This is a genomic window from Pseudomonas sp. NFACC32-1, assembly GCF_900101215.1.
GTDB lineage: Bacteria > Pseudomonadota > Gammaproteobacteria > Pseudomonadales > Pseudomonadaceae > Aquipseudomonas.
This window is the reverse complement of sequence record NZ_FMUL01000012.1, coordinates 55,266-111,094: the sequence shown is the minus strand read 5'-3', so window position 1 is coordinate 111,094 and position 55,829 is coordinate 55,266. Positions and strand designations below refer to the sequence as shown.

The following is a 55,829-nucleotide window of genomic DNA, read 5'->3' as shown; positions in this document are numbered from 1 at the left end:
GCAGGTGCTTATGCAGCTTGGCTGGTTCAACGCCCCAGATCTCCTGCAGTTCATCAAGCTTTCGTTTGAGGCCTGGTTTGTTTTCGGCCTTATGTTGAGCTTTGCGCAGGATGCGCATGATACGTTGGCTGAGTTGATCAAGCACGTCATGGGCATGGCTGCTGTCTTCCTGGCTGCCGGGGGCGTCGTGGCTCGCACTGCTGGTGAGTTCACCGACCAATTGTTCCAGCGAGATGTTAGGGTTTTTCACCAGCGGCTTCATGGTGTCGACCGCTTCCAGGCTGGCGTAAAGGTCGACCGGGTCGTAGATGCGGAACACGGTCTTTCCGATTTCGTCGCATCGACGGGTAGCACGGCCTTTCATTTGTTCATAGAGAATGCGCGAGCGTACGCGGCGCATGAACACCAAATTACAGATTTTCGGCACATCGATGCCAGTGGTTAACAGGTCGACGGTAATGGCTATGCTGGGGTGTGGTTCGTTCTTATAGCGGCGAATCAGTTGATCGACCTTGTCGCTCTGGCCAGTAATGATGCGCACGGTCGCTTCGTTGTACTGCTCTCCGTAGGCTGTCTTAAAGGACTCATCAAGCAGGTTCTTTACTCGTTCCGCATGGGCTTGGTTGACGCAGAAAATCATGGTTTTTTCTTCGCCGAACGGGTCCAGTTCGTTGGCCAGTGCGTCGCAGATGACCTTGTCGAAGGCTGGTGTTATGACCGTACGGTTGAACGACTCGATATTAAAGGTGAGTTCGTCGTCCAGTTCCGCTGCGTCGACCTCACCGGTCAAGGTGTTAATCACGCTGACCGATTCGCCCTTTTCAAAACGGATGCCATGTTTACTGAGTTGGGTTTCATAGCGGATCGGCGGCTCATGATCAATGAGCCAATCGTCAGCAACAGCTTCCCTATAGCTGTAGGTGTAAACCGGCTTTCCGAAGATTTCACTGGTGTGTTTGGCTGGCGTGGCCGTGAGGCCGATGCGGCAGGCATCGAAGTGATCAAGCACACGACGGTATTGGGAGAGGTATTGGCTGTGATCGCGCACGGTCAGTTCACCCTCGGTCATCTCCTGATCGAGCGTGTAACCCCGGTGGGCTTCGTCGACGATGATGCAATCGAACTCACCTACGGATGGTGGGGTATCCGAGCGGAAAATCCGACTGACCATGGCTTGGACAGTGGCTACCTGGATGCGGGTTTCCGCTTCTGCGGCCATGTCGCCGAGCTCTTTAATGTCGTAAATCTGCCCCAGAGTATGATTCTGCTCAAGTGTGGTGTCGTTGAACGAGTCAATGGCCTGTTGGCCAAGGGCGCTGCGGTCAACCAGAAACAGGATGCGCTTGAAGCGTTCGGTTTTGAGGAAACGATACATCAGGCCAATGATGGTTCGGGTTTTACCCGTGCCGGTGGCCATGGCCAGCAGGCAATCTCGCTGATTGTTAGCCAGTGCCTGTTCCACGGCCTGGATGGCTTTCTCTTGGTAATCCCGCAATTTAAGGTAAGCGAAGCCTTCGACTTTGAGCTTGGCCTCGGCTTCCGCCTGGCTGCGTTTGAGCAGATCTAGTAAGTCGTTTGGCTTGTGAAAGTCTTGCAGCGGCCGGCGCGTATTGGCAGGGCTGCGCAGATCACGGAACCAAGTGCCGGACTGCTCTGCAAGCTGCTTAATAAAGGGACGACCGTTACAGGCGAAAGCAAAGGGCACGCGGAAATGGCTACCGTCACCATCGCTCCAGGGGTGTGCTTGGCCAGCTTGCAACCAAGGCTGTACATGCTCACTGGATAGGTTGAACTCGCGGGCATAACGCTCAGCCTGGGGAATTCGGTCGGCAATATTGATGCGTTTACGCTTGGCTTCGACGATGGCGATAGGCATTAGGCCAGCGAACAGCACATAGTCGGCGCAGGCTTTGGGGCTGCTGGTTGGCCATTCGGCGATGGCTTTGTTTTTACCTTTCTCGGGACGTGCACCTTTGCTGTAAGTGAGGTCAAGAGAGTCTGCATCCCATCCGGCATCGATTAATTGCTGATCGATCAAAATGCGGGTGAGGTCTTCCGAAAGATCAAAGCTACTGCTGGCCTGTTGGGTTTTCTTGGCAACCTGTTTGCTGGCCTGAGGCTGTGCGGCCAGTTGCTGCTGCAGTGCTTTAAGGCTTTGCTCATGCTCTGAGCGCATCTTTTGTAGGGCAGCTTCGTGCTCTTTGATCAGTTGCTTGTTGCTACGCGACTCAGCATCCATTTGCTCGGCAAGCACAGCGTATTCTTCGGCTTCGCGCTTGAGCAGTTCGGCAAGTTGTTGGTTATTTTCCAGCTGTTGGCTGGAATCGTTGAGCTGCGCTCTGAGCTGTTCGATTTGATTTTGCAGGTCGCGTAGTGGGGCGCTGGGGTCGCTGGGGGTAACGAAAGGGCCGGGTTTGAAGGACTCGGCGTTCTTGCCGAAGGACCGGTGATACCAGATGGCTAAGGCCCGACCGACCTTTAGTCCATCCATGGCTTCACGATGCTGAGTATGGAACCCGTGAGTGGCTCTGTTCCCTTCAACACGCAGGGTATGAAACAGGCTGCGGATGTTTTGATCCAGCTGGATTTCGCGGCTGAGCTTGTACAGCAGGTCGGACTGAGAGGTGTGGGTATCAAACTCGATACCGGCGCGACTGGCCAAATCCTGGGCCAAGGCTTCGCCAAGTTGGCGTAGTTTGATTAACGTTGTATTGGGATCGCTGGCGAATACCTGCTCGGCTGTGCTCGCAAGCTTTAGGAAAACGGGATCGTGTTCCATGAGAAAGGCGAAATTACTGCTGGCTGCCATGTTCGATCCTTCGGTTGCGTAGCCACTCTGCGCGAAACCTGCGCTTTGATGCGTAAGTCGCGGTAGCTTACCCAAGGTAAGGCGAGTTTGGCCATGGCATTGCGCCATTCAGAAGCAACGAGAGTTGTCTTGGCCGCGTGAGATGGATAATGGTCAATAAATGACGCATTAAAAAGCCGGCTTATGGCCGGCTTCTCGTTGACTGACTCAGTTCGTTTTTGACAAACCTCACCAGCCTTCAAAACGTACATCCGGCTCGTGCGGCCGGCTGTGGGACTTGGTCAGAAAGTGATCTGCCTTGTCGGTGCGAGGCGTGTGCTCGCAAATGTGGGGCGCAGGATACGCGGGTTTTTGGCAGAATCCCAGTGGTAAGTGGTGTGGAATCATTGGGTTATCGCTGATCCAAGGGGAAAAGCGGGGGCTGCTTTGCAGCCCAGCGGGGATGAATCCCCTCGCCACAGATGTGCTCACCACAGATGCGCTCGCCACTGAAGCGCCTGACTACCAGGGGCTTCGGTGGTTATCTTGCGGTGGGGTGGTCAATCGAACACTGGCGGTCTTTGTTTGTTGAGGGTGGACCACCAGAACACCCAGCCAATCACCCGTATGTTCTGCGCTTCGATCTGTTCGGCGCTGAAGACTTCGTCCGGGTAGGCCACGCTGTTGTGGCTGCGCAGGCGCAGTCGGTTGCCGGGGATGCGGTGCAGGTACTTGATGCGCAGCATGCCGTCGTGTTCGAGGGCGTAGATCTGGCCGTCGACGATTTGGGTCAGGCCGCGGTCGATGGCGAGGGTGGAGCCGTCTTCGATGCGTTCGGCCATGCTGTCGCCGACCATGGTGGTGCAGATGGCGTCGCTGGGGTTGATTTCCAGGGATTCGAGGTGGCTGCGGGGCAGGCGGGTGGTCTGGCCGGGGATCTCGATGACGTGGGTCTTGATCGCGCCGGGGGCGATGGGGGCTTCCTTGTAGTAGGGCAGTTCGATGTCCGTGGCTTCCGGCACGCTGTAGACGCCCTGGTTTTCGGCGGCATCGTAGGTGGTGCCGGGCCCCAGCCCCAGCGGGGTTTGCGGGCCTTCGCCGTTGGCGAGCCATTGGGGGCTGACGGTCAGCAGGCCGGCGATGCCATGGATGCGCCCGGGTGGGATGCCTCGGTTGAACCAGTTGTTCACGTGCTGCGATTTCACGCCGTATAACTTCGCGAAGTCGGCGGAGCGGATATTGGCTTCTTTAAGAAGGGCTCTGAAGCGGTCGCCACTGGAGATCTTTTTCATAAACGGAAAGTTTAGGGGCGACTGTGTTTTGAGCAATAAACATGTCGTGCAAATTTATAAGACGATCTTTCCGTTTGCGGGAATTGAATTGAGTGAGCTAAACGCAGATAAACGTTGTTCGGCACTATTAATACATTGACGTATTAAGCGATGCTCCAGGCATAAAAAACCCCGGTGGAAACCGGGGTTCTTCTGCAAGTTCAGGCTCAGCCCTTGTAGGCGGCAACCGACTTGGTGATCGCTTCGCGGGCGGCGTCAGCACCGGCCCAGCCTTCGATCTTGACCCACTTGCCCTTTTCGAGATCCTTGTAGTTCTCGAAGAAGTGCTCGATCTGCTGGATCAGCAGTTTTGGCAGGTCGGTGTATTCCTTCACATCAACATACAGCTGCGACAGCTTGTCGTGTGGCACTGCGATGACTTTGGCATCGCCGCCGCCGTCGTCGGTCATGTTCAGGATGCCGACCGGACGGGCGCGGATGACCGAACCTGGGGCAACCGGGTAAGGGGTCACCACCAGTACGTCGAGGGGGTCGCCGTCGTCGGCCAGGGTGTTGGGGATGTAACCGTAGTTGGCCGGGTAGAACATCGGGGTGGCCATGAAACGGTCAACAAACAGGCAATCGCTGTCCTTGTCGATTTCGTATTTGATCGGGGCGTGGTTGGCCGGGATTTCGATCGCAACGTAGATGTCGTTCGGCAGGTCTTTGCCAGCCGGAATCTTGCTGTAGCTCATTGGGCGGTGCCCCCGTTAGTTGACCAAAAGGCTGGTCGGATTGACCAAAAGTGGCGGCGATTATAGGCATATTCAGCCGCTGATGCCACGTATCAAGGGTCTTAGAGACCTTGGTATGACGCCTGGTAGACCGGATCTTCGGCCTGAAGTTGCCGCAGCCGGGCCAACGGATCCTGGCGGTAGAAAAGCCGCAGCTGTTCATACACCCTGGGGTATGCCTGGTGCAGCAGGTCCGGGGCGCTGAAGAAGTATTCGCTGGTGACGGCGAAGAATTCCGCAGGGTTTTCCGCCGCGTAGGGATCAATGAGGGTTTGTGCATCCGGATCCCGGTCCAACTGGCGATCGAGGTCGTCGAAGGCCTGTTGCATGGCCTCGGCCCAGTCCTGGATCCGCATGTCGGCATGCAGCGGCGGCAGGCCGTTGGCGTCGCCGTTGAGCATGTCGAGCTTGTGGGCCAGTTCGTGGATCACCAGGTTGTAGCCGTCCCAGCCGCCGCTGGCGATGACGCCGTCCCAGGCCAGGATGATCGGCCCCTGGGGCCAGGCTTCGCCGCTGTGTTCACCATCCCATTCGTGCTCGATGCCGCTGGCGTCGCGGTAGCGCTGGGGGCTGAGGAAGTCGTCGGGGTAGAGGACGATTTCGTGGAAGCCCTGGTACCAGTTCAGATCCCCCAGGTGCATCAGCGGGAGCTGGGCCTGGGCCGCGAGCAACAGGCGCTGCTCCTGGTGCAGTTCGACGCCGGGCAGGGCGGTCAGGTGCTTGTCATGCAGGAACAGCACGCAGGCTTCGCGCAGCCACTGGTCCTCGGCGGGGCTGATGCCGTCGAGGAAGCTCAGTTGATGACGCACTCGCTGCCAGGTTTCATCGGCAACGGGGTGCCTGGCGAGGGTGCGTCGGCGACGCCAAGTGCTCAGGGACCACATGATGGGTCAGCGCGATGCGGCGTTGGAACCGCGGGCCAGTCGGCTGCGGACCAGGCTGATGATCATCGGCAACAGCGACAAAAGGATGATGCCCACCACCAGCAGCGACAGGTTCTGCTTGATGAATGGGACGTTGCCGAAGAAGAAGCCGAGGGTGACCAGGCCGCCGACCCACAGCACGGTGCCGAGTACGCTGAAGCCGAAGAAGCGCATGTATGGCATTTTCGCCACGCCGGCGACGAAGGGGGCGAAGGTGCGGATGATCGGCAGGAAGCGCGCCAGGGTCACGGTCTTGCCGCCGTGCTTGTCGTAGAAGTCGTGGGTTTGTTGCAGGTAGTCGCGGCGGAAGATCTTCGAGTTCGGGTTGCTGAACAGGCGCTCCCCCGCCGTGCGGCCGATGAGGTAATTGGTGCTGTCGCCGAGGATCGCCGCCAGCATCAGCAGGCCACCCAGCAACCAGGGGTCCATGCCGCCGCCCGCCGCCACGGCGCCGGCGATGAACAGCAGCGAATCCCCCGGCAGGAAGGGCGTTACCACCAGGCCTGTTTCACAGAAGATCACCAGGAACAGGATGGCGTAGATCCACGGCCCATAGTTGGTCACCAGCATGTCGAGGTACACATCGAGGTGCAGGATGAGGTCGAGGGGGTTGAAATCCATGCAAAACACCTGTGGTGGTGGCCTGGCTCGGCAGGCTTTGGGTCGGGCTTTGAGTATGACTACAGCGTGTGTAGCTTTTTCTTACAAGCCGGGAAGAGCGGCATTATACGGTCTGGAGGGGGAGGTGCGGGGTGAGTTTGTAGCTAGGGATTTCGGTGGTGTTGTGGCGGGGGGAAGGCTGGGTGAAGGCTCTTGTGGCGAGGGGATTTATCCCCGCTGGGCTGCGAAGCGGCCCTGAAAACAGGTGACTCGGTCAGTCTGATGCACCGCGTGCTCAGGTTTTGGGACTGCTTCGCAGTCCAGCGGGGATAAATCCCCTCGCCACAAAGGGGGTGGTGTTGTGGCAGGGGACTCAGCCACAGGGTCAGATCCCTTCGCTGATCGGCAGCACGTAGTTCTTGAACTCGGTGTCTTCCTTGAAGCCGATGGACTCGTAGGTTTTCTGCGCCGCTTCGTTGTTGCTGCTGGTGGAAACGCGCATGCGCACGGCGTTGGTTTCCTTGGCCATTTTCTTCGCGGTGCGGATCAGGTGGTCGGCCACCAGCTGGCGGCGGGCGTCTTCGGCGACGTAGATGTCGTTGAGGATCCACACGCGCTTGAGGGACAGCGACGAGAAGCTTGGATAGAGCTGGCAGAAGCCCAGCAGCTTGTTGTCGTCGTCATCGGGCAAGGCCAGGTAGATCACCGACTCCTTGCGGCGCAGGCGCTTCTCGAGGAAGGCCCGGGAAGAGTCCGGGTACGGCAGTGAGCCGTAGAATTCACGGTATTTGACGAACAAGGGCGTCAGCAGGTCCAGGTGTTCCAGGGTCGCTTGGATAATCCGCATGGTAGGTCTCGCTAACAAAAGGTCGACAGAAGTTCTGACAACGATGGTGCCTTGTCGTGCTTCGATGCTGCCTGAAAGCGGATCAGAAACGCAATCGGGCGCCGGATCAGTCTTGGGGCGGCATCAGTAGGAAGTTACCTTTCATATCGGCGTTTTTTTCCGACTCTAGAGTGTGAACCTGGGCTTCGTCTTTCAGGTTGACCCCCGAGAGCTGTCGGCGGCAGGCCTCGCGCATCAGGTAGATCAGGCGATGGGCCGCCATGCCGTAGCTCAGGCCTTCGAGACGGACATTGGAAATGCAATTGCGATAGGCGTCGGTCAGGCCGACCTTGGGGTTGTAGGTGAAATACAGCCCCAGGCTGTCGGGGGAGCTGAGGCCGGGGCGTTCGCCGATGAGGATCACCGACATTCTTGCGCCGAGCCGCTGCGCCACTTCGTCGGCCACGGCAACGCGGCCCTGTTCCACCAGGACCACCGGCGAAACCGACCAGCCTTCGGCGGCGATCTGCTCTTCCAGACGCGCCAGGAAGGGCAGGGTATGGCGATGCACGGCAAGAGCGGAGAGGCCGTCGGCTACCACGATGGTCAGGTCAACGCCGCCGGGGTGGGCGGCGGCGTAGTCCTGCAGGGTCCGGGCGGACGCTTCGTCGAGCCGTCGGCCCAGGTCCGGGCGCTGCAGGTAGCTGTGGCGGTCGCTGGCGGCACTGTGGAGCAACAGGCTCTCGCGACCGCGCTCGCTCAGTTGCGTGCGCAGGCCCTGGTGATCGAACGCCAAATGCACGGCATCCCGGGCCTGGGCGTGGGCATACTGGAAATCCAGCTGTGCCTGGGTGGGCAGGCTGGTGCCGGTGCGGCCCAGGGCGATGCGCGCCGGTGTCAGGCGGCGCAGTTCCAACCAGGGGTTTTGCGTGTCGACAGGTTTTTTATCCATCGGCCAATACTCATCCAAATGCGGCTTATCCCAAATGTGCCAAGGCGTGGCGGAACGCCGGTGGCAGGTTGTCGCCGAACCGCACCCGGCCATCGGCCTGGGTAAAGATGCCCATGTTGGCGAGCCATTGTTCGAACTCCGGCGCCGGTTTCAGGCCCAGGGTCTGGCGGGCGTAGAGGGCGTCGTGGAACGAGGTGGTCTGGTAGTTGAGCATGATGTCGTCGGAGCCGGGGATGCCCATGATGAAGTTGATCCCGGCCACGCCCAGCAGGGTCAGCAGGGTGTCCATGTCGTCCTGGTCGGCTTCGGCGTGGTTGGTGTAGCAGATGTCACAGCCCATCGGCACGCCCAGCAGCTTGCCGCAGAAGTGGTCTTCGAGGCCGGCGCGGATGATCTGTTTGCCGTTGTACAGGTATTCCGGGCCGATGAAGCCTACAACCGTGTTCACCAGGAACGGGTTGAAATGCCGTGCCACGGCGTAGGCCCGGGTCTCGCAGGTCTGTTGATCGACGCCGTGGTGGGCGTTGGCCGACAGCGCGCTGCCCTGGCCGGTTTCGAAATACATCAGGTTGTTGCCGAGGGTGCCGCGCTTGAGGCTCAACCCGGCCTCGTAGCCTTCTTTCAACACGTTCAGGTTAATGCCGAAACTGGCGTTGGCCGCTTCGGTGCCGGCGATGGACTGGAATACCAGGTCCAGGGGCACGCCACGGTTCGCCGCTTCGATGGAGGTGGTGACGTGGGTCAGCACGCAGCCCTGGGTGGGGATGTCGTAGCGTTGGATGATGGCGTCGAGCATTTCCAGCATGGCGCAGATCGAGGCCGTGCTGTCTGTGGCCGGGTTGATGCCGATCATGGCGTCGCCGTTGCCCAAGAGCAGGCCGTCGAGGATGCTGGCGGCGATTCCGGCGGGCTCGTCGGTGGGGTGGTTGGGCTGCAGGCGTGTGGACAGCCGGCCACGCAGGCCGAGGGTGCCGCGAAATTTCGTCACCACGCGGATTTTCTGCGCCACCAGCACCAGGTCCTGGACGCGCATGATCTTCGACACCGCCGCCACCATTTCCGGCGTCAGGCCCGGGGCCAGCGCCCGCAGGCTGTGCTCGTCGGCGGCATCGCTGAGCAGCCAGTCCCGAAACCCACCGACGGTGAGGTGGCTGACCGCTGCGAAGGCCTGTTTGTCGTGGGTGTCGACGATCAGCCGGGTGACTTCGTCGGCCTCATAGGGAATCAGTGCTTCTTGCAGGAAATGGCTGAGAGGAAGGTCGGCCAAGGCCATTTGCGCGGCGACTCGCTCGCCATCGTTGAGTGCGGCGACCTCGGCCAGGAAATCCCCGGAACGCGCCGGGCTGGCCTTGGCCATCAAGTCCTTGAGGCTGTCGAAGCGATAGGTCTGGGCGCCGACGGAATGGGCGAATGCGGCCATGGGCGGTGTCCTCCTGATTCTCTGAATAACTTGAATACACCCCGTGATCCTGTGGGAGCGAGCAAGCTCGCTCCCACAGGGGGTTGGCATGCACTTCTATATGGCAGGCACCGGGCCCTCGGCCCGGTGCCGGTGCAACTTCAGATACCTGTGAGCATAGCGTCCGCCGGGGCGTTGGAGCGTTGCTTGGCGGTCAGTTGGAAATACAGGTAGCCGGCAATCATGAAACCGAGGAAGACCAGGCAGATCACCGGGTTGAACCAGGCCATCGCCACCAGGCACACCACCGCCAGGAACAGCGCGATGCCCGGTACGATCGGGTAGCCCGGGGCGCGGAAGGTGCGTTCCAGGTTCGGTTCGGTCTTACGTAATTTGAACAGGCTGAGCATGCTGATGATGTACATCACGATGGCGCCGAATACCGACATGGTGATCATCGCCGCCGTCAGCGTCATGCCTTGCAGGTTCACCAGGCCATCGCTGTAGATCGCCGCGATGCCGATCACGCCGCCGGCCAGGATCGCCCGGTGCGGAGTCTGGAAGCGGGACAGCTTGGCCAGGCCCCGTGGCAGGTAGCCGGCCCGGGCAAGGGCGAAGAACTGGCGCGAGTAGCCGAGGATGATCCCGTGGAAACTCGCCACCAGGCCGAACAGGCCGATCCACACCAGCATGTGCATCCAGGTCGAGTCGTTGCCGACCACGGCTTTCATGGCCTGGGGCAGCGGGTCATTGATGTTCGACAGTTGCCGCCAGTCGCCTACGCCGCCGGCCATGATCATGACGCCGATGGCCAGGAAGACGAGGGTCAGGATGCCGCTGACATAGGCCCGGGGAATGGTGCGTTTCGGGTCCTTGGCTTCTTCGGCGGCCATGGCCGCGCCTTCGATGGCCAGGAAGAACCAGATGGCGAAGGGGATCGCCGCGAAAATGCCCGGGATCGAGGCGAGGCTGAACTCGTTGGAGCCGGCCCAGCCGTTGAGCACGAAGTTGCTGAAGCTGAAGCCCGGCGCGACCACGCCCATGAACACCAGCAGTTCGGCGACCGCCAGCACCGTGACCACCAGTTCGAAGGCGGCGGCGATGCTGACGCCGAGGATGTTCAGGGTCATGAAGATCACGTACGCGCCGACGGCCGCGAGCTTGGGATCCAGTTCCGGAAATTGCACGTTGAGGTAGGCGCCGATGGCCATGGCGATGGCCGGCGGCGCAAAGACGAATTCGATCAGGGTGGCGATGCCGGCGATCAACCCGCCTTTCTCGCCAAAGGCCCGTCGGCTGTAGGCAAAAGGCCCACCGGCGTGGGGAATCGCGGTGGTCAGTTCGGTGAAGCTGAAGATGAAACAGGTGTACATCAGCGCCACCATGAGGGCGGTGACGAGAAAGCCCAGGGTCCCTGCGGTTCCCCAGCCGTAGCTCCAGCCGAAGTACTCGCCGGAAATCACCAGGCCGACGGCAATGCCCCATAAATGCAGGGTGCCGAGTGTGGGTTTGAGTTGAGTCGTGGTTGTCATAAGTCCTCTCTTCTTTTTTATTGTTCGATCTGTTGGACTTTCGGGTTTGTGGTGGAGCGGGCACGCAAGGCTCATGCCAGAGCGGTGGGCGGTAAATTGATGTTGTCAGTGAGGGCGCTCTCGCGAGCAGGCTCGCTCCCACAGGGATCTGTGGATAACTCTTTTTCCAGGGTTGGCAACAGATCCACTGTGGGAGCGAGCCTGCTCGCGATAGCTATCTAAGGGGCAAGGCAGGAGAACCTGCCTTGCCCCAATGGCTTAGAAGAACCCCAGCGGATTGATGTCGTAGCTCACCAGCAGGTTCTTGGTCTGCTGGTAGTGGTCGAGCATCATCTTGTGGGTTTCACGGCCGACACCGGACTTCTTGTAGCCACCGAACGCGGCGTGGGCCGGGTACAGGTGGTAGCAGTTGGTCCAGACGCGCCCGGCCTTGATGGCCCGGCCCATGCGGTAGGCCCGGTTGATGTCGCGGGTCCACAGGCCGGCACCGAGGCCGAACTCGGTGTCGTTGGCGATGGCCAGGGCTTCGGCTTCGTCCTTGAAGGTGGTGATGCTCACCACCGGGCCGAAGATTTCTTCCTGGAACACGCGCATCTTGTTGGTGCCCTTGAGCAGGGTCGGCTGGATGTAGTAACCGCTGGCCAGGTTGCCCTCGAGTTTTTCCACCGCGCCGCCGGTGAGCAATTGCGCGCCTTCGCCCTTGGCGATCTCCAGGTACGAGAGGATCTTGTCGAACTGCTGCTCCGAAGCCTGGGCGCCGACCATGGTGTCGGTGTCCAGCGGGTCGCCGCGCTTGATCTGTTCGATTTTCTTCATCACCACTTGCATGAATTCGTCGTAGATCGACTCCTGCACCAGGGCACGGGAAGGGCAGGTGCAGACTTCGCCCTGGTTGAAGAACGCCAGCACCAGGCCTTCGGCGGCTTTTTCGATGAAGCTTGGCTCAGCCTGCATGATGTCTTCAAAGAAGATGTTCGGCGACTTGCCGCCCAGTTCCACGGTGGACGGGATGATGTTCTCGGCGGCGCATTTCATGATGTGCGAGCCCACCGGGGTGGAACCGGTGAAGGCGATCTTGGCGATGCGCTTGCTGGTGGCCAGGGCTTCACCCGCTTCCTTGCCGAAGCCTTGCACCACGTTGAGCACGCCGGGCGGCAGCAGGTCGCCGATCAGTTCCATGAGCACGCAGATGCCCAGAGGGGTTTGCTCGGCCGGCTTGAGCACCACGCAGTTACCGGCGGCCAGGGCCGGGGCCAGTTTCCAGGCGGCCATCAGCAGTGGGAAGTTCCACGGGATGATCTGCCCGACCACGCCCAGTGGCTCATGGATGTGATAGGCCACGGTGTTGCCATCGATCTCGGCGGCCGCCCCTTCCTGCGCCCGCAGGCAGCCGGCGAAGTAGCGGAAATGATCCGCTGCCAGGGGGATGTCGGCGTTGAGGGTCTCGCGTACGGCCTTGCCGTTGTCCCAGGATTCGGTGATCGCCAGGGTCTCGAGGTTCTGTTCGATGCGGTCGGCGATCTTCAGCAGGATCAGCGAGCGCGCCTGGGCCGACGTGGCGCCCCAGGCATCAGCGGCAGCATGGGCGGCGTCCAGGGCCTTTTCGATGTCTTCGGCCGTGGAGCGCGGGAATTCGGCAATGGGCTGGCCATTGACTGGGGAAGTATTGGTGAAGTACTGACCTTTGACAGGCGCGACGAACTCGCCGCCGATGTAGTTACCGTATTTGCTCTTGAACGAAACGATAGCGCCTTCAGTACCGGGGTGAGCGTAACGCATGATGAGTTCTCCTTGGCTTTTGTGCTTATACGGGAGGCCGCGCAAATCGAGCGCCGGTATTTAAGCCTAGAGCAAAGGTTGGGCCATTGCCTTGCAAGGCCCGTAAACCAAGACTTCAGGAGGAGTTCGTCGGACAAACGGATGGCCGGTGTGACGATCGCGATACGGCGGGTGTGACACTTTGTGCCATGGGTGAGACAGTCTGTGACTGCCGGGTCTCGCCAGCATTGCATTGCCGGTTGGGCTGGAGGATGCTGGGGCATGCGCCAGATGGCCTGCCGAACACCGTTATGGCGAAGGGGTATCTTTTGGTGAGTGGATGTACCTGTGGCGAGGGATCTATCCCCTCGCCACAGGTTAAGTGCCAGCCCCGGGGTCAAGTGCCCAACCAGGTTCAAGCGTCACGTACAGGTTAAGTGTCAGATAAAGCATCAGGTGTCCGGACCGTTACTCCAACAAGGCCGCAACCTTCGGGGAGAATAATAAGAAATGCACAGCAACCATTTGACCCGCCATGCCCAGCAAGTCTTCACGGTCACCCAGGGTAAGGCCCATTTGCAGGGCCCTGGCAGCGATCCATCGATCGCCCGTTCCTGGCTGCGCTGCCTGGAGGATTATCACCTCGACCCGGCCCAGAACCTGGCGCCGACGGTGCTCGAGCATGGCCGGGTGCTGGAGAGCCGCGAGCGCCTGCAGCAGGTGCTGCATATCGCCGGCACGGAAATGACCAGCCTGCACCAGCAACTCTCCGGCGCCGGTCATGCGGTGCTGCTCACCGACGCCCGGGGGGTGATCCTCAATTGCGTCACCGCTCCCAGCGAACGCAAGATCTTCGAACGGGCCGGCCTCTGGCTCGGCGCCGACTGGAGCGAAGCCTGCGAAGGCACCAACGGCATCGGCACCTGCCTGGTGGAGCGCCAGGCCCTGACCATCCACCAGGAAGAACATTTTCGCGGTCGCCATACCGGCCTGACCTGCTCGGCGAGCCCGGTCTTCGACCCGCACGGCGAACTGATGGCGGTGCTCGACGTGTCCTCGGCCCGGCCCGACGTGTCGCGCCAGAGCCAGTTCCACACCATGGCGCTGGTCAACCTGTCGGCGAAGATGATCGAGAGCTGCTACTTCCTGCGTTGCTTCGACGATCAATGGCTGTTGCGCTTCCATTTGCAAGCCGAATCCGTGGGCCTGTTCAGCGAAGGGCTGCTGGCTTTCAATGGCGAAGGGCGGATCCGCGCGGTCAACCAGAGCGCCCTGAACCTGCTTGGGCACATGCGCGGTGGCTTGATCGGTCAGCGGGTCGAGGACTTTTTCGACTGTTCCCTGGACGAATTGCTGGGCCGGGCCAGTCCCCAGGCCAGCGCCAGTTGGCCACTGCGCACCCGAGATGGGCGGCATCTGTTCGCTGTCTTGCGTGGCCAGGCGCGCAGCGTGCCGGTGCCGATCGCGCCGGCGCTCAAGGCCATCGAACCCGCGCGGGCGTCGGGTATCTGCCTGGGGGATACGACGCTTCAGGAGCATTTTCGCAAGGCGCTGCGGGTGTTCGAACGCGACGTGCCGCTGCTGATCCATGGCGAAACCGGCTCCGGCAAGGAGGCGTTCGCCAAGGCCGTGCACCACGCCAGCCAGCGCGCCGGCAAGCATTTTGTCGCCCTCAACTGCGCGGCCATCCCGGAAAGCCTGATCGAGAGCGAACTGTTCGGTTATCGCGGCGGCAGTTTCACCGGGGCCCGCAAGGAAGGCATGCGCGGCAAGCTGCAGCAGGCCGACGGCGGAACGTTGTTCCTGGACGAGATCGGCGACATGCCCCTGGCCTTGCAGACCCGGCTGTTGCGAGTGCTTGAAGACCGCCAGGTGGTGCCCATTGGCGGCGAGCCCGAGGCGGTGAACGTGCGCATCATCAGCGCCACCCACCGGCAGTTGCTCGACCGGGTGCGGGATGGCAGTTTCCGCGAGGATTTGTACTACCGACTCAATGGCTTGGAAATTCCCCTCCCGCCTTTGCGCGAGCGCAGTGACAAGTCGCAGTTGCTGGATTTTCTGTTGGCTGAGGAGAGCGGGGGCGAGACGGTGCTCATCGAGGAACCGGCGCGCCAGGCTTTGCTGGGATTCGACTGGCCGGGCAATGTGCGGCAGTTGCGCAATGTCCTGCGCACCCTGGCCGCGTTGTGCGAAGGCGGGCGGATCGGCCTGGAAGACTTGCCGGCGATGATCCGCCAGCGCCCGGTTGCCGTGGTCGAAACGGTGGCGGAACGGCCCCTGGAAGATGCCGAGCGTCTGGCGTTGCTCGATGCCCTGGAGCGTCAGCGCTGGCATATGACCCACACGGCGGAACAACTGGGGATCAGCCGCAATACCCTTTACCGAAAATTGCGTAAACACGCCATCGCCCGCTGAGCCGCAGCGCATCTACCCTGAAGGAATGCAGTCAACTGTGGGAGCGAGCCTGCTCGCGATGGCGGCGGCACCTCCAGCATCAACGCAAGTTGACCCACCGCTATCGCGAGCAGGGGGTATGGGCTGTTTGCAAGTCTGGCAGGCACCTGTAAGGCGGCGTGAGATCGAAACACAAGGTGCGATTTCCCCCTCCCTAGGCTAACCTGCGGCCATGTTTTACGAGGTCGACTATGCACATCCATATTCTCGGTATTTGCGGCACTTTCATGGGTTCGATGGCGGTCCTGGCCAAGGAGCTGGGCCATCACGTGACTGGCTCCGACGCCAACGTCTACCCACCGATGAGCACCCAGCTGGAAGCCCAGGGCATCGAACTGACCCAGGGCTATGACCCGGCGCAACTGGACCCCGCGCCGGACCTGGTGGTCATCGGCAACGCCATGTCCCGTGGCAACCCGGCGGTGGAATACGTGCTCAACAAGGGCCTGCCCTATGTGTCGGGGCCGCAGTGGCTGGCCGACCATGTGCTGCAGGGCCGTTGGGTCCTGGCAGTGGCCGGCACCCACGGCAAGACCACCACCAGCAGCATGCTGGCCTGGGTCCTGGAGCACGCCGGCATGAGCCCGGGCTTCTTGATCGGCGGCGTGCCGCAGAATTTCTCGGTATCGGCGCGCCTGGGCGGCACGCCGTTTTTCGTGATCGAGGCGGACGAATACGACAGCGCGTTCTTCGACAAACGCTCGAAGTTCGTCCATTACCGTCCCCGCACGGCGATTCTCAACAACCTTGAATACGATCATGCGGACATCTTCCCTGATCTGGCCGCCATCGAACGGCAGTTCCATCACTTGGTACGTACCATCCCGAGCGAAGGCCTGGTCATCCACCCCACCACCGAACCGGCCTTGCAGCGCGTCATCGAGATGGGCTGCTGGACCCCGGTGCAGACCACCGGCGCGGGCGGGCAGTGGCAAGTGAAATTGCTCAGCGAAGATGGCTCGCAGTTCGAGGTCATGTTTGAAGGCCAATCCCAGGGTGTGGTGGAGTGGGCGTTGACCGGCCAGCACAACGTCGCCAACGCCCTGGCGACACTGGCGGCGGCCCGGCATGTCGGTGTGGTGCCTTCCATGGGCATCGCCGCATTGAGCGCATTCAAGAGCGTCAAGCGGCGTATGGAGATAGTCGCCCAAGTGCGCGGCATCACCCTCTATGACGACTTCGCCCACCACCCGACCGCCATCGCCACCACCCTCGACGGTTTGCGCAAGCGCATCGGCGATGCGCCGTTGATTGCCATTATCGAGCCGCGCTCCAACTCCATGAAGCTTGGTGCGCACCGTGATGGCCTGCCCGAAAGCGTGGTGGATGCCGACCAGGTGATCTGGTACTCACCGGCCAACCTCGGTTGGGACCTGGGAGCCACTGCGGCGTTGTGCACGGTGCCGTCGATTGTCAGCGATTCCCTGGAAGGCATCATCGAGCGCGTGAAGAGCCAGGCACAGCCCGGCACGCACGTGGTCATCATGAGCAACGGTGGCTTTGGCGGCCTGCATGGCAAACTGGCCGAGGCGCTCAAATGAATACTCGCCTGGGGGACAATGGCCCCGAACGCATCACACTGGCAATGACTGGAGCTTCCGGCGCCCAGTACGGCTTGCGCCTGCTCGATTGCCTGGTGCGGGAAGATCGCGAGGTGCACTTCCTCATCTCCAAGGCGGCGCAACTGGTGATCGCCACCGAGACCGACGTGAGCCTCCCGGCCAAGACCCAGATGATGCAGGCGTTCCTCACCGAATACACGGGAGCTGCGGCGGGGCAGATCCGTGTGTACGGCAAGGAGGACTGGATGTCGCCGGTGGCTTCCGGCTCCGGCGCGCCGGCGGCGATGGTGGTGGTGCCGTGTTCCACCGGAACCCTGTCGGCGATCGCCACCGGTGCCTGCAACAACCTGATCGAGCGGGCCGCGGACGTGACGCTCAAGGAGCGCCGGCAGTTGATCCTGGTGCCTCGGGAGGCGCCGTACTCGAGTATTCATCTGGAGCATATGCTCAAGCTGTCGAACATGGGCGTAACCATCCTGCCGGCTTCCCCGGGGTTTTATCACCAGCCGCAGACCATCGACGACCTGATCGATTTCGTGGTCGCGCGAATCCTCAATCTGCTGAACATTCCCCAGGACATGTTGCCGCGTTGGGGTGAGCATCATTTGAGCAGCGATGAATAAGCTGCTGGTCCTGGCGCTGGCGCTGCAACTGGCCGGCTGTGCCACCGCTCGTACCCTCGACGCCGCCAAGCCTGGTGCGCCGGTGGTATATGCCGGGACGCGGCTGGATCTCTATGCCCTCTATGGCGGTTGTTGCGCCAAGGACCGCTTCGGCGCCGAGGCCCCGCGCTATCCAGGCGTCGACCTGCCGGCCAGTGCGTTGCTCGACACCCTGTTGCTGCCGCTGTCGTTGTTCACGGCAATGGGCGTGGGGTTCCAGGCGACCGGCGGGATGTAGGGCTCAGAAGAGGTAGCTGCACGAAAGCACTCCCGTGGCGAGAGGATTTATCCGCGCTGGACTGCGCAGCAGTCCCAAAACCGCAGAAGGCGGTGTATCAGGCCGATCGAGCTGGCTGCCTTGGGGCCGCGTCGCGGCCCAGCGGGGATGAGTCCCCTCGCCACAATTGCCTCGCACCACAAGCGCTTGGCTTGGATACGGGGCCGCTTGCCCAGCCTACTTGCCCAGCTTGCGCAACTCATCCGACTCCACCACCCGCACCCCATCCTGCTCTTCCAGGGCCAGGCGCCACATGGCGCGGGCCAGTTGGCAGGCTTCGATGCCGTGGTACTTGCCCGGGATCAGCTTCGACAAGGGGCCGGCCAGTTGCTCGGCCAGGCGAGGCTCGGGCCGTTCCCCCAGCAGCAGGGAAGGCCGGCAGATGGTCAGTTGCGGCCAGTCCTGGGCCTTGAGCGCCGCTTCCATCTCGCCTTTGACCCGGTTGTAGAAGATCGACGATTTTGGATCGGCCCCCAAGGCGCTGATGACGATCAGGTGCCGGGCCCCCAGTTCCCGGGCACGCTTGGCAAACGCGACGACCAGGTCCAGGTCCACCGCGCGGAAGGCCTGTTCGGAGCCGGCTTTCTTGAGGGTCGTGCCGAGGCAGCAAAAGGCGATATCGACCTGGCCGTCGAGTCGCGGCAGTACGTCGGCCGGCTCCCCGACCGGGTTTTCCAGGCGCGGGTGCTCCGCCAATGGCCGGCGTGAAGGTGCCAGGACCCGGCTGATGGTCGGTTCGTTGAGCAACCGGTCCAGTAGGTGTTCCCCGGTCAGCCCGGTAGCGCCGGCGAGCAAGACATGCTGAGGCGTCAAGTACATGGTGTTTCCCCCTTGATACGGTTCAGCTTAGTTGCTCTTTTGGCCCTCGTCGTTCAGTGCGGTACTTTGCAATGCTTTGCGCGCCTGCTGTTTACGCAGCAGTTGCCAGTGGGAAAGCACCGTCCTGGGCGCCCAGATCTGCGGTTCGGAGGCTTCGAAATTGTCCGCCTGTTCCCGTTCGGCAACGGTGGCCTTGGCCAGCTTGAAAGCCTGTTCCAGGTCGTCGGTCTGGTTCAGTGCCTGGGCGAACAGCGCATCGCCGAAATAAGTGAAGTTGGCCTCCTCGGAACAGCCGAAGGACACCCGGTCCGCCCGGGAAGCGGTCATGATCAGGGTGCGTTCGTCCTTGAGGGCCGGAATGAAACCCCCTGAGTAGCAGGCCGAGATCACCACGATTTTGTCGCGGTTTTTCAGGGGCGCCAGCACCGCCGCCAGTTCATCGGCGGGCAGGTCGGCCAGTTCCATGCGCGGTTGGTCCAGGACCAGTTCATGTTCGCTGGTGCCATGGCTGGTGAGGTAGATGAACACCAGGTCTTCCGGGCCGCTGCGCTCGGCCAGTGTGCGGGCGGCGCGCCGCAGGCTTTCGCGGGTGGCCATGGGACGGTCGCCCAGGTGGTCGCGATGGTTGACCAGGCGGATCTGGCCGAACGCACCGAAGCGGCTGGTGAGCATGTTGGCGACATAGTCGGATTCGCGCAGGAACACGCTCTGCTTGCCGTCGCCGCCCAGGGTCAGGCTGTAGAGCTCCACCGCTGCCGTCGAGGCGGGGATGTCGGCCAGTGCGTCGTCCAGCAGCCGGCCCTGGGCCAGCAGGCCGAGTTCGAGCACATCCGGCAGCGGTTTGCCGTCGGCGTCGCGCACCCGCTGGCCATTGGCCCAGATACCGCTCTGTACCGTGCCGTCGGTGAGCGCCAGGGTGCCGCGACCGTTATAGCTGTCGTTTTCGAACTGGCCGATGTAGAAGCTGCCATCGGGCAGGTTCAGGCGGCCCTGGCCGGTGAAACGCCATTCATTGAATTGACCGCGGTAATGGCTGCCATCGGCACCGATCAGTTCGCCCTTGCCGGTGAGGGCGCCTTCCTTGAACTGGCCGATCCAGACATCGCCATCGGCGTTTTCGTAGCGACCGCGGCCGCTGAGCTGGTTGTCCTTGAACCCGCCGACGTAGACATCGCCATCGGCGCTGTTGAAGGTGCCCCGGCCTTGCAGCTGGCCGTCGACGAAGTTTCCGGTGAACTGATTGCCGGCGGCATCCAAGCGTTGGCCTTCTCCGTTGGGCTTGCCGTTGGTGAAGGGCCCCTGGTACTGGCTGCCATCGGCGAGCTCAAGGCGTCCGAGGCCTGAATACCGGTCGGCCTTGAATTCGCCGCGGTAGGTCATGCCGTTTTCCTTGAGCGTGCCTTCCCCGTCCCGCCGGCCGTGCTTGAACCCGCCGCTGTAGCTGCTGTTGGGCGTGCTCAGGCTGCCCTGGCCATGGAACAGCCCATGCTGGAACTGGCCGCGATAGACCTCGCCGTTGCTGCCGTGCCATTCTCCGTTGCCATGCCATTGGCCTTGGTCGAACTGCCCGGCGTACCAGCTGCCGTTGGGGTAGTCGACGCGCCCCTGGCCTTGCAGCAGGCCGTTCACCAGCTCACCGCGGTAGCGGCCGCCATCGGGCAGGCGAGCGTCGGGCGGCAGCAGCGATTCGCCGTCGCCGCAGGCAGTCAGCAAGAGGGTCAGGGCCAAGGGAGCAAGTGAGCGCATAACGGGGATCCAGGTAATCAGGCGACGAGTATGCCGCAGCTGCGCCTTCTGGATATAGAGAAGCGGTGCGAAACTGCCTGGGCGGCTTCGCTTCCGCCTGGGTTCACACGAAGCAGAGCGACAGGGGCTCGGCGATGTAGGCCGGTTTGTCCGAACCTTCGATTTCCAGCGTGGCGGTGGCCTTGAGCAGCCATTGGCCGGGTTTTTTCTCGGTCACGTCCACCAGGTCGACCTTGAGCCGGACCCTGGAATCGACTTTCACCGGCTGGATGAAACGCACGCTGTCGAGTCCGTAGTTGACCACCATCTTCACGCCCTCGGGCAGGATCAGGATGTCTTCCATCAGCTTGGGCATCAGCGACAGCGACAGGAACCCGTGGGCAATGGTGCTGCCGAACGGGGTCTGTGCCGCCTTGACCGGATCGACGTGAATGAACTGGAAGTCACCAGTGGCTTCGGCGAACAGGTTGATGCGGTCCTGGTCGATGCTCAGCCATTCGGAACGTCCCAGTTCCTTGCCGACATAATCTTTGAGCGCTGCAACAGGCACATAGGGCATTGAGACTCTCCTTGGTTCATCGGTTTTATCTGGAGCGGGGACCTGGGCCCCCGGAGAACCACTGTAGATCAACATGACGGACCGGGCAGGTCATCGACCATGCTTTTTACGAATGCCGGACCATAGCGCGGGCATGCTTATAATGCGGGCGCATTCAATGGGGACATGTCGCGGGGGAAAGAGCGGATGCTGTTACGGGGCCTGACCTGGCTGGTGCTGTTCCAATTGCTGGGCACCGCCATCAATCACTTGTTCTTGCCGGTGCTGCCGGGGCCGATCATCGGCCTGCTGCTGTTGCTGGGTTACCTGGTCATGCGGGGCGAGGTCAGCGAGCCGCTGAGCCTGGCCGCCAGCAGTCTGTTGCGGTACCTGCCCTTGCTGCTGGTACCGCCGGCGGTGGGGGTGATGGTCTATGCCCGGGCCATCGCCGCCGACTTCTGGGCCATCGTCGGGGCGCTGACGTTGTCGCTGGTCTTCTCCGTGGCGCTGACCGGCGTGCTGATGCAGCGCCTGGCCCGGCGTCACGCTCCGGCGCCGGAGGACTCGCAATGATGCTCGATTGGCAAGGCGCCTGGACCTCGGTGATCCATCATCCACTGTTTGGCATCGGCATCACCCTGGGTGCCTATCAACTGGTGCTGGCAGCGTTCGAAAAGACCCGCTGGATATTCCTGCAACCGGTGTTGATGTCGATGCTGGTGCTGATCGGTGTGCTGGTCGGTTGCGGCATCAGCTACGCCGAATACCGCAAGAGCACCGAGATCCTCAGCATCCTGCTGGGCCCGGCCACGGTCGCCCTGGCGGTGCCGCTGTATTTGAACCTGCGGCGGATCCGGCAATTGTTCTGGCCGATTTTTACTACGCTGGTGATAGGCGGGGTGTTCGCTACCGGGTCCGCAGTGCTGCTGGGGTGGGCGTTGGGGGCCGAGCATATGATCCTGATGACCATGGCACCCAAGTCGGTGACATCGCCGATCGCCATGCTGGTGGCCGAGCAGATCGGCGGCGTGGCGGCCATGGCCGCGGTGTTCGTGCTGATCACCGGCGTGCTGGGGGCGATCCTGGGGCCGGGCATCCTGGACCGCCTGGGCGTGCGCAGCCCTGAGGCGCGGGGCATGGCGTTGGGCCTGACGGCCCATGCGGTGGGCACTTCGGTGGCATTGCAGGAAAGCGAGGAGTCCGGCGCCTTCGCGGCGCTGGCGATGAGCCTGATGGGCGTGGCCACGGCGGTGCTGCTGCCGCTGGTTGTATCGATGACCGTCTAAGGAACTGGGTTATGACGTTGCCGCTTTTCCCGTTGAACACGGTGCTGTTTCCCGGGTGCATCCTCGATCTGCAGATTTTCGAGGCGCGCTACCTCGACATGATCGGCCGCTGCATGAAGCAAGGTGAGGGGTTCGGGGTGGTGTGCATCCTCGATGGCCAGGAAGTCGGTATCGCGCCGCAAGGCTACGCGCGGGTCGGCTGTGAAGCGCGGATCACCGACTTTTCCCAGCAGGACAACGGCCTGCTGGGGATTCGCGTGCAGGGCGCACGCCGCTTCATCGTGCACAGCAGCACGGTGCAGCCGGATCAACTGACGGTCGCTGAAGTGGAGTGGCTGGAGGAAGAGCCGGAGCAACCGTTGCAGGACGAGGACGCCGACCTGGTGGCGTTGCTCAAGGCCCTGGCCGAGCATCCGATGGTCGAGGCGCTGAACATGGGCACCGAAGCGACCGGCCAGCAATCGCTGGCCAACCAACTGGCCTACCTGCTGCCGTTCAATGAGCTGGACAAGCTCGACCTGCTGCAGCTCGACGATCCCCAGCAGCGCCTGGACGCCATCCAGGCCTTGCTCGACGAGTTGCAGGGCGAACTCTTCGCCTGACACCACCAGACAGCACCGATCCCCTGTGGGAGCGAGCTTGCTCTGGATTGCCTAATAGGCATACCGCAGCATCCCATGGGGCAGGTGTCGCAATGCAAAGAAGCTGAACCCCGCCACCAGGGCCGGCAGGACCAGCCACCAGATCTTCGGCGGCATGGCCGGCAACGGCGCCTGGCGCTGGCTCAGCCACAGCATGGCGGCGCAGACGCAGGCGGCGAGCATGGCGCCAGCCAGGATGTCGCTCGGCCAGTGGACGCCGAGGTATACCCGTGACAGCGCGATGGCCAGGGCCGGCATGCAGCCCAGCAACAGCCAGGTCAGGCGCAGGCGCGGCGGCTGGCCACGCCCGGCCAGGACGGCGAGGGCCAGGAACATCGCGAACGAGCCGGAGGCATGGCCGCTGGGCATGCTGTAGCTGGTCAGGGGTTCGGTGAGGATTTCCGGACGCATGCGGGCGAAGAAATGCTTGAGTCCGGTATTGGCCAAGGCGGTGATCAGCATCGTCGAGCCGGCGAAGATTGCCTGTCGCCATTGACGTGCCACCAGCAGCAGGACGGTAAGCAATACGCTGAAAATCAGCATGTAGCGGAATTCGCCGATCAGCGTGAAAGTCACGGCGATTTCATCCAGGTTCGGGCTGCGATGCTCCTGGACCAGCGCCATCAGGCCCTGGTCGAAGGCGCTCAGGTAGCGGAACCCGATGAACAGGCCGATCAGGATCACCAGGCCCAGGCCGGCGATCAATGCCGCGGCATGTCGATGGCGGCGCAGGCTGCTGTTGACGCTCAAGCCGATCATCACGGCGATGCTGCCGATAACCACGCCGGCCTGGGGCCAGAAGCCTTCGGGCAGCGGCAGGCGAAACGCCGCCCCGGTGGCCCAGCCCGGCAGCAGGTACGCCACGCTCCAGCCCGCTGCGGCCAGCAGGCTGACGGCGGCAAAGCGCGGGAACGGCATGTCGCACATCCCGGCCACCATCGGCAGCATCGGCCTCAGCGGGCCGATGAAGCGGCCCACCAGCAGACTGGCGATGCCGTAGCGCTGGAAATAGTTTTCCGCGGCGCTCATCCATTCCGGGTGATGGCGCAGCCCCGGCAGGCGCCGGATGTTCTGGTGGAAGTGCCGCCCCAGGAAATACGACACCAGGTCCCCGAGCAAGCCCCCCAGCAGGCCCAGCAGCAACGTCTCGCCCAGGGACAGCGCGCCGCTGCCGGCCAGCACCGCCACCGCAAACAGCAGCACGGTACCCGGCACGATCAGCCCGGCGATTGCCAGGCATTCCACACATGCAACGATGAATACTGCTACCGCAAGCCATTGCGGGTTGGCGGCCAGCCATCCTGTGATGCTATCGAGCCATGGGCCCATAAGAACAACTCCGTTGAATAGTGATCGGCATGCAACCTTTCCTGCACCGGGCCCTTGCGGGAGCGAGAGACCGTGGTCACCGAGACCCTTGTGGGAGCGAGCTTGCTCGCGATGGCGGTGGGTCAGTCAGCCCCCCATTCTGCTGATCCGACGCTATCGCGAGCAAGCTCGCTGCCCCAGGGTTCGGCGGTGCTGTGTTCATCCAAGCAAAAAATAGTCGCGACCTTCGACCTGGCCGCGTCGCAACGGGTTACGGGTGCACCAGGGGGCATAGGCCGCATCGACGAAGCGATAGGGCAAGTGTTCGTCGCGCCCTAATGGGATGCCCAGGCGGGTGGTCTGGATCACATTGACCGTCGGTACGCCCACGTCCTCCACCAGCAGGCGTTCGGGGTCGAAGCTCCTGGCATCCCAGTCCGGCACTTTCAGACCCAGGGCCTTGCACAGCAGGGTCTGGCCGGCGCAGAGCTTTTGCGGCGTGCGCGGGCGACCCTGGGCGTCGGGGTTGTTGAGCAGCATCTGTGCCAGGCTCTGGGGTCCGGAAATGCCATCGACCCAAGGGTAGGCCGATTTGATCAACACGGCGTTACCCGGGCCCTGTGCGCTGAAGTTCAGCGAATCGCCGCCCCGGGCGTAGTACATATAGATGTGTCCGCCATCCAGAAACAAAGCCTTACGTTTTTCCGTGTAGCCCAGCGAGGCGTGGCTGCCTTTTTCGGCAAAGTAATACGCCTCGGTCTCGATGATCCGCGCGCTGAGCCACAGTTCGCCAACCTTGTGGCGGATGACTTTGCCCAGCAGGTCCTGGGCCAGTACCTGGGCGTCGCGATCGAAGAAGGCGTGGGGCAGGGCAGTGGGCGTAGAAGGCGAGTCGGTCATGACGATGGGCGAAGTGAGGCCAAAGGAAGCGCGATGATAGCAATGCCAATCTTAATCACCGCTGAACAGGTGAAATTTGTGCCGGTTTTGTGCTTCCGCCGGTCACCGCTGCGAGTCCACGCTGTTAGTCGAGGGATACGACAGTTATAATCTGCCGCTTTCTCCCTCGCCAAGACCACACAGACCATGACTGAGTCCGTTCTTGACTACATGACCCGCCTGGGTCGCGCCGCTCGCGAAGCGTCGCGCATCATCGGCCGGGCCAGCACCGCGCAGAAAAACCGCGCCCTGCAGGCCGCCGCCAATGCGCTGGACGCTGCGCGCGCCGAGCTGTCCGCCGCCAACGAGCTGGACCTGGCCGCCGGCCGGGCCAACGGCCTCGAGCCGGCCATGCTCGAGCGTCTGGCGCTGACGCCGGCCCGCATCGACGGCATGATCGTCGGTCTGCGCCAGGTCGCGGCACTGCCGGATCCGGTGGGGGCGATCCGCGCCATGAGCTATCGCCCGTCGGGCATCCAGGTCGGCAAGATGCGCGTGCCCCTGGGCGTGGTCGGGATCATCTACGAGTCGCGGCCGAACGTGACCATCGATGCGGCGAGCCTGTGCCTGAAGTCCGGTAACGCGACCATCCTGCGTGGCGGTTCCGAGGCGATTCATTCCAACCGTGCCATTGCCGCCTGCATCCAGCGCGGCCTGGCCGAAGCCGGCCTGCCGGCGGCCGTGGTGCAAGTGGTGGACACCACCGACCGCGCCGCTGTCGGCGCGCTGATCACCATGCCCGAGTTCGTCGATGTCATCGTGCCTCGTGGTGGCAAGGGGTTGATCGAGCGGATCAGCCGCGACGCCCGCGTGCCGGTGATCAAGCACCTGGACGGCATCTGCCACGTCTATGTCAGTGCCCACGCCGATCTGCCCAAGGCCCAGCGTATCGCCTTCAATGCCAAGACCTATCGCTATGGCATCTGCGGCGCGATGGAAACCCTGCTGGTGGACCAGGCCGTGGCCCGGGACTTCCTGCCGCCCATGGCTGCACAGTTGCGCGAAAAAGGCGTCGAGCTGCGCGGTTGCGAGCGCACCCGCGCGGTCATCGAGGCCGTTGCGGCCACCCAGGAAGACTGGGACACCGAGTACCTGGCGCCGATCCTGTCGATCCGCGTGGTCGACGGGCTGGATGAAGCCATCGAGCACATCAATCGCCACGGCTCGCACCACACCGACTCGATCGTCAGCGAGCACCAGGGCGAAACCCGGCGCTTCGTGGCCGAGGTGGACTCGGCGTCGGTGATGATCAATATCCCGACCTGCTTCGCCGACGGTTTCGAATACGGATTGGGTGCCGAGATCGGCATTTCTACTGATAAGCTGCACGCCCGCGGCCCGGTGGGCCTCGAAGGCCTGACCTGCGAGAAGTACATTGTGGTCGGTGACGGCCAGTTGCGCGGACAGGAGCCGGTCTGACTTGGGCGATCTCGACCCGGCAGTCGCTGCGACGATGACAACCGCGCCCCGGCGCATCGGCATCCTGGGCGGCACGTTCGATCCGGTGCACATCGGCCATTTGCGCGGTGCGCTGGAAGTCGCCGATGCCCTGGGCCTCGATGAGCTGCGCCTGACGCCCAGCGCCAGGCCGCCGCACCGGGGAACGCCGCAGGTATCGGCACAGGACCGTCTGGCGATGGTCGAGTGCGCGGTGGCAGGTGTGCCGCCGCTGGTGGTGGACGCCCGCGAATTGCAGCGGGACAAGCCGTCCTACTCCATTGACACCCTGGAGCTGATGCGTGCCGAACTGGCCGCCGATGCCCAGGTTTTCCTGCTTCTGGGCTGGGACGCATTTTGCGGCCTGCCTACTTGGCATCGCTGGGAGGAGTTGCTCCAGCATTGCCACATCCTGGTGTTGCAGCGCCCGGATGCCGACAGCGAGCCGCCGGATGCCTTGCGCAACCTGCTGGCGGCCCGCTCGGTGAGCGACCCGCTGGCCCTGAAGGGGCCGAGCGGACAGATTGCATTCGTCTGGCAGACGCCGCTCGCGGTATCCGCCACCCAGATCCGTCAACTGCTGGCCAGCGGTAAGTCGGTACGTTTCCTGGTGCCCGACGCGGTCCTGGCCTACATCGATGCGCACGGGCTGTACCGTGCGTCGAACTGAACAAGGCGTGCTTCACTGTTACGAAGCGCCCGAACATATGAGCAAAACGAGTTTTATATGACGAACAAAGACACCGTAATCGAGAACCCGATGGTCAAAGTGATCGTCGATGCCCTGGAAGACGTGAAGGCCCAGGACATCCAGGTTCTGGATGTTCGCGAAAAGCAAAGCATCACCGACTACATGATCATCGCCACCGGTACCTCCAATCGCCAGATCAACGCGATGCTGGAAAAGGTCCGTGAAGAGGTGAAGAAAAAGGGCCTCAAGCCTCTGGGCGAAGAAGGCAAGGGCGACAGCGATTGGGTACTGCTGGACCTGGACATCGCCATCGTGCACATGATGACCGCCTCGGCACGCCAGTTCTACGACCTGGAGCGCCTGTGGGCCGGTGCCGAGCAGAGCCGTGCGGCCGATGCCCGTCACCACAGCCCGGAAAACACCCATGAGCACTTCACCAAGCTCAACAAAGACCAGCAATAAGGGACCGCTGTGCGACTGCGCCTGATCGCCGTCGGTTCCCGCATGCCCAAGTGGGTCGAAGAGGGCTGGCATGAATATGCCAAGCGTCTTCCGTCCGAGCTGGCCCTGGAACTGGTGGAAATTCCGCTCAACACCCGTGGCAAGAACGCCGACGTGGCGCGCTTCATCCGCCAGGAAGGCGAAGCCATGCTGGCCAAGGTCGGGCCGAACGAGCGGATCGTCACCCTGGAGGTCCATGGCAAGCCCTGGAGCACCGAGCAACTGGCGGTGGAGCTCGATCGCTGGCGGCTGGATTCGCGCACGGTGAACTTCATGGTCGGCGGTCCGGAAGGGCTGGCGCCGGAAGTCTGTGCCCGGGCCGACCAGCGCTGGTCGTTGTCGCCCCTGACGTTGCCGCACCCGCTGGTGCGGATCCTGATCGGTGAACAGCTGTATCGTGCCTGGACAGTCCTGTCCGGGCATCCTTACCACAAGTAATCCAGCCCTCATGCCCCAGCCGATCCGCATCAAGGACCACGAAAAAGACGCCCGCCTGGTGCGCAGTCGCGTCGTGTTCGGTGCCATCACTGTGGTGGCGCTGATTGGCGTGCTGATTGCGCGGCTCTATTTCCTGCAGGTCATCCAGTACGACTATCACTCCACACTGTCGGAAAACAACCGGGTGCATGTCCAGCCGATTCCGCCGACTCGCGGGCTGATCTTCGACCGCAATGGCGTGGTGGTGGCCGATAACCGGCCCAGCTTCAGCCTGAGCATGACCCGCGAGCGTTCCGGCGACTGGCAGAAGGTGCTCGACGTGATCGTCGAAGTGCTGCAGCTCACGCCCGAGGACCGGGCCATCTTCGAGAAACGCATGCGCCAGGGGCGGCGGCCGTTCGAGCCGGTGCCGATCCTGTTCGAGCTGACCGAGGAACAGATCGCCCTGATCGCGGTGAACCAGTTCCGCCTGCCCGGCGTCGAGGTGGTGGCACAGTTGGTCCGGCATTATCCCCAGGGGCCGCACTTTGCCCACTCGGTGGGCTACATGGGGCGGATCAACGAGAAAGAGCTCAAGACCCTCGACCCGGTCAACTACAGCGGTACGCACCACATCGGCAAGACCGGCATCGAGCGCTTCTACGAGGCCGAGCTGCATGGCCAGGTGGGCTACGAGGAAGTCGAGACCAACGCCCGGGGCCGCGTGCTGCGGGTGCTCAAGCGCACCGACCCGATTCCCGGCAAGGACATCGTGCTGAGCCTGGACATCAAGTTGCAGGAAGCCGCCGAAGCGGCGCTGGGCGGGCGGCGGGGGGCCGTGGTGGCGCTGGACCCCAACACCGGTGAAGTCCTGGCGATGGTCAGCCAGCCGAGTTTCGATCCGAACCTGTTCGTCACCGGCATCAGTTTCAAGGCCTACGCCGAGCTGCGCGACTCCATCGACCGGCCGCTGTTCAACCGTGTGCTGCGCGGTCTTTATCCTCCGGGTTCCACCATCAAGCCCGCGGTGGCGATTGCCGGCCTCGACGCCGGGGTGGTGACCGCCTCGAGCCGGGTCTACGACCCTGGCTACTACATGCTGCCCAACTACGATCACAAGTACCGCAACTGGAACCGTACCGGCGACGGTTACGTGGATCTGGAAACGGCCATCATGCGTTCCAACGACACCTACTTCTACGACCTGGCCCACAAGCTGGGGATCGATCGGCTGTCGTCCTACATGACCAAGTTCGGGATCGGCCAGAAAGTCTCCCTGGATATGTTCGAGGAGTCGCCGGGCCTGATGCCGTCCCGGGAATGGAAGCGGGCGACCCGCCGCCAGGCGTGGTTCCCGGGTGAAACCCTGATCCTGGGGATCGGCCAGGGCTACATGCAGGCCACGCCGTTGCAGCTGGCCCAGGCCACGGCCCTGGTGGCCAGCAAGGGCAAATGGCACCGTCCGCACCTGGCCAAGACCATCGAGGGCCAGACCCCCGTGGACCCGGATCCGATGCCGGACATCATCCTGCGCAATCCGTCGGACTGGCAGAAGGTCAACAACGGCATGCAGCAAGTGATGCATGGCGCCCGGGGCACGGCGCGCAAGGCGGCCATCGGCTCGCCGTACCGGATCGCCGGCAAGAGCGGTACGGCCCAGGTGGTCGCCATCAAGCAGGGCGAGAAGTACGACCGTTCCAAGGTCCAGGAGCGCCATCGCGACCACGCCCTGTTCGTCGGTTTTGCCCCGGCCGAGAACCCCAAGATCGTCGTGTCGGTGATGGTGGAGAACGGTGAGTCCGGTTCCGGCGTCGCCGCGCCGGTGGTGCGTCAGGTCATGGACGCCTGGCTGCTGGATGAGCACGGTCAGCTCAAGCCTGAATTCGCAAGCCCTATCAGCGCGGAGGCTACGGCCCGTGAAGAGTAATTTCGACCGGATCCTCTCCAGCGAAGACGTGATGCGCCGTCGCGCCACCCTGCTGCAACGCATGCACATCGATGGACCATTGCTCATCCTGCTGCTGATCCTGGCCGCCGGCAGCCTGTTCGTGCTGTATTCGGCCAGCGGCAAGAGCTGGGACCTGCTGGCCAAGCAGGCCACTTCGTTCGGTATCGGCCTGGTGTCGATGATCGTCATCGCCCAGTTGGAGCCGCGCTTCATGGCACGCTGGGTGCCCCTGGCCTATGTCGTCGGCGTGAGCCTGCTGATCGTCGTGGACGTGATGGGCCACAACGCCATGGGCGCCACGCGCTGGATCAACATTCCCGGGGTGATCCGCTTCCAGCCTTCGGAATTCCTGAAGATCATCATGCCGGCGACCATCGCCTGGTACCTGTCCAAGCGCTCCCTGCCGCCGCAACTCAAGCATGTGTGTATCAGCCTGTTGCTGATCGGCATCCCGTTCATCCTCATCGTGCGCCAGCCGGACCTGGGCACGTCGCTGCTGATCCTGGCCGGCGGCGCCTTCGTGCTGTTCATGGGCGGGCTGCGCTGGCGCTGGATCCTGAGCGTGATCGCCGCCGCCGTGCCGGTGTCGGTGGCCATGTGGTACTTCGTGATGCACGACTACCAGAAGCAGCGGGTCCTGACGTTCCTGGACCCGGAGAGCGACCCGCTGGGCACCGGCTGGAACATCATCCAGTCCAAGGCGGCCATCGGCTCGGGCGGTGTGTTCGGCAAGGGCTGGCTGATGGGCACCCAGTCGCACCTGGACTTCCTGCCGGAAAGCCACACCGACTTCATCATCGCGGTGATGGGCGAGGAGTTCGGCCTGGTGGGCATCTGCCTGCTGCTGCTGATCTACCTGCTGCTAATCGGCCGGGGGCTGGTCATCACTGCCCAGGCCCAGACCCTGTTCGGCAAGTTGCTGGCGGGCAGCCTGACCATGACGTTTTTTGTTTATGTTTTCGTCAACATCGGTATGGTCAGTGGCTTGTTGCCCGTGGTGGGGGTGCCGTTGCCCTTCATTAGCTACGGAGGAACTTCGCTGGTGACGCTACTGTCAGCGTTTGGGGTTTTGATGTCGATTCATACACACCGCAAGTGGATCGCTCAGGTTTGAATAAGGTGAAGAGTTCAATGCAAGCAATGCGTGGCTGGTCGACGCGACATGTTCCGTGGATCGGCCTGGTCGGCTTCCTGGGCGCTGCGTCGCACGCCTTGGCCGGCGAATACGAAGGCTCGCCGCAGGTGGCCGAATTCGTCGGTGAAATGACCCGCGACTATGGCTTCGCCGGTGAGCAACTGATGGGCGTGTTCCGCGAGGCCGAGCGCAAGCAGTCGATCCTCGATGCGATTTCCCGGCCCGCCGAGCGGGTCAAGCAGTGGAGCGAGTACCGGCCGATGTTCATCACCGAGGCGCGCATCGCCCGGGGCGTGGACTTCTGGCGCCAGCATGAGGCCGCCCTGGCCCGCGCGGAGCAGGAATACGGTGTGCCGGCCCAGGTCATCGTGTCCATCATCGGCGTGGAGACCTTCTTTGGCCGCAACACCGGCAACTTCCGGGTCATCGACGCCTTGTCGACCCTCGGCTTCGATTATCCGCCGCGCGCCGAGTTCTTCCGCAAGGAGTTGCGTGAATTCCTGCTGCTGGCCCGCGAAGAACAGGTCGATCCGTTGACCCTCAAGGGGTCCTACGCCGGGGCCATGGGCCTGCCGCAATTCATGCCCAGCAGTTTCCGCGCCTATGCAGTGGATTTCGACGGCGACGGCCACATCAATATATGGACCAACCCCGCCGATGCCATCGGCAGCGTCGCCAGCTATTTCAAGCGTCACGGCTGGGAAGCCGGCCAGCCGGTGGTCAGCCGTGCCGACGTGCGTGGCGACCAGGTGGACCAGGGGCTGAGCGAGGGCATTGAGCCGACGAAAACCGTCGGGGAGTTGCGAGCGTTGGGCTGGTCGAGTCATGATGCGCTGCGTGATGACATGCCGGTCACCGCCATGCGCCTGGAAGGCGAACAAGGGCCCGAATACTGGATGGGCCTGAAGAATTTCTACGCGATCACGCGTTATAACCGCAGTGTGATGTACGCCATGGCCGTGCATCAGCTGTCTGAAGAGCTGGTAAAAGCACGGGGCGTCAAATAATGCGGGCATTGCCTACCTGTCAACCCCTGAAGCTCGTGGCATTGGCCGCGTTGTCGTTGCTGGTCGTCAGCTGTTCGACCAGCCGTGCGCCGGCCCAGAAGAACAGCACCGCCGTGCGTGCCACGCCGGGCCTGGACATCAACCGTGCCCACAAGGACGGCGCGCCGTGGTGGGACGTGGATGTCTCGCGCATTCCCGATGCCACGCCGACCCTGCACACCGGTCCCTACAAGGCCAACCCCTATACGGTACTGGGCAAGACCTACTTCCCGATGGCCGATTCCAAGCGTTATGTCGCTTCGGGCACGGCCTCCTGGTATGGCACCAAGTTCCACGGCCAGAACACCGCCAATGGCGAGGTGTACGACCTGTATGGCATGAGCGCGGCCCACAAGACCCTGCCGCTGCCCAGTTATGTCCGGGTGACCAACCTGGACAACAACAAGAGCGTGATCCTGCGGGTCAACGACCGCGGGCCGTTCTATTCCGACCGTATCATCGACCTGTCGTATGCGGCGGCGAAAAAACTCGGTTACGCTGAAATCGGCACCGCGCGGGTCAAGGTCGAGGGCATCGACCCGCAGGAATGGTGGGCCCAGCGAGGCCGTCCGGCGCCTTTGATGCTCAACGAGCCGAAAGTGGCGCAGAATGCGGCGCCGGCGGTGACGGCTTCCACCGGAACGGTGGAGCAGTGGACGCCTCCGCCGCAGCAGCACGCCGCGGCCGTCGTGCCGATGCAGGTCGAGGCAAAAAAAAACGCTTCTGCAACGGCGTCTGGCCAGTATCTGCAAGTGGGCGCGTTCGCCAACCCGGACGCTGCAGAACTGCTACGGTCGAAGCTGAGCACGATGGTGAGCGCTCCGGTGTTCATCAGCTCGATCGTGCGCAACCAGCAGACACTGCATCGGGTGCGCCTGGGGCCGATCGGTTCTCCGGGTGAGGTCCAGCAGGTCCAGAACAGCGTGCGCCTGGCCAATCTCGGTTCGCCGAGCCTGGTCACCGCCGAATGATTTGATTCAAGGCCCGCTTGCGGTTCGAGCGGGTCAGGTTGTTGGCTCCATGAATAACAAAAGCCCGGCAAGGGATGTGAGTGAGCAACTTAAATACGCGGCAGCTCCAGGGCTGCCTGTTTAGTTTTGCCTTTGGGCAGTCCCATTAGCGATTTCGAGAGACGGATGAACATCACCACCTTTGCCAAGCGCCTTTGCCTGCTAGTCCCGCTGCTTCTTTCTCCCACCGCGTTCGCGGCCGAGATGATGCCGTCGCCTCCACAACTGGCGGCCAAATCCTTTGTGCTCATGGATGCCAGCAGCGGCAACGTGCTGGTCGAGAGCAATGGTGACCAGCGCCTGCCTCCGGCCAGCCTGACCAAGCTGATGACTGCGTACATCGCCACCCTGGAGATCCGTCGCGGCCAGATCGGCGAAAACGACCCGGTCACCGTCAGCGAAAACGCCTGGCGCACCGGCGGTTCGCGGATGTTCATCAAGGTCGGTTCGCAAGTGACCGTCAGCGACCTGCTGCACGGCATCATCATCCAGTCCGGCAACGATGCCAGCGTCGCCCTGGCCGAGCACATTGCCGGCAGCGAAGACGCGTTCGCCGACATGATGAACAAGACGGTCGCCGACCTGGGCATGACCAACAGCCACTTCATGAACCCCACCGGCCTGCCGAACCCCGAGCACTACTCCTCGGCTCACGACATGGCGATCCTGGCGCGGGCGATCATTCACGAAGACCCGGCGCACTACGCCATCTATTCCCAGAAGGAGTTCTTCTGGAACGGCATCAAGCAGCCTAACCGCAACCTGCTGCTGTGGCGCGACAAGACCGTCGACGGCCTGAAGACCGGCCACACCGAAGAGGCCGGCTACTGCATGGTGTCTTCGGCGGTTCGTGACGGCATGCGCCTGATCGCGGTCGTCTTCGGCACCAACAGCGAAGTGGCTCGTGCCGCCGAGACCCAGAAGCTGCTGACCTACGGTTTCCGCTTCTTCGAAACCCAGACCTTCTACCAGAAGGGCACCGAACTGGCCCAGGCCCAGGTCTGGAAAGGCACCAGCAGCCAGGTCAAGGCCGGCCTGGCCCAGGACCTGACCATGACCCTGCCAAAAGGCCAGCTCAAGAAGCTTGCCGCCAGCATGACCATGAATCCACAACTGACCGCCCCTATCGCCAAGGGTGACGTGATCGGCAAGGTGGAAGTCAAACTGGAAGACAAAGTGGTGCACAGCGCCGACCTGATCGCCCTGGACGCGGTCGAGGAAGGTGGTATCTTCCGCCGCATGTGGGATAGCATCCGTCTATTCTTCTACGGCTTGTTCAACTGATTCGAGTGTTGACCCTCATGGCCCCGTTCCTGTCCGGCGCGGGGCCATGTTCGTTACCACGGCTTGTGAGGCCGTACGCCATGACAGACTCTGAAGTAAAGGCGCCAAAAATCGAATTTCCGTGCGCGGATTACCCCATCAAGGTAATCGGCGATACAGGGGTGGGCTTCAAGGACAGGATCGTCGCCATCGTCGAGAAGCACGCCACCGTTGATCTCAAGAGCCTGGCCGAGCGCCAGAGCACCAACGGCAAGTACACCACGATTCAGTTGCACATCATCGCCACCGGCCAGGAACAGCTGTACGACATCAACAGCGAACTGCGGGCGACCGGTTTCGTGCACATGGTGTTGTGATGCCGGGCACGCTGGGCTTTCGCGAGCTGGGCCGGATGGCTTACGAACCGGTCTGGCATGCCATGCAGCGCTTTACCAACGAACGCGGTGACACCACCGCGGACGAAGTCTGGCTGGTGGAACACCCGCCGGTGTTCACCCAGGGCCAGGCCGGCAAGGCCGAGCACCTGCTGCTGCCGGGGGATATTCCGGTGGTGAAGGTCGACCGCGGCGGGCAGGTGACTTACCATGGCCCCGGCCAGCTGGTCGCGTACCTGCTGCTGGACGTGCGCAAGCTGGGGTTTGGCGTGCGTGAGCTGGTGACGCGCATGGAGACCTGCCTGATCGAGCTGCTGGCCAGCTACGGCGTGAGCGCCGCAGCCAAGCCGGATGCACCGGGCGTCTATGTCGACGGGGCGAAAATCGCTTCCCTGGGCCTGCGGATCCGCCACGGTTGTTCGTTTCACGGCCTGGCGTTGAACGTGGACATGGATCTTTCGCCGTTTCGACGGATTAATCCCTGTGGTTATGCGGGGCTGGCGATGACCCAGCTGCGCGATCACACAGGAACGATTGAATTTGCCGAGGTAAGTGCCCGGCTGCGCGCGCAGCTCGTCAAACACCTCGACTATGCTGAGCAGACGACCCTCACGGGCGGAATCGACTGATATGACTACTGATGCAGTGCAAACCATGATCCCGACGCAGGATGTTACCGAACGTCCGGCTCCGCGTGCCAAGGTCGAGGCCGGCGTAAAGCTGCGCGGCGCCGAGAAGGTTGCACGCATCCCGGTCAAGATCATCCCGACCACCGAGCTACCCAAGAAACCGGACTGGATCCGCGTGCGTATCCCGGTTTCCCCGGAGGTCGACCGGATCAAGGCGCTGTTGCGCAAACACAAGTTGCACAGTGTCTGTGAAGAGGCTTCCTGCCCGAACCTGGGGGAGTGCTTCTCCGGCGGCACCGCGACGTTCATGATCATGGGTGACATCTGCACCCGTCGTTGTCCGTTCTGCGACGTGGGCCACGGCCGTCCGAAACCATTGGATGCAAGCGAGCCGGAAAACCTGGCCGTCGCCATCGCCGACCTGAAGCTCAAGTACGTGGTCATCACGTCGGTGGACCGCGACGACCTGCGTGACGGTGGTGCCCAGCACTTCGCCGACTGCATCCGCGAGATCCGCAAGCTGTCGCCGAACGTGCAGCTCGAAACCCTGGTGCCGGACTACCGTGGCCGCATGGACATCGCCCTGGAAATCACCGCCGCCGAGCCGCCGGATGTCTTCAACCACAACCTGGAAACCGTACCGCGCCTGTACAAGGCCGCGCGTCCGGGGTCGGACTACCAGTGGTCGTTGACCCTGCTGCAACGTTTCAAGCAAATGATGCCGCACATCCCCACCAAGTCCGGCCTGATGCTGGGCCTTGGGGAAACCGACGACGAAGTCATCGAGGTCATGAAGCGCATGCGTGAACATGACATCGACATGCTGACCCTGGGCCAGTACCTGCAACCGTCGCGCAGCCATCTGCCGGTCCAGCGCTTCGTGCACCCGGATACCTTTGCCTGGTTCGCCGAGGAAGGCTACCGGATGGGCTTCAAGAACGTCGCTTCCGGTCCGTTGGTGCGTTCCTCGTACCATGCCGACGAGCAGGCGAAGCTGGTCAAGGCCGAGTTGCTGGGTTCCTGATTCGGCGGCCAGCCTCCAGAATGCCCGCGCGGTGTCTCGCCAGCGGGCATTTTTTTGCCTCGGATTTCTGTAAATTCAGCCTTTCTTGTAGCAACCGGCGGCGATCCCTTCTGTTCGGGCTCGTTCCTGACTACTGTGTGTGCATCACTTCCCAGGGAGATCCATGGATGACCGTTCGACCCACGCACGCCCTTTGTCCTCACCAGCCGGTCCCCGCGTTGCCGCCCGAGGGAGTGATCGCCGTGATCGCGCCGGCCGGTCCCGGCGTGCTGGACACGGAAAAGGCAGTGCAATGGATGCGTGCCCGTGGCCACGAGTTGCGGATATTCCCCGGGGTCTATGAAAAGGATGGCTACCTGGCTGGCAGCGACGACGTTCGCCTCGACGACTTCCACGCCGCCTTCGCCGACCCCGAGGTCAAGGCCATCATTTGCCTGCGCGGTGGCTATGGCACGCCGCGCTTGCTGGATCGCATCGATTTCCAGCTTCTGCGCGACAACGCCAAGCCGTTTGTTGGCTACAGCGATATTACCGCGCTGCACCTGGCCATCAGCCGATACGCGGGTTTCGTCACGTTCCATGGGCCGTTGCTCAACGCCGATCTGCTGGGGGGCAAGGAGCCCTCCACCGTCACTTCGTTTTTCAGCTTCCTGCGCGGGCAGATGAAGGCGGGCAGCGTCATGATCCATCCCGAGGCCTATCCGTTGACCGTCGTGAAGCCTGGCATCGCCCAGGGGCGCCTGTTGGGGGGGAATCTGTCGATTATCGCGGCCACCATGGGCACGCCTTATCAGATCGATGCCGACGGGGTGATTCTGTTCATCGAGGACGTCAACGAGCCGCTGTACCGCATCGACCGGTTACTGACCCAGTTGCGCCTGGCCGGCACCTTGTCGCGGCTCAACGGCGTGCTGGTGGGGGATGTGGCCGGGGTGGATGGCGAGGCGCTGAATCGCTTGCTCAAGCAGACCTTCGAACCTTACGGCATCCCGGTGCTGTCCGGCTGGCGTAGCGGGCACTGCGATCCGAACCTGACCTTGCCCATGGGGGCCTTGGTGAAGCTGGATGCGGGGGGCAATCGGTTGGTATTGGAACAGGATGTGGTGGCCGACCGTCAGGCTTGATGTTGAGCAGCCCCAGGGGTTGGATGTGTGTCCAACTCCTGGAGACAGCCCGTTTGAGCCGGGTTTCCATGTGGAAGCGAGCTTGCTTGCGGCCGCAAGGTGAGTCAGCGGTTGCGCAGGCCTTCCAGCAATTGATGGGTCGGGTACCCATCCGCCGGCCAGCCGAAGGATTGCTGGGCACTGCGAATCGCCTTGCGGGTGTTGGCGCCGATGATGCCGTCGGGGTTGCCTGCGTCGTAATTGTGCTTGCTTAGCAGGGTTTGCAGTTCGATGCGTTCGCTACGACTCAGAGGCAGGTCATCCTTGGGCCACTGGCCGTAGATCAATCCCCCCTCTCTGAACCGCTCCGACAGCAGGCCCACCGCCAAAGCGTATGACGAGGAGTTGTTGTACTTGAGAATGGCGCGGAAGTTGTCGAGCACCAGGAACGCCGGGCCGCGATAACCGGCGGGCAGCAGCAGGGCCGCCGACAGTTGTTCGGTGCCGGGCGGGACCTGGCTGCCGCTCGGCAGGCTGACCCCCAGTTGCAGCCATTCGGAGACCGGCTTGCGGACCGAGCCATCGGCCAAGGGGTAGTTGAACCCATCCTTGAGTCGCACCTCGACCCCCCACGGCTGGCCGCGTTGCCAGCCGGAGCTTTGCAGGTAGTGGGCGGTGGAGGCCAGGGCGTCGGTGGCGCTGCCCCAGATGTCGCGGCGGCCGTCGCCGTCGAAGTCCACTGCGTGGGTGTTGTAGGTCGTGGGGATGAATTGGGTCTGGCCCATGGCGCCGGCCCACGAGCCGAGCATTTTTTCCGGTGTGATGTCGCCCTGTTGGAGGATTTGCAGCGCGGCGATCAGTTGCGCGTGGGCGAAGCCCGGGCGCCGCCCTTCATAGGCCAGGGTCGCCAGGGAGTTGATCACCGACTTGTTGCCCTGGAACTGGCCGAAGTTGCTCTCCATGCCCCACACCGCCACCAGCGCCTGGCGATCCACGCCATAACGCTGCTCGATGTTCTGCAGGACCTGGGCATTCTGCTGGATCAGGTTCTTGCCTTTGCTGACCCGCAACGGGGACAGCGCGCCATCGAGGTATTCCCAGACCGGCCGGGTGAACTCCGGCTGACTGCGATCGGCCTTGATCACGCTCATGTCCGGGCTCACGCCGATAAAGGCGCGATCGAACAGGTCGGCACGAATTCCGGCGGCCAGGGCCTCCTTGCGAAAGCTCGCTTGCCATTCGGCGAAGGTCTGGGTGGGAGCGATGTCGAGGTTGTCGCCGGTGGGCACCACAGGTGGGACCACGGCCGGAGCGGTCACGGCGGGAACGGTCTGGAGTGGTTGGGCGTCGGCGGCGGTGGGTTTTTCTGCGCAGGCGACTAGCAGCGCGAGGCTTGTGGCAGCAGCCAATTGGCGCAGGGGCCAGCGGCGAGAAAGACAGAAGGGCATGCAGGGGTCCAGAAATACAGATCAGATGCTGACCTTATCATGGGCGAGGCACAATTGGGCTGGTCCCGATGTTTCAAGCCGCCACAAAGCAAGAAGCCTCCCAGTTGTCAGACTGGAAGGCTTCGCGGCGGTAGCTGCCCTTGCCCTTGGCGGGTCGTTCCTGACGGCTTCGGAACAGGGGCTGGGCGATGATGGACTTGGCCTTGTTGGGGCCATGCCTGGATGGCTTTTTGCGCATGATCGGATCTCTCCTGGGGGATGATTTCTTGCGAGGCAAATCATGGGACAGGACTGGGTTTTTGTCCAGTCCCTGCATTGTGCAGGAAGTGACGTTCAGACGGACAGGCAATTTGTGGTGAGAGATTGCCTGTGGCGAGGGAATTTCCTGTTGGGGTGTGAAGCCGCGCTGGAGTCTGGTGCTGCAGGGTTTCAGGTGCGAATCAAGGGGGGCGCTTCGCGCCCCAGCGGGGATAAATCCCCGCGCCTCAGATGAATCAGCACGGGTAGTCCCCTGCCGGGTAAGTCTCCAGTCAACGGTATGCAGTGTGCTCTGCCGTGTGTTTATTCGGCGGGTAACGGCAGGCGCTGGCCGGCCATCAACAGCGTCAACCGGCTCAGGCTCATCCACGGCGAGCCTGCGGCCTGGCCCTTGATCTGCGCATCGATGCGCTGGGCTTCCAGCAGCAACTGCGCCCAGCGCGGTGCGGAATAGCGTTGCAGGGCCTTGCTCATCAGCGGTTTGCGCTTGTCCCAGACCGGGGGGCGGGCCTGGCTGAAGGCTTTGTCCAGGGGGACGCCCTGGCTGTATTGCAGCGACAGGTTGGCCAGCAGGCGCAACTCCCGGGCCAGGGCCCAGAGGATCACCGGCGGCTCGACGCCTTCGCCCCGCAAACCCTCGAGCATGCGCAGGGCATGGGCGGCTTCGCCGTTGAGGATCGCATCGGTCAGGCCGAAGACATCGAAGCGCGCACTGTCGGCTACGGCGGCTTGCACCGTTTCCACGGTGATCTGCCCGTCTTCGGCCATCAGCTTGAGCTTTTCGATCTCCTGGGCGGCGGCCAGCAGGTTGCCTTCGACCCGGGCGGCGATCAGTTCCACTGCGTCCTGGCTGGCCGACAGGCCGGCCTGGGACAGGCGCTGACGGATCCAGCTCGGCAACTGGCTGACGTCCACCGGCCAGATCTGCACGAACTGGGTCTGTGGGCCTTCGACCAGGGCCTTGCCCCACTTGGTCTTCTGCGCGCTGCCGTCGAGTTTCGGCAGGCTGATGAGCAGTACGGTGTCCTCGGCCGGTCGTGAGCAGTATTCGATCAGCGCGGCGGCCCCTTTGTCGCCGGGTTTGCCGGACGGCAGGCGCAGTTCCAGCAAGCGTTTCTCGGCGAACAAGGACATGCTCGCACCGGCCTGGAGCAAGGTGCCCCAGTCGAAGCTGGCGTCGGCGGCGAACACCTGGCGCTCGTCGAAGCCTTGTTGGCGGGCGGCGCAGCGGATGGCGTCGGCGGCCTCCTGGCACAGCAGCGGGTCGTCGCCGCTGATGATGTAGACCGGCGCGAGGGCACCTTGCAGATGTTTGCCGAGTTGGGCGGGGGCCAGCTTCATAGACGGTTCATAAGAGAGGGCGAGCGGGGCGAGAGGGCGCCCCGCAAGGCTTATTCAGAAGGGATCTGCAGGGGCGACTGCTGCGGGGTTTGCGCCTCAGCCTTGCGTGCCGCTTCCAGCGCTTCGGCTTCTGCCTTGGCTCGGGCATCGGCGGTCTGCTGCAGTTGATCCAGTTGGGTGGGCGTCAGTTGCTGCAGGCGCAGCATCATGCGCTGTACCAGGTCACGGCGTATTTCGCCGCGCACTTCGCTGGACTCCTGGTCGGAACCGGTGATGTTGTTGCCGTCGTGCAGGTAGACCTTCTGCACCTGGAGCTTGTCGTCCAGCAGCATCAGGTTATTCCGGCCGCGCACTTCATAGCTCAGCTCGCTGGACAGCTCGTACTCGGCCGAACGGCCGGCACCGGCGTAGCTCAAGCTGCGCTGGGTTTGCTGCTCGTTGGTCAGGACCAGCTTGTACGGTGCCCCGCTGTAGATTTTCACGCCGCTGCTCTCCAGCGTCTGGCGCAGCATTTTCACGGTGTCGCCATAGGCATCCCGTGCGCTGAGATCCAGCTCGGTGATGGCCAGCTCGGTGGTGCCGGTGCCCCGCAGCTGGAAGCCGCAGGCGCTCAGCAGGACGGTCAGGCCCATGACCAGCAGATTACGTTTGATCATCTTGTTGCTCCCCTTGAAACCCTATGGGCCGACAGTGCGGCCCCGCAGGTCATATTCGGCGCCCGGCCGCGGCCGGGCGCCCGATCCAATTAGCTTGCGACGATATTGACCAGTTTGCCGGGCACCACGATCACTTTACGGATCGTCAGGCCGTCGACGAAGCGCAGCACGTTTTCGTTGGCCCGTGCGGCGGCTTCGACTTCTTCGCGACTGGCGCTGGCCGGCATTTCGATCTGCCCGCGCAGCTTGCCGTTGACCTGGATGACCAGGGTCAGGTTGTCTTGAACCAGCGCGCTTTCATCCACCACGGGCCAGGAAGCGTCGATCACCGGGTCCGCGTGGCCCAGGCGATTCCACAGTTCATGGCTGATGTGCGGGGTGATCGGAGCCAGCAGCAACGTGACGGCCTCCAGGCCTTCATGCAGCAGCGCACGATCCTGTTCGGTACCTTGGGCGGCTTTTTCCAGGACGTTCATCAACGTCATCACCTGGGCGATGGCGGTGTTGAATTTGTGATTCTGGCCGACGTCATGGCTGGCCTGCTTGATGGCCAGGTGGATCGCGCGGCGGATGGCCTTCTGTTCGTCGTTCAGGGCGGTGATGTCCAGCTTGCCCGGCAGGCCCTGGGTGACGTGGGCCTGGGCCAGGCGCCAGACGCGCTTGAGGAAACGGTGCGAGCCTTCGACGCCGGAGTCGGACCATTCCGCGCTCATGTCCGGTGGCGAGGCGAACATCATGAACAGGCGGCAGGTGTCGGCGCCGAACTGGTTGATCATCGACTGTGGGTCGACGCCGTTGTTCTTGGACTTGGCCATCTTCTCGGTGCCGCCGATTTCCACCGGCAGGCCATCGGCGATCAGCTTGGCGCTGATGACCTTGGCCTTGCTGTCACGCTCCAGCTCCACGTCCGCCGGGTTGTACCAGGTGTAGGCGCCGTTGGCCTCGCGGCGGTAGTAGGTCTCGGCGACCACCATGCCCTGGGTCAGCAGGTTCTTGAACGGTTCGTTGGAATTGACCAGGCCTTCGTCGCGCATCAGCTTGTGGAAGAAGCGCGCATAGAGCAGGTGCAGGATCGCATGTTCGATACCGCCGATGTACTGGTCCACCGGCAGCCAGTGGTTGGCTGCCGCCGGGTCTACCAGGCCGCCTTCATAGCGCGGCGAGGCATAGCGGGCGTAGTACCAGGAGGACTCGACGAAGGTGTCCATGGTGTCGGTTTCACGCTTGGCCGGTGCGCCGCATTTCGGGCAACTGCACTCGTAGAACTCGGGCATGCGGGCCAGGGGCGAGCCGGCACCGTCGGGTACGACGTCTTCCGGCAGGACCACCGGCAACTGGTCTTCCGGCACCGGGACGTCGCCACAGGCGTCGCAATGCACGATCGGAATCGGGCAGCCCCAGTAGCGCTGGCGGCTGATGCCCCAGTCGCGCAGGCGGAACTGGGTGCGGGAGGCGCCCAGGTTCTTCTTGATCAGGGCCACTTCGATGGCGTCGAACGCGCCGGCGAAGTCCAGGCCGTCGAATTCGCCGGAGTTGATCAGCTCGCCGTGCTCACCGTAGGCGTCCTGCCAAGGGGCCGGGGTCTGGTCGCCCGCGCTGGTGCGGACCACCGGCTTGACCGGCAGGTCATACTTGTGGGCGAATTCGAAGTCACGCTCGTCGTGGGCCGGCACCGCCATCACGGCGCCATCGCCGTAGTGCATCAGCACGTAGTTGGCGACCCATACCGGAAGTTTCTCACCGGTCAGGGGGTGCTTGACGAACAGCGAGGTCGGCAGGCCTTTTTTCTCCTGGGTGGCGACATCGGCTTCGGCCACACTGCCGCTCTTGCATTCGGCGATGAAGGCTTGCAGTTCGGAGTCGTTCCGGGCCGCCAGGGTCGCCAGCGGGTGCTCGGCGGCGACGGCGACGTAGGTGGCGCCCATCAGCGTATCCGGGCGGGTGGTGAAGACTTTCAGGGTACCGGCTTCGCCGATGGAGGCGACATCGTACGGGAACTGCACTTCCATGCCCCGGGACTTGCCGATCCAGTTGCGTTGCATGGTCTTGACCTGTTCGGGCCAGCCGGTCAGTTCGTCGAGACTCTCCAGCAGCTCATCCGCGTAGGCGGTGATCTTGAAGTAGTACATCGGGATCTCGCGCTTTTCGATCAGCGCGCCGGAGCGCCAGCCGCGGCCGTCGATGACCTGTTCGTTGGCCAGTACGGTCTGGTCCACCGGGTCCCAGTTCACGGTGCCGTTCTTGCGGTAGATCACGCCTTTTTCGAACAGGCGGGTGAACAGCCACTGTTCCCAGCGATAGTAGTCGGGCTTGCAGGTGGTGACCTCGCGGGACCAGTCCACCGCCAGGCCCAGGCTGCGCAGCTGGGACTTCATGTAGGCGATGTTTTCGTAGGTCCACTTGGCAGGGGCCACCTTGTTCTTCATCGCGGCGTTTTCCGCCGGCATGCCGAAGGCGTCCCAGCCCATGGGCTGCAGGACGTTCTTGCCTTGCATGCGCTGGTAGCGGGAGATCACGTCGCCGATGGTGTAGTTGCGCACATGCCCCATGTGTAGCTTGCCGCTGGGGTAAGGGAACATCGACAGGCAGTAGTAGGTTTCCTTGCCTGGCTGTTCGCTGACTTCAAAGGACTTTTGCTCGTCCCAGAAAGACTGGGCGGCGGCTTCGATTTCACGGGGCTGGTAGTGTTCGTGCATGGCTACTTTTGTACTGAATGGGGTGGCCCAATCCGCTTCGTTGCCATGCTGGACGCGAACGACGCCAAATGTGGCGCTTTCGATGCCCAGCGGAGCTGGAAGTGGAGTTACAGGAAGCGCCGTAGCATACATGACCGCGCTCCGCGGAGGGAAACCCTGATTGCGTGTCGGACCGTGTCGACAGCCGGCGCCACCGAGCGTTCAGGGCCGTTGGTCGCGGCGTCCTGCCGGTTTGCCCAGCGAAGCTAAGCTTCTCAATGGGGAGTGAGTCTTATCTTCAATGAGGTGAGGGATGGTTGAATCACAACGAAAAGTCGCTACACCGGAGTTGTATGAAAAACTGATCGATCGTCTCGGGGTGGCCCTGGACGCTGCAAGAACCGCCGGTCGCTTGCGCGATGAGCGTCCGGCAGAGCTGGAACTGCGTGGCTTGAGCCCCGCAGAGTTCGAACTGGTCAAGGCTTACCTCGAACAGGTCGGACATCAGGCCCGCACAAGCGGGGCCCAGGTACTCCAGCGTCTCGATGCGCCCCGTTCGGCCAAGGTTGTCTGGCTCAAGGATCGGACGCCCGACAAGGATGCTGCAAAGGTCCGGTCCATGCAGTTCAAGTAAGCCGGATTCACGCGTGCTGCTTTTTTGATTCAAGGTCTTTTCGAATCTGTTGTCGCTTTGCGTCAACCCACCTAGGCTTCGGGCATCTATGGAGATGCCCGATGCCGTTTCGCTATTTCATCAAACAGCTTTTATTACCTCCCGGCCTTCTGTTGCTGTTGCTGGCGCTTGCCTGGTGGTGGCGTGATTCCCGGCCGCGCCTGGCCCGCCTGTGTTTTATCGTGGGGCTGGGCGGTTTCTGGCTGATGAGCCTGCCGGTGGTGGTGCAGTGGAGTGCCAAGGGCCTGGAGCGCGAACCGCCTTTGCTGCACAGCGAATGGGCAGGTCTGGCCCAGCGGGCCGATGCCATCGTGATACTGGGCTCGGGCCGCGAGCGCGGCGACCTGGCCTGGGGCGCCGACCAGCCCACTGGTGTCGGCCTGGAGCGCCAGCGTTATGCGGCGCGCCTGGCCAAGGCCTCGGGACTGCCGGTGCTGACCTCCGGCGGCCTGCACTACGGCAGCCCGCCCTCCGAGGCACAGTTGATGGCCGATTCGATGCGGGACGATTTCGGCGTCACCGTGCGCTGGCAGGAAGGGCGCAGCCGCACCACTTGGGAAAATGCCCGGATGAGCGCCGAGATCCTGCTGCCGGCGGGTATCAAGCGGGTCGTGGTGGTGACCCAGGCGTGGCACATGCCACGGGCGGTCATGAGCTTCGAACGGTCGGGATTTGAAGTGGTGCCGGCGCCGGTGGGTTTCCTGGGGCAGGACAATGCGCGACCGCTGGGTGGCTGGATGCCGGAGTTCAAGTCGATCTGGCAATCAGGGCAGTTGATGAACGAGGCGGTGGGGCTGGTGGGGTATTGGTTGTTCTATCGCTGAACGGCCTTGTGATGAATGGCCTGTCTGTGGCGAGGGGGTTTTATCCCTGCTGGGCTGCGAAGCAGCCCCGAAAAAGAACCGACACTGTGGTGTGCCAGACAGTTTGAATGGGGGGCGCTTCGCGCCCCAGCGGGGATAAAGCCGCTCTCCATGGGGGCGGGAAAAGGCCTTAGACGGTCTTGGCCATCCGCCCCGCCATCAGCGCCCAGCCCACCAGCAACACACACAGGATGATCAATGGCCACGAGCGCCATTGCAGGTACGGTGTCAGTCCATGCATCGGCACCACGTCGCCATAGAGGATGCCTCGCTCGAATTGAGGGATCTGTGCGGTGATTTGCCCAAAGGGGTCGATCAGGCCGGTCACGCCGTTGTTGGTGGCGCGGATCATCCAGCGACCGGCTTCCAGGGCACGCATCTGGGCCATTTGCAAGTGTTGCAAGGGGCCGATGGACGTGCCGAACCAAGTGTCGTTGCTGATGGTCAGCAGCAGGTCGCTGCGGGCCGACAGGCCTGCGGCGAATTCTGGATAGACCACTTCATAGCAGATGAACGGCGCGATCTGGTAACCCTTGGCCTGCAGCAATGGCTGGTCGGACGGGCCGCGGGCGAAATCCGACATGGGCAGGTCGAAGAACGCGATCAGGCCCCGCAGCAGGTCCTGCAGGGGCACGTATTCGCCGAACGGCACCAGCTTCTGCTTCAGGTAGGTGCCGTCGCCTTCGCCGGTCACGGTGATGCCATTGAAATAGCGCTTCTCGTGGCGCACCAGTTGGCGAATCGGCACGCCGGTAATCAGAGCCGATTGCCGCTCGGCGGCGAAGTTGCCCATCATGTCCAGATAGCCCTGGGCAGATTCCTTGAGCACCGGGACCGCCGTTTCCGGCCAGATCAGCAGGTCGACGCGTTTGGAGGCGAAGCTCATGTCGCGGTACAGGGCCAGTTGCGCGTTGAGCTGATCGGGGTCCCACTTCATGTTCTGTTCGATGTTGCCCTGGATCGCCGCGACACTCAGCGGGTCGCCCGAAGGGCTGGTCCAGGCATGCCCCTTGAGCGCCATGCCGACGATCCACGGGCCCGCCAGCAATGCCACGCCGGCCGCGATGAATCCCTTGCGCCTGGCGCGGATCAGCCGGGGCGCGTTGTACAGCAGCGCAGCGGTCAGGGCCAGGGTGAAGGAAATCAGCCACATTCCGCCCAGCGGCGCGAGGCCGGCCAGCGGACCGTCGAGCTGGCTGTAGCCGGAATACATCCAGGGAAATCCGGTGAGGAACCAGCCGCGAAAGGCCTCCTGGCCGAGCCAGAGCGCGGCGAAGGCCAGGGCGTCGGCCAATGGGGCTTCGTTGCGCCGCAGCCAGCGGGCCCAGAGCCAGGCGGGCAGGGCGAAGAACCAGGCGATGGCGGCAACGAACAGCAGCATCAGCAGCCCGGCAAGCAATACCGAGGCGCCGCCGAAGTTATGGATGCTGACGTAGATCCAGCTGGTGCCGGCGCCAAACAGGCCGAAGCCGAAGCACCAGCCGCGGCCCAGGGCCTGGCGAGGGGAAAGCTCGCGCAACCCTGCGTAGAACAACCCCACCGCCAGCAGTGCCAGGGGCCAGATGTCGAAAGGCGCCAGGGCCAGGGTGGTGATCGCGCCGGCCGCCACGGCCAGCAGGTTACCGGGCCAGCCGGGGCGGGTTATCCAGCGCATGTATGTCCTTAGCGGGTCTCGAGTGGTTTAACGGGCGATGGGTGACAGGCGCAGCAGGTGGATCCGGCGGCTGTCGGCGTTCAGGATGCGGAAGCGCCAGGAACCGATTTCCGTGGTTTCGTTGCGCTTGGGCAGGTGGCCGAAGGCGCTCATCACCAGGCCGCCGACGGTGTCGAACTCGTCGTCGGAGAACTGGCTGTCGAAGAACTCGTTGAAGTTCTCGATCGGCGTCAGGGCCTTGATCAGGAAGTCGCCGCTGGGCAACGGCTTGATGTAGCTGTCTTCTTCCACGTCATGCTCGTCCTCGATGTCGCCGACGATCTGCTCGAGCACGTCCTCGATGGTGACCAGCCCGGCCACGCCGCCGTACTCGTCGATGACGATGGCCATGTGGTTGTGGTTGGCGCGGAACTCGCGCAGCAGCACATTGAGGCGCTTGGATTCGGGCACGAAGGTGGCCGGACGCAGCAGGTCCTTGATGTTGAAGCTGTCGCCGTTCTCCTGGAGGATCAGCGGCAGCAGGTCCTTGGCCAGCAGCACGCCCATGACATCGTCGTGACTCTCGCCGACCACCGGATAGCGCGAGTGGGCCGAGTCCACCACGGCTGGCAGGAATTCGCGGGGTGTCTGGGTCGCCTTGATGCTGATCATCTGCGAGCGCGGGACCATGATGTCCCGTACCTGCAGGTCAGCGACCTGGATGGCGCCCTCGACGATGGCCAGCGCTTCGCTGTCCAGCAGTTTGTTCTGGTGTGCATCGCGCAGCAGCTCCAGCAGCTCCTGGCGGTTTTTCGGCTCATGGGCAAAAGCCTGGGTGAGCTTGCCCAGCCATGACTTCTGCCCGTTGGTCGATCGATCTTCGCTCATAGCGATTACTCTGAATCCTTTGTCGTTACAGGTTGATGTATCAGTGTTCGTCGTCGGCGTAGGGGTCGGGATGACCCAACTCAGCTAGCAACGTTCGTTCCAGCGCTTCCATTTCCTCGGCTTCTTCATCTTCAATATGGTCGTACCCCAGAAGATGCAAGCAGCCGTGAATCACCAGATGGGCCCAGTGGGCCTCGGGGCTCTTGCCCTGTTCGGCCGCTTCGCGCTCCACCACCGGCACGCAGATCACCAGGTCGCCCAGTAGCGGAATGTCCAGCAGATCGTCGGGCACGTCGGCGGGGAACGACAGCACGTTGGTGGCGTAGTCTTTCTGCCGCCAGGTGTGGTTCAGCTCGCGGCCTTCGGGTTCGTCCACGAGGCGGATCGTCAGCTCCGAGTCGGCGCTGCGCTGGCGCAACGCCAGCTCGCACCACTGGCGGAACTGGGCTTCCTGGGGCGCGGGGTGTTCACTGGCCAGTTGCAGGTCGAGTTCAAGCATCGGGACGATTGCCTTTGCCGTCATGCGTGTCCTCGGCCGCGCGCTGTTCGAAGCGCTCATAGGCCTCGACGATGCGCTGTACCAGTGGATGGCGCACGACGTCCTTGGGCATGAAATGGGTGAAGCTGATACCCGGCACGTCCTTGAGCACCTGGATCACATGGTGCAGCCCGGACTTGGTGCCACGAGGCAGGTCGACCTGGGTGATGTCCCCGGTGATGACGGCGGTTGAGCCGAAGCCGATCCGGGTCAGGAACATTTTCATCTGTTCGACGGTGGTGTTCTGGCTTTCGTCGAGGATGATGAAGCTGTTGTTCAATGTACGACCGCGCATGTAGGCCAGCGGCGCGACCTCGATGACCTGGCGCTCGATCAGCTTGGCGACATGTTCGAAGCCGAGCATTTCGTAGAGCGCGTCATACAGGGGCCGCAGGTACGGGTCGATCTTCTGGGTCAGGTCGCCCGGCAGGAAACCGAGCTTTTCACCCGCTTCGACTGCCGGCCGCACCAGCAGGATGCGCCGGACCTGTTCGCGCTCCAGCGCGTCCACCGCGCAAGCCACGGCCAGGTAGGTCTTGCCGGTACCGGCCGGGCCGATGCCGAAGTTGATGTCGTTGCCCAGGATTTCCTTCACGTAGCGCTGTTGATTCAAGCCGCGCGGGCGAATCATGCCTTTCTTCGTGCGCAGGGCCACGGCAGGTTCCGACGGGGCGTGGTTGTCGAGTTCTTCGACAGCCGATTCCTGCAGGAACAGGTGGACCGTGTCCGGCGACAGCTCGCTCCCTTTGGTTTCCCGATAGAGACGGCGCAGGAGGTTTTCCGCGGAGGTGGTGTGCTTGGGTTCGCCGATCAGCTCGAACTGGTTTCCGCGGTTGCGGATCTCGATGGCCAGGCGCTGTTCGATCAAGCGCAGGTGCTCGTCGAATTGCCCGCACAGATTGGCGAAGCGGCGAGCCTCAAAGGGCTCGAGGATAAAGCGATGGGGTTCGATGGGTGCGTTCAAGGTCGTTTTTAGCCGCCCGGGGCAATTGAAGTGAAATCAAGGATAACGCCAGTAGGCTGGGTGTGAAAGGTCTTAAACGATCACAGGGCTCGACACTATCCCTGTGGGAGCGAGCCAGCTCGCGGTGGCTGAGTGTCTGTCGACATTGGCATCAACTGATCCACCGCTATCGCGAGCAGGCTCGCTCCCACAGGCAATGGGGGGTTACTGGACCAGCGAACCCCGCAGGGAGTGCGGTTGCGCGGAGTCGATGTGCACGTCGGCGAACTGGCCGATCAGGGCCGGGGTGTCGCAGCGGAAATTGACGATGCGGTTGTTTTCGGTCCGTCCTTGCAGTTCGCCAGGGTCTTTTTTCGAGTAATCGGTCACCAGGATCCGCTCGATGGTACCGACCATTTGTCGGCTGATCTCGAAACCCTGCTGGTTCAAACGGTGCTGCAAGGCGTTGAGCCGTTCCTTTTTCAATTCCTCGGGCGTGTCGTCCGCCAGGTCGGCCGCCGGAGTGCCGGGGCGCTGGCTATAGACAAAGGAATAGGAAAAGTCGAAACCCACGTCTTCGATCAGCTTCATGGTCTGCTGGAAGTCTTTCTCGGTTTCGCCGGGAAAACCGACGATAAAGTCCGAACTGATGCAGATCCCCGGAACCGCCGCCCGCAGTTTGCGCAGTTTGGACTTGTACTCCAGCGCCGTGTGGTTGCGTTTCATGGCCGCGAGGATCCGGTCGGAACCCGATTGCACCGGTAGATGCAGGTGCTTGACCAGTTCCGGCACCTCGGCATGGGCGCGAATGAGGCTGTCGGAGAACTCCAGGGGGTGCGAAGTGGTGTAGCGAATACGGTCGATGCCGTCCACCGCCGCGACCACGCGGATCAGTTCGGCGAGGTCCGCGAGCCGGCCGTCATGGGTCAGGCCACGATAACCGTTGACGTTCTGCCCCAGCAGCGTGACTTCTCGAACGCCGTTCTCCGCCAGATGGATGATCTCGGCGATCACGTCGTCGAATGGCCGGCTGACTTCTTCGCCCCGGGTGTAGGGCACTACGCAGAAAGTGCAGTACTTGCTGCAACCTTCCATGACCGAGACATAGGCGCTCGGGCCATCGATGCGGGGCTCGGGCAGGTGGTCGAATTTCTCGATCTCGGGGAATGTGACGTCGACCTGCGGCAGCTTGGTGATGCGCGCCGCGTCGATCATTTCCGGCAGGCGGTGCAGGGTCTGCGGGCCGAAAACCACGTCAACGTACGGCGCACGGTCACGAATCGCCGCGCCTTCCTGGCTGGCCACGCAGCCACCCACGGCGATGACCATCTCCGGGTTGGCCAGTTTGAGTTCGCGCCAGCGGCCGAGCTGGGAGTAGACCCGGTCCTGGGCGCGTTCGCGGATCGAGCAGGTATTGAGCAGGATCACGTCCGCGTCTTCAGCGCGCGCGGTGACTTCCAGGGCCTGGTGCTCACCCAGCAGATCCACCATGCGCGAGCTGTCGTACTCGTTCATCTGGCAACCGTGGGTTTCGATGTAAAGCTTCTTGGCCATGGACCTGGGTCTCACGTGATTCAAAGAACCGCGCATTATAGGGAACAAGTCCCCCGGTTCCTACCGCTGTGCGAGCAACGGCTATGCTATAGTTCGCGCCCTCATTTTTACCCGCCGATGTGTTTCGCCTGCCATGACCAAACGTGAAGCTCCAATCTACAAGGTGATTTTCCTCAACCAGGGCCAGGTGTTCGAGATGTACGCCAAGCAGATCTACCAGAGCGATCTGTGGGGCTTCCTGGAGGTAGAAGAGTTCGTCTTCGGCGAGCGCACGCAGGTGGTCGTCGATCCGAGTGAAGAAAAGCTCAAGGCACAGTTCGAAGGCGTGGTGCGCAGTTTTGTGCCGATGCACTCGATCGTGCGTATCGACGAGGTGGAGCGCCTGGGCACCCCGAAAATCAGCGAAGCCCGTGGCACGGTTGGCAACGTGATGCCATTTCCGATGCCGATGCCCGAGAAGTAAGTCAAGACCGAGGTGCTCCCAATCGCGAGCAAGCTCGCTCCCACACTGGATTGTCGATGCTCGCAAACTTGTGCGCACAGAGAGCCCATTTGGGAGCGAGCTTGCTCGCGATGAGGCCATCAAGGCCGAAGAATAGTCAGGGCAGTGGTGAAAAAGGCGTGCGCCCGTCGGCGTTCTGCAATTCCATCAGGTATTTGCGGAAGATCTGTCCCAGCACCTGGGTTGCCACTTCCAGCTCGTCGCGGGGCATCTGCTCGGCGACTTCGTCGGCGGTGTCCAGGGCTTCTTCGGCGCCATTGACCGCTGCCATCTTCAGGACAATGTAGGCCTGGACGTTATTGGCGGGTACGCCTTCGCCATGGAAGAACATGCCGCCCAGCTTGAACTGCGCCTGGGCATGGCCTTGCAGCGAGGCTTTTTCGAAATAGTCGAGGGCCAGCTTGAGGTCGCGTGGCGCGGCCTTGCCGTCGTAGTAGAACTCACCCAGCTCGTATTGCGCTTGAGCATCGCCTGCGTCCGCCGCTTTTCGACAGGCGTCGAGCGCCGGTGCGAGATCTTGTGGCTGGGTGTTGAGCGTGCAACGGCCCATCGCCGGGATCAACAACGAGTTGCCGCCTGCCTGTGCATTCGCCAGCAGGGGCTGAAGGAGCAACAGGCAGCCCAGGGCAAGGGTGCGGCCGGTGCGGTTCATGGGAATCGACTTACCTCTGAGGGGCGCGCGGACCCTCCGGGGGATCCAATAAGCGCGCATTATGAAATAAGCAGGGCCATCCTTACAAAGTCTTTACTCGTTTTTCTGCTGCTGATGGGCATCAATGGCGGCTTCAGGGGTAAAGGCGTAGGAAAAGAGGCCGGGGGCTATCGTCAATCACTGACGCTGGTGTCAGCCAGCGTCAGTTATCCACAGGCTTACTTCAGCGCAGCGAAGGCTCGTTCGGCCGCATCGAGGGTGATCTTCAGCTCGGCCTCGCCATGGGCGATGGAGGTAAAGCCGGCTTCGAATGCGCTCGGTGCCAGGTAGACGCCGCCTTCGAGCATCAGGTGGAAGAAGCGCTTGAAGCGATCTGCATCGCTGGCCATGACATCTTCGAAGGTCACGATGTCGTCTGCGCCGCTGAAGTACAGCCCGAACATGCCGCCGGCCTGGGTGGTCACGAACGGGATGCCTGCGGCGTCCGCACGAATCTGCAGGCCGTCGAGCAGGCGGGTGGTGTAGTCGGTCAGCTCGGCGTGGAAGCCGGGGCGGCTGATCAGGCGCAAGGTGGTCAGGCCGGCGGCCATGGCCAGCGGGTTGCCCGACAGAGTGCCGGCCTGGTAGACCGGGCCCAGCGGCGCGATGCATTCCATGATGGCGCGCTTGCCGCCGAAGCAGCCCACTGGCATGCCACCGCCGATGATCTTGCCGAAGGTGCTCAGGTCCGGAGTCACGCCGTAATGGGCCTGGGCTCCGCCGAGGGACACGCGAAAACCGGTCATCACTTCATCGAAGATCAGCACCACGCCATGTTGGTCACACAGGCTGCGCAAGCCTTCGAGGAAACCGGGGGCCGGCGGAACGCAGTTCATGTTGCCGGCCACCGGCTCGACGATGATGCACGCCACTTCCTGGCCGACTTCGCCGAGCATCTTATCGACTTCTTCCAGATCGTTGAACGGCAGGGTCAGGGTGTGTTTGGCGAATGCCGCCGGCACGCCGGCCGAGCTGGGCACGCCTTGGGTCAACGCGCCGGAACCGGCCTTGACCAGCAGGCTGTCGGAATGGCCGTGGTAGCAGCCTTCGAACTTGATGATGCTGTCGCGACCGGTGTAGCCGCGGGCCAGGCGGATGGCGCTCATGGTCGCCTCGGTGCCGGAGCTGACCATGCGCACCATCTCCATGGACGGCACGATGGAGCAGACCAGGTCGGCCATCTCGGTTTCCATCGCGGTCGGGGCACCGTAGGACAGGCCGTGCTCCAGTTGCCGGCGTACGGCATCCAGCACGTCCGGATGGCTGTGCCCGAGGATCATCGGGCCCCACGAGCCCACGTAGTCCACGTAGCGCTTGTCGTCTTCGTCGGTGACATATGCGCCTTCGGCGTGCTTGAAGAACAGCGGGGTGCCGCCGACGCTCTTGAATGCACGGACGGGGGAGTTCACGCCGCCGGGGATATGTTTCTGGGCGTTGGCAAACAGGGTTTCGGAACGGGACATGGTCGGTCTCTCGAAATCGGAATCAGTTGATGTGCAACAGGCTGTTGAAGGCGCGGGCGCGGCGCGTCACCTCGGCGGTGCTGTCGGCGCCGAACAGGCCGTGGACCACGGCGAGCAGGTCGACACCGTGGGCCACCAGCGGGGCGGCATTGTCCAGGGTGATGCCGCCAATGGCGCATACCGGGATATGCAGTTTGACGCGGGCCTGTTCGAGCAGTTCAAGGTTTGCGCTGGGCGCGCCGGGCTTGGTGTTGGAGTTGAAGAAGCGTCCGAAGGCGACATAGCTGGCACCCTCGCTGGCCGCCTGTTCGGCCAGCTCCAGGCTGGAATGGCAGGTGGAGCCGATGATCGCCTTGCGCCCGAGCAGCGCCCGCACCGGTGCCAGCGGGCCATCGGTCTGTCCCAGGTGCACGCCGACGCCCAGGCGCGCAGCCAGCTCGGCATCGTCGTTGATGATCAGCTGGGTCTTGTAGCGTTCGCACAGGTTGCGCAGCGCTTCGGCTTCGCGCAGGCGCCGTGCTTCGTCGCTGCTCTTGTCGCGGTATTGCAGCAGGGTGACGCCACCTTCCAGTGCCGCTTCGACATAGGCGAGGAACTTGCCGGCCAGTAACTGGCTATCGGTGATGGCGTAAAGGCCACGTAGTTTCATGCAGCAGGCCTCCGGTGCTAGGAGCAGAAATCCAGCGGGAGGCGACGCGGCACGAACTGGCCTTTGCCCAGCTGTTCGGCATCGCGCAAGGTGCGCCAGGTGTAGTCCAGGGCTGTCTTCACGGCGCTGGCAAGCTGTTCGCCCTGGGCCAGTCGGCCGGCCAGGGCGCTGGCCAGGGTGCAGCCGGAGCCATGGTAGCTGCCGGGCAGGCGCTGGCAGGTAAAGGTTTCGCGACGACCGTCCCGGCTATACAGGCGATTGTGAACTTCATGTTCGTCGCCATGACCGCCGGTGATCAACAGGTGCTTGACGAAGGGCAGCAGTTTTTCGGCGCATTCATCCGCGCTGCCCTCGGGCAGTTCGGCGAGGATGCGGGCTTCGGGCAGATTGGGGGTGGCAATGATCGACAAGGGCAACAGGCGTTCGCGCATGGCGTAGCCGACTTCATCCTTGCCCAGGCGACCACCGCCGCCGGCGCGCAGCACCGGGTCGCAGACCGTCGGCAAATGCGGATGCGCCTGGAGCAGCTCGACCACGGTGTCGACCATTTCCAGCGAGCCGAGCATGCCCAGCTTGACTGCCGCCACCGACGAATCGTTGAGCACGGCATTGGCTTGCGCCAGGACCCACTCCCGGTCGAGTACGCGGAAATCGCTCACGTTCACCGTGTCTTGCACGGTCAGCGCGGTAACCGCCGCAGCGGCGTGACAACCCTGGGCGAGCAAGGCTTCGATATCTGCCTGCAGGCCGGCGCCCCCACTGGGGTCGTGGCCGGAGAGACAGAGGACAACGGGGCGAGAGCTGTAGATATTCATGGTGCGCGAGCTTACCACCAAACCCATTCGATCGGCGCACGCCTGTAGCAGGGGAAACAGCTGCAGGCAGGATTTATGTGTGGCGAGGGATCCAAGGCCCTGTACCAAAAGCCTTGATGCCTGTTCATGCTGCGTTGAAAACTGCCCCGCACTGCCTGACCTTCGTCTCAAGACTTTTCGTACAGAGCCTGGCGAAACGCTAAATTCCCCTCGCCACCCTCGAGCCTGCCTGCAGGGGCGCATCGCAATCTGACCAAAGCAACAGCTCTAGCTCAATGCATTGCGCTGAAACGCCCGTTCTAGAGCGTTCTGGTGGAAAAATTTCAATGGTGCAGATTGGCCATCAGCGGCTATGCTAAAGATGGATCCAACACATAACAGGTAATGCCGGTTTTACGTCTACTCAGGGAATGGGGGGCTTCCTGACTCAACCGGACAGGCCACGCTGGGGCTTAAATGCGCTATTTGCTGATGTTGCTGCTGTGCTTGCCCCCCTTGGCGAGCGCCCTCGAATTCAATGAGTTCACCCAACGCCTGTCCCTGGGTCAGGCCATGCAGGTTTTCG

The 55,829-nt window shown here is 62.7% G+C and carries 53 protein-coding genes (2 of these 53 cut by a window edge); 24 read left to right on the top strand and 29 right to left on the bottom strand.

The window, feature by feature from the left end; genetic code table 11:
- The 10 genes from hsdR to exaC form a co-directional block, all read right to left on the bottom strand.
- Positions 1–2,809, bottom strand: the 5' portion of a protein-coding gene (hsdR, locus tag BLP99_RS18500) for a type I restriction-modification system endonuclease (protein ID WP_092181364.1). 668 nt of this gene lie to the left of the window's left edge; only the first 2,809 of its 3,477 coding nucleotides appear in the window; it begins with the start codon at positions 2,807–2,809; its stop codon lies off the left edge, out of view.
- A gap of 539 nt (positions 2,810–3,348) precedes the next feature.
- Positions 3,349–4,080, bottom strand: coding sequence for a LexA family transcriptional regulator (locus tag BLP99_RS18495; protein ID WP_092181361.1), 732 nt, complete (start codon positions 4,078–4,080; stop codon positions 3,349–3,351).
- Between the two features lie 206 nt (positions 4,081–4,286).
- A complete protein-coding gene (gene ppa / locus BLP99_RS18490; protein WP_072395734.1) occupies positions 4,287–4,814 on the bottom strand; it encodes an inorganic diphosphatase in 528 nt (175 codons plus the stop codon).
- Between the two features lie 101 nt (positions 4,815–4,915).
- The gene (locus tag BLP99_RS18485) at positions 4,916–5,737 is read right to left on the bottom strand and encodes a M90 family metallopeptidase (RefSeq protein ID WP_072395736.1); all 822 of its coding nucleotides are present in this window, start codon (positions 5,735–5,737) and stop codon (positions 4,916–4,918) included.
- 6 nt (positions 5,738–5,743) lie between these two features.
- Entirely contained in the window at positions 5,744–6,397 is a 654-nt protein-coding gene (locus tag BLP99_RS18480) for a DedA family protein (protein WP_072395748.1), read from the bottom strand.
- Between the two features lie 364 nt (positions 6,398–6,761).
- The gene (locus BLP99_RS18475; RefSeq protein WP_072395750.1) at positions 6,762–7,223 is read right to left on the bottom strand and encodes a GNAT family N-acetyltransferase; all 462 of its coding nucleotides are present in this window, start codon (positions 7,221–7,223) and stop codon (positions 6,762–6,764) included.
- Between the two features lie 106 nt (positions 7,224–7,329).
- Complete coding sequence (eutC, locus tag BLP99_RS18470; RefSeq protein ID WP_092181358.1) at positions 7,330–8,154, bottom strand: ethanolamine ammonia-lyase subunit EutC; 825 nt, start codon at positions 8,152–8,154, stop codon at positions 7,330–7,332.
- Positions 8,155–8,179: 25 nt separating this feature from the next.
- Entirely contained in the window at positions 8,180–9,574 is a 1,395-nt protein-coding gene (locus tag BLP99_RS18465) for an ethanolamine ammonia-lyase subunit EutB (protein WP_092181355.1), read from the bottom strand.
- 140 nt (positions 9,575–9,714) lie between these two features.
- Positions 9,715–11,085, bottom strand: coding sequence for an ethanolamine permease (eat, locus tag BLP99_RS18460; RefSeq protein WP_072395756.1), 1,371 nt, complete (start codon positions 11,083–11,085; stop codon positions 9,715–9,717).
- A 258-nt stretch (positions 11,086–11,343) separates the two neighbouring features.
- A complete protein-coding gene (gene exaC / locus BLP99_RS18455; protein ID WP_072395758.1) occupies positions 11,344–12,864 on the bottom strand; it encodes an acetaldehyde dehydrogenase ExaC in 1,521 nt (506 codons plus the stop codon).
- A gap of 489 nt (positions 12,865–13,353) precedes the next feature.
- On the opposite strand from exaC, the gene BLP99_RS18450 reads away from it, so the two are divergent.
- From BLP99_RS18450 to BLP99_RS18435, 4 genes are all read left to right on the top strand, one after another.
- The gene (locus BLP99_RS18450) at positions 13,354–15,258 is read left to right on the top strand and encodes a sigma-54-dependent Fis family transcriptional regulator (RefSeq protein ID WP_092181352.1); all 1,905 of its coding nucleotides are present in this window, start codon (positions 13,354–13,356) and stop codon (positions 15,256–15,258) included.
- 230 nt (positions 15,259–15,488) lie between these two features.
- A complete protein-coding gene (gene mpl / locus BLP99_RS18445; protein ID WP_072395773.1) occupies positions 15,489–16,838 on the top strand; it encodes a UDP-N-acetylmuramate:L-alanyl-gamma-D-glutamyl-meso-diaminopimelate ligase in 1,350 nt (449 codons plus the stop codon).
- Complete coding sequence (gene ubiX, locus BLP99_RS18440; protein ID WP_092181349.1) at positions 16,835–17,482, top strand: flavin prenyltransferase UbiX; 648 nt, start codon at positions 16,835–16,837, stop codon at positions 17,480–17,482. The genes mpl and ubiX overlap by 4 nt, the downstream gene beginning before the upstream one ends.
- On the top strand, positions 17,475–17,759 hold the full coding sequence (locus BLP99_RS18435) for a YceK/YidQ family lipoprotein (RefSeq protein ID WP_092181346.1): 285 nt from the start codon (positions 17,475–17,477) through the stop codon (positions 17,757–17,759). Before ubiX ends, BLP99_RS18435 begins: the two co-directional genes overlap by 8 nt.
- Before the next feature lie 216 nt (positions 17,760–17,975).
- On the opposite strand, the gene BLP99_RS18430 is transcribed toward BLP99_RS18435, so the two are convergent.
- The 3 genes from BLP99_RS18430 to BLP99_RS18420 form a co-directional block, all read right to left on the bottom strand.
- On the bottom strand, positions 17,976–18,617 hold the full coding sequence (locus tag BLP99_RS18430; protein WP_072395779.1) for an oxidoreductase: 642 nt from the start codon (positions 18,615–18,617) through the stop codon (positions 17,976–17,978).
- Between the two features lie 27 nt (positions 18,618–18,644).
- Positions 18,645–20,363, bottom strand: coding sequence for a C13 family peptidase (locus BLP99_RS18425; protein ID WP_072395781.1), 1,719 nt, complete (start codon positions 20,361–20,363; stop codon positions 18,645–18,647).
- Positions 20,364–20,466: 103 nt separating this feature from the next.
- The gene (locus tag BLP99_RS18420) at positions 20,467–20,922 is read right to left on the bottom strand and encodes a MaoC family dehydratase (protein ID WP_072395783.1); all 456 of its coding nucleotides are present in this window, start codon (positions 20,920–20,922) and stop codon (positions 20,467–20,469) included.
- A gap of 186 nt (positions 20,923–21,108) precedes the next feature.
- Between BLP99_RS18420 and BLP99_RS18415 the strand changes: the two genes are divergently transcribed.
- The 3 genes from BLP99_RS18415 to BLP99_RS18405 are packed head-to-tail and all read left to right on the top strand — an operon-like array spanning position 21,109 to position 22,789.
- Positions 21,109–21,474, top strand: coding sequence for a CidA/LrgA family protein (locus BLP99_RS18415; protein WP_072395785.1), 366 nt, complete (start codon positions 21,109–21,111; stop codon positions 21,472–21,474).
- On the top strand, positions 21,471–22,187 hold the full coding sequence (locus BLP99_RS18410) for an LrgB family protein (protein ID WP_072395787.1): 717 nt from the start codon (positions 21,471–21,473) through the stop codon (positions 22,185–22,187). The genes BLP99_RS18415 and BLP99_RS18410 overlap by 4 nt, the downstream gene beginning before the upstream one ends.
- Before the next feature lie 11 nt (positions 22,188–22,198).
- A complete protein-coding gene (locus BLP99_RS18405) occupies positions 22,199–22,789 on the top strand; it encodes an LON peptidase substrate-binding domain-containing protein (RefSeq protein WP_072395798.1) in 591 nt (196 codons plus the stop codon).
- A 51-nt stretch (positions 22,790–22,840) separates the two neighbouring features.
- On the opposite strand, the gene BLP99_RS18400 is transcribed toward BLP99_RS18405, so the two are convergent.
- Entirely contained in the window at positions 22,841–24,157 is a 1,317-nt protein-coding gene (locus BLP99_RS18400) for a bifunctional DedA family/phosphatase PAP2 family protein (protein WP_072458854.1), read from the bottom strand.
- Positions 24,158–24,355: 198 nt separating this feature from the next.
- Positions 24,356–25,036 (bottom strand): DNA-3-methyladenine glycosylase, encoded by a 681-nt coding sequence (locus BLP99_RS18395; protein WP_092181343.1) that lies wholly within the window; start codon positions 25,034–25,036, stop codon positions 24,356–24,358.
- A 186-nt stretch (positions 25,037–25,222) separates the two neighbouring features.
- Here BLP99_RS18395 and BLP99_RS18390 point away from each other — a divergent pair, with 186 nt between their 5' ends.
- The 13 genes from BLP99_RS18390 (at position 25,223) to BLP99_RS18330 (ending at position 37,695) form a co-directional block, all read left to right on the top strand.
- Complete coding sequence (locus BLP99_RS18390) at positions 25,223–26,494, top strand: glutamate-5-semialdehyde dehydrogenase (protein WP_092181340.1); 1,272 nt, start codon at positions 25,223–25,225, stop codon at positions 26,492–26,494.
- A 34-nt stretch (positions 26,495–26,528) separates the two neighbouring features.
- Complete coding sequence (gene nadD, locus BLP99_RS18385) at positions 26,529–27,182, top strand: nicotinate-nucleotide adenylyltransferase (RefSeq protein WP_168199065.1); 654 nt, start codon at positions 26,529–26,531, stop codon at positions 27,180–27,182.
- Positions 27,183–27,239: 57 nt separating this feature from the next.
- Complete coding sequence (gene rsfS / locus BLP99_RS18380; protein ID WP_072395809.1) at positions 27,240–27,665, top strand: ribosome silencing factor; 426 nt, start codon at positions 27,240–27,242, stop codon at positions 27,663–27,665.
- A 9-nt stretch (positions 27,666–27,674) separates the two neighbouring features.
- Positions 27,675–28,142: a 23S rRNA (pseudouridine(1915)-N(3))-methyltransferase RlmH gene (rlmH, locus tag BLP99_RS18375; protein WP_003185785.1), complete on the top strand. Its 468-nt coding sequence runs from the start codon at positions 27,675–27,677 to the stop codon at positions 28,140–28,142.
- Between the two features lie 10 nt (positions 28,143–28,152).
- Positions 28,153–30,048 carry a penicillin-binding protein 2 gene (mrdA, locus tag BLP99_RS18370; RefSeq protein ID WP_072395811.1) on the top strand — a complete coding sequence of 632 codons (1,896 nt, stop codon included), beginning with the start codon at positions 28,153–28,155 and terminating at the stop codon, positions 30,046–30,048.
- Between the two features lie 31 nt (positions 30,049–30,079).
- Positions 30,080–31,183: a rod shape-determining protein RodA gene (gene rodA / locus BLP99_RS18365; RefSeq protein WP_165887857.1), complete on the top strand. Its 1,104-nt coding sequence runs from the start codon at positions 30,080–30,082 to the stop codon at positions 31,181–31,183.
- A 17-nt stretch (positions 31,184–31,200) separates the two neighbouring features.
- Positions 31,201–32,211 (top strand): lytic murein transglycosylase B, encoded by a 1,011-nt coding sequence (mltB, locus tag BLP99_RS18360; protein ID WP_092181337.1) that lies wholly within the window; start codon positions 31,201–31,203, stop codon positions 32,209–32,211.
- Positions 32,211–33,221, top strand: a complete 1,011-nt coding sequence (locus BLP99_RS18355; RefSeq protein WP_072395824.1) for a septal ring lytic transglycosylase RlpA family protein — start codon at positions 32,211–32,213, stop codon at positions 33,219–33,221. Before mltB ends, BLP99_RS18355 begins: the two co-directional genes overlap by 1 nt.
- 165 nt (positions 33,222–33,386) lie before the next feature.
- Complete coding sequence (locus BLP99_RS18350) at positions 33,387–34,544, top strand: D-alanyl-D-alanine carboxypeptidase family protein (protein WP_072395825.1); 1,158 nt, start codon at positions 33,387–33,389, stop codon at positions 34,542–34,544.
- Between the two features lie 80 nt (positions 34,545–34,624).
- Positions 34,625–34,900, top strand: a complete 276-nt coding sequence (locus BLP99_RS18345) for a DUF493 domain-containing protein (protein WP_072395826.1) — start codon at positions 34,625–34,627, stop codon at positions 34,898–34,900.
- On the top strand, positions 34,900–35,547 hold the full coding sequence (gene lipB / locus BLP99_RS18340; RefSeq protein ID WP_072395827.1) for a lipoyl(octanoyl) transferase LipB: 648 nt from the start codon (positions 34,900–34,902) through the stop codon (positions 35,545–35,547). Before BLP99_RS18345 ends, lipB begins: the two co-directional genes overlap by 1 nt.
- 1 nt (position 35,548) lies before the next feature.
- Complete coding sequence (gene lipA / locus BLP99_RS18335; protein ID WP_072395828.1) at positions 35,549–36,571, top strand: lipoyl synthase; 1,023 nt, start codon at positions 35,549–35,551, stop codon at positions 36,569–36,571.
- A 167-nt stretch (positions 36,572–36,738) separates the two neighbouring features.
- Positions 36,739–37,695 (top strand): S66 peptidase family protein, encoded by a 957-nt coding sequence (locus BLP99_RS18330; RefSeq protein ID WP_092181334.1) that lies wholly within the window; start codon positions 36,739–36,741, stop codon positions 37,693–37,695.
- A 104-nt stretch (positions 37,696–37,799) separates the two neighbouring features.
- Here the strand turns inward: BLP99_RS18330 and BLP99_RS18325 are convergent, their stop codons facing one another.
- The 5 genes from BLP99_RS18325 to leuS all read right to left on the bottom strand — a co-directional run bounded on the left by BLP99_RS18325 (position 37,800) and on the right by leuS (position 44,073).
- Positions 37,800–39,122: a lytic murein transglycosylase gene (locus BLP99_RS18325; RefSeq protein ID WP_092181331.1), complete on the bottom strand. Its 1,323-nt coding sequence runs from the start codon at positions 39,120–39,122 to the stop codon at positions 37,800–37,802.
- Between the two features lie 73 nt (positions 39,123–39,195).
- Positions 39,196–39,360 (bottom strand): alternative ribosome rescue factor ArfA, encoded by a 165-nt coding sequence (gene arfA / locus BLP99_RS18320; protein ID WP_072395834.1) that lies wholly within the window; start codon positions 39,358–39,360, stop codon positions 39,196–39,198.
- Between the two features lie 323 nt (positions 39,361–39,683).
- Complete coding sequence (holA, locus tag BLP99_RS18315; RefSeq protein ID WP_072395836.1) at positions 39,684–40,721, bottom strand: DNA polymerase III subunit delta; 1,038 nt, start codon at positions 40,719–40,721, stop codon at positions 39,684–39,686.
- 50 nt (positions 40,722–40,771) lie between these two features.
- The gene (locus tag BLP99_RS18310) at positions 40,772–41,377 is read right to left on the bottom strand and encodes an LPS-assembly lipoprotein LptE (RefSeq protein ID WP_092181328.1); all 606 of its coding nucleotides are present in this window, start codon (positions 41,375–41,377) and stop codon (positions 40,772–40,774) included.
- An 89-nt stretch (positions 41,378–41,466) separates the two neighbouring features.
- A complete protein-coding gene (gene leuS / locus BLP99_RS18305) occupies positions 41,467–44,073 on the bottom strand; it encodes a leucine--tRNA ligase (protein ID WP_092181325.1) in 2,607 nt (868 codons plus the stop codon).
- A 292-nt stretch (positions 44,074–44,365) separates the two neighbouring features.
- On the opposite strand from leuS, the gene BLP99_RS18300 reads away from it, so the two are divergent.
- Positions 44,366–44,686, top strand: coding sequence for a hypothetical protein (locus BLP99_RS18300; protein ID WP_072395842.1), 321 nt, complete (start codon positions 44,366–44,368; stop codon positions 44,684–44,686).
- A gap of 101 nt (positions 44,687–44,787) precedes the next feature.
- Entirely contained in the window at positions 44,788–45,549 is a 762-nt protein-coding gene (locus tag BLP99_RS18295; RefSeq protein ID WP_076406203.1) for a YdcF family protein, read from the top strand.
- 169 nt (positions 45,550–45,718) lie between these two features.
- Here BLP99_RS18295 and lnt read toward each other — a convergent pair whose 3' ends face one another.
- The 5 genes from lnt to miaB form a co-directional block, all read right to left on the bottom strand.
- A complete protein-coding gene (gene lnt / locus BLP99_RS18290; protein WP_072395866.1) occupies positions 45,719–47,242 on the bottom strand; it encodes an apolipoprotein N-acyltransferase in 1,524 nt (507 codons plus the stop codon).
- Positions 47,243–47,269: 27 nt separating this feature from the next.
- The gene (locus tag BLP99_RS18285; RefSeq protein WP_072395868.1) at positions 47,270–48,109 is read right to left on the bottom strand and encodes an HlyC/CorC family transporter; all 840 of its coding nucleotides are present in this window, start codon (positions 48,107–48,109) and stop codon (positions 47,270–47,272) included.
- Positions 48,110–48,149: 40 nt separating this feature from the next.
- On the bottom strand, positions 48,150–48,608 hold the full coding sequence (gene ybeY, locus BLP99_RS18280; RefSeq protein ID WP_072395870.1) for an rRNA maturation RNase YbeY: 459 nt from the start codon (positions 48,606–48,608) through the stop codon (positions 48,150–48,152).
- The gene (locus BLP99_RS18275) at positions 48,601–49,611 is read right to left on the bottom strand and encodes a PhoH family protein (RefSeq protein WP_072395872.1); all 1,011 of its coding nucleotides are present in this window, start codon (positions 49,609–49,611) and stop codon (positions 48,601–48,603) included. The genes ybeY and BLP99_RS18275 overlap by 8 nt, the downstream gene beginning before the upstream one ends.
- Before the next feature lie 204 nt (positions 49,612–49,815).
- A complete protein-coding gene (miaB, locus tag BLP99_RS18270; RefSeq protein WP_176776516.1) occupies positions 49,816–51,144 on the bottom strand; it encodes a tRNA (N6-isopentenyl adenosine(37)-C2)-methylthiotransferase MiaB in 1,329 nt (442 codons plus the stop codon).
- Positions 51,145–51,277: 133 nt separating this feature from the next.
- Between miaB and BLP99_RS18265 the strand changes: the two genes are divergently transcribed.
- The gene (locus tag BLP99_RS18265) at positions 51,278–51,607 is read left to right on the top strand and encodes a DUF1820 family protein (RefSeq protein ID WP_024780849.1); all 330 of its coding nucleotides are present in this window, start codon (positions 51,278–51,280) and stop codon (positions 51,605–51,607) included.
- A 136-nt stretch (positions 51,608–51,743) separates the two neighbouring features.
- Here the strand turns inward: BLP99_RS18265 and BLP99_RS18260 are convergent, their stop codons facing one another.
- The 4 genes from BLP99_RS18260 to BLP99_RS18245 form a co-directional block, all read right to left on the bottom strand.
- Entirely contained in the window at positions 51,744–52,298 is a 555-nt protein-coding gene (locus BLP99_RS18260) for a tetratricopeptide repeat protein (RefSeq protein ID WP_072395876.1), read from the bottom strand.
- Between the two features lie 218 nt (positions 52,299–52,516).
- Positions 52,517–53,800 carry a glutamate-1-semialdehyde 2,1-aminomutase gene (gene hemL / locus BLP99_RS18255; RefSeq protein ID WP_092181320.1) on the bottom strand — a complete coding sequence of 428 codons (1,284 nt, stop codon included), beginning with the start codon at positions 53,798–53,800 and terminating at the stop codon, positions 52,517–52,519.
- 22 nt (positions 53,801–53,822) lie between these two features.
- Positions 53,823–54,449 carry a thiamine phosphate synthase gene (gene thiE / locus BLP99_RS18250; protein WP_072395890.1) on the bottom strand — a complete coding sequence of 209 codons (627 nt, stop codon included), beginning with the start codon at positions 54,447–54,449 and terminating at the stop codon, positions 53,823–53,825.
- A 17-nt stretch (positions 54,450–54,466) separates the two neighbouring features.
- Complete coding sequence (locus BLP99_RS18245) at positions 54,467–55,264, bottom strand: bifunctional hydroxymethylpyrimidine kinase/phosphomethylpyrimidine kinase (RefSeq protein WP_072395892.1); 798 nt, start codon at positions 55,262–55,264, stop codon at positions 54,467–54,469.
- Positions 55,265–55,720: 456 nt separating this feature from the next.
- Between BLP99_RS18245 and BLP99_RS18240 the strand changes: the two genes are divergently transcribed.
- Positions 55,721–55,829: the 5' portion of a hybrid sensor histidine kinase/response regulator gene (locus tag BLP99_RS18240; RefSeq protein ID WP_072395902.1), read on the top strand. The gene runs 2,276 nt beyond the window's last position; 109 of the gene's 2,385 nt are visible here — the first part of the coding sequence; it begins with the start codon at positions 55,721–55,723; its stop codon lies off the right edge, out of view.

Excerpts from the sequence above, each read along its gene's own strand:
- BLP99_RS18325 (WP_092181331.1), bottom strand. The coding sequence starts at position 39,122 with ATGCCCTTCTGTCTTTCTCGCCGCTGGCCCCTGCGCCAATTGGCTGCT.
- ubiX (WP_092181349.1), top strand. The coding sequence starts at position 16,835 with ATGAATACTCGCCTGGGGGACAATGGCCCCGAACGCATCACACTGGCA.
- BLP99_RS18450 (WP_092181352.1), top strand. The coding sequence starts at position 13,354 with ATGCACAGCAACCATTTGACCCGCCATGCCCAGCAAGTCTTCACGGTC.
- BLP99_RS18395 (WP_092181343.1), bottom strand. The coding sequence starts at position 25,036 with ATGACCGACTCGCCTTCTACGCCCACTGCCCTGCCCCACGCCTTCTTC.
- BLP99_RS18405 (WP_072395798.1), top strand. The coding sequence starts at position 22,199 with ATGACGTTGCCGCTTTTCCCGTTGAACACGGTGCTGTTTCCCGGGTGC.
- BLP99_RS18285 (WP_072395868.1), bottom strand. The coding sequence starts at position 48,109 with ATGAGCGAAGATCGATCGACCAACGGGCAGAAGTCATGGCTGGGCAAG.
- ybeY (WP_072395870.1), bottom strand. The coding sequence starts at position 48,608 with ATGCTTGAACTCGACCTGCAACTGGCCAGTGAACACCCCGCGCCCCAG.
- lipA (WP_072395828.1), top strand. The coding sequence starts at position 35,549 with ATGACTACTGATGCAGTGCAAACCATGATCCCGACGCAGGATGTTACC.
- rodA (WP_165887857.1), top strand. The coding sequence starts at position 30,080 with ATGCGCCGTCGCGCCACCCTGCTGCAACGCATGCACATCGATGGACCA.
- BLP99_RS18410 (WP_072395787.1), top strand. The coding sequence starts at position 21,471 with ATGATGCTCGATTGGCAAGGCGCCTGGACCTCGGTGATCCATCATCCA.
- leuS (WP_092181325.1), bottom strand. The coding sequence starts at position 44,073 with ATGCACGAACACTACCAGCCCCGTGAAATCGAAGCCGCCGCCCAGTCT.
- BLP99_RS18265 (WP_024780849.1), top strand. The coding sequence starts at position 51,278 with ATGACCAAACGTGAAGCTCCAATCTACAAGGTGATTTTCCTCAACCAG.
- BLP99_RS18425 (WP_072395781.1), bottom strand. The coding sequence starts at position 20,363 with ATGCGCTCACTTGCTCCCTTGGCCCTGACCCTCTTGCTGACTGCCTGC.
- rsfS (WP_072395809.1), top strand. The coding sequence starts at position 27,240 with ATGACGAACAAAGACACCGTAATCGAGAACCCGATGGTCAAAGTGATC.
- lnt (WP_072395866.1), bottom strand. The coding sequence starts at position 47,242 with ATGCGCTGGATAACCCGCCCCGGCTGGCCCGGTAACCTGCTGGCCGTG.
- BLP99_RS18475 (WP_072395750.1), bottom strand. The coding sequence starts at position 7,223 with ATGCGGATTATCCAAGCGACCCTGGAACACCTGGACCTGCTGACGCCC.
- BLP99_RS18330 (WP_092181334.1), top strand. The coding sequence starts at position 36,739 with ATGACCGTTCGACCCACGCACGCCCTTTGTCCTCACCAGCCGGTCCCC.
- holA (WP_072395836.1), bottom strand. The coding sequence starts at position 40,721 with ATGAAGCTGGCCCCCGCCCAACTCGGCAAACATCTGCAAGGTGCCCTC.
- mpl (WP_072395773.1), top strand. The coding sequence starts at position 15,489 with ATGCACATCCATATTCTCGGTATTTGCGGCACTTTCATGGGTTCGATG.
- thiE (WP_072395890.1), bottom strand. The coding sequence starts at position 54,449 with ATGAAACTACGTGGCCTTTACGCCATCACCGATAGCCAGTTACTGGCC.
- BLP99_RS18495 (WP_092181361.1), bottom strand. The coding sequence starts at position 4,080 with ATGAAAAAGATCTCCAGTGGCGACCGCTTCAGAGCCCTTCTTAAAGAA.
- BLP99_RS18400 (WP_072458854.1), bottom strand. The coding sequence starts at position 24,157 with ATGGGCCCATGGCTCGATAGCATCACAGGATGGCTGGCCGCCAACCCG.
- BLP99_RS18420 (WP_072395783.1), bottom strand. The coding sequence starts at position 20,922 with ATGCCCTATGTGCCTGTTGCAGCGCTCAAAGATTATGTCGGCAAGGAA.
- arfA (WP_072395834.1), bottom strand. The coding sequence starts at position 39,360 with ATGCGCAAAAAGCCATCCAGGCATGGCCCCAACAAGGCCAAGTCCATC.
- eat (WP_072395756.1), bottom strand. The coding sequence starts at position 11,085 with ATGACAACCACGACTCAACTCAAACCCACACTCGGCACCCTGCATTTA.
- BLP99_RS18465 (WP_092181355.1), bottom strand. The coding sequence starts at position 9,574 with ATGGCCGCATTCGCCCATTCCGTCGGCGCCCAGACCTATCGCTTCGAC.
- BLP99_RS18300 (WP_072395842.1), top strand. The coding sequence starts at position 44,366 with ATGGTTGAATCACAACGAAAAGTCGCTACACCGGAGTTGTATGAAAAA.
- mrdA (WP_072395811.1), top strand. The coding sequence starts at position 28,153 with ATGCCCCAGCCGATCCGCATCAAGGACCACGAAAAAGACGCCCGCCTG.
- eutC (WP_092181358.1), bottom strand. The coding sequence starts at position 8,154 with ATGGATAAAAAACCTGTCGACACGCAAAACCCCTGGTTGGAACTGCGC.
- nadD (WP_168199065.1), top strand. The coding sequence starts at position 26,529 with ATGACAACCGCGCCCCGGCGCATCGGCATCCTGGGCGGCACGTTCGAT.
- ppa (WP_072395734.1), bottom strand. The coding sequence starts at position 4,814 with ATGAGCTACAGCAAGATTCCGGCTGGCAAAGACCTGCCGAACGACATC.
- miaB (WP_176776516.1), bottom strand. The coding sequence starts at position 51,144 with ATGGCCAAGAAGCTTTACATCGAAACCCACGGTTGCCAGATGAACGAG.
- mltB (WP_092181337.1), top strand. The coding sequence starts at position 31,201 with ATGCAAGCAATGCGTGGCTGGTCGACGCGACATGTTCCGTGGATCGGC.
- BLP99_RS18435 (WP_092181346.1), top strand. The coding sequence starts at position 17,475 with ATGAATAAGCTGCTGGTCCTGGCGCTGGCGCTGCAACTGGCCGGCTGT.
- BLP99_RS18260 (WP_072395876.1), bottom strand. The coding sequence starts at position 52,298 with ATGAACCGCACCGGCCGCACCCTTGCCCTGGGCTGCCTGTTGCTCCTT.
- BLP99_RS18310 (WP_092181328.1), bottom strand. The coding sequence starts at position 41,377 with ATGATCAAACGTAATCTGCTGGTCATGGGCCTGACCGTCCTGCTGAGC.
- BLP99_RS18485 (WP_072395736.1), bottom strand. The coding sequence starts at position 5,737 with ATGTGGTCCCTGAGCACTTGGCGTCGCCGACGCACCCTCGCCAGGCAC.
- BLP99_RS18415 (WP_072395785.1), top strand. The coding sequence starts at position 21,109 with ATGCTGTTACGGGGCCTGACCTGGCTGGTGCTGTTCCAATTGCTGGGC.
- exaC (WP_072395758.1), bottom strand. The coding sequence starts at position 12,864 with ATGCGTTACGCTCACCCCGGTACTGAAGGCGCTATCGTTTCGTTCAAG.
- BLP99_RS18355 (WP_072395824.1), top strand. The coding sequence starts at position 32,211 with ATGCGGGCATTGCCTACCTGTCAACCCCTGAAGCTCGTGGCATTGGCC.
- hemL (WP_092181320.1), bottom strand. The coding sequence starts at position 53,800 with ATGTCCCGTTCCGAAACCCTGTTTGCCAACGCCCAGAAACATATCCCC.
- lipB (WP_072395827.1), top strand. The coding sequence starts at position 34,900 with ATGCCGGGCACGCTGGGCTTTCGCGAGCTGGGCCGGATGGCTTACGAA.
- BLP99_RS18390 (WP_092181340.1), top strand. The coding sequence starts at position 25,223 with ATGACTGAGTCCGTTCTTGACTACATGACCCGCCTGGGTCGCGCCGCT.
- BLP99_RS18350 (WP_072395825.1), top strand. The coding sequence starts at position 33,387 with ATGAACATCACCACCTTTGCCAAGCGCCTTTGCCTGCTAGTCCCGCTG.
- BLP99_RS18295 (WP_076406203.1), top strand. The coding sequence starts at position 44,788 with ATGCCGTTTCGCTATTTCATCAAACAGCTTTTATTACCTCCCGGCCTT.
- BLP99_RS18245 (WP_072395892.1), bottom strand. The coding sequence starts at position 55,264 with ATGAATATCTACAGCTCTCGCCCCGTTGTCCTCTGTCTCTCCGGCCAC.
- BLP99_RS18430 (WP_072395779.1), bottom strand. The coding sequence starts at position 18,617 with ATGTACTTGACGCCTCAGCATGTCTTGCTCGCCGGCGCTACCGGGCTG.
- BLP99_RS18345 (WP_072395826.1), top strand. The coding sequence starts at position 34,625 with ATGACAGACTCTGAAGTAAAGGCGCCAAAAATCGAATTTCCGTGCGCG.
- BLP99_RS18480 (WP_072395748.1), bottom strand. The coding sequence starts at position 6,397 with ATGGATTTCAACCCCCTCGACCTCATCCTGCACCTCGATGTGTACCTC.